This is a genomic window from Chryseobacterium polytrichastri (assembly GCF_900142445.1).
Lineage (GTDB): Bacteria > Bacteroidota > Bacteroidia > Flavobacteriales > Weeksellaceae > Chryseobacterium > Chryseobacterium polytrichastri.
On the sequence record NZ_FRAV01000011.1, the window covers coordinates 57,672 to 115,342 of the forward strand.

Annotated in this window: 31 protein-coding genes (1 of these 31 only partly in view); 15 read left to right on the forward strand and 16 right to left on the reverse strand. The window is 36.3% G+C overall.

The window, feature by feature from the left end:
* Nucleotides 1-47: 47 nt before the first annotated feature.
* From BUB80_RS08900 to BUB80_RS08945, 10 genes are all read right to left on the reverse strand, one after another.
* Nucleotides 48-512 (reverse strand): SRPBCC family protein, encoded by a 465-nt coding sequence (locus tag BUB80_RS08900; protein ID WP_073292582.1) that lies wholly within the window; start codon nucleotides 510-512, stop codon nucleotides 48-50.
* Between the two features lie 9 nt (nucleotides 513-521).
* Complete coding sequence (locus tag BUB80_RS08905) at nucleotides 522-1,358, reverse strand: phytoene/squalene synthase family protein (protein ID WP_073292583.1); 837 nt, start codon at nucleotides 1,356-1,358, stop codon at nucleotides 522-524.
* Between the two features lie 2 nt (nucleotides 1,359-1,360).
* Nucleotides 1,361-2,833: a phytoene desaturase family protein gene (locus BUB80_RS08910; protein ID WP_073292584.1), complete on the reverse strand. Its 1,473-nt coding sequence runs from the start codon at nucleotides 2,831-2,833 to the stop codon at nucleotides 1,361-1,363.
* Between the two features lie 2 nt (nucleotides 2,834-2,835).
* Complete coding sequence (locus tag BUB80_RS08915) at nucleotides 2,836-3,510, reverse strand: MarR family winged helix-turn-helix transcriptional regulator (protein ID WP_073292585.1); 675 nt, start codon at nucleotides 3,508-3,510, stop codon at nucleotides 2,836-2,838.
* Nucleotides 3,511-3,811: 301 nt separating this feature from the next.
* Nucleotides 3,812-5,206, reverse strand: coding sequence for an L-type lectin family protein (locus BUB80_RS08920; protein WP_073292586.1), 1,395 nt, complete (start codon nucleotides 5,204-5,206; stop codon nucleotides 3,812-3,814).
* Between the two features lie 10 nt (nucleotides 5,207-5,216).
* Complete coding sequence (locus tag BUB80_RS08925) at nucleotides 5,217-5,831, reverse strand: hypothetical protein (RefSeq protein ID WP_073292587.1); 615 nt, start codon at nucleotides 5,829-5,831, stop codon at nucleotides 5,217-5,219.
* A 1,023-nt stretch (nucleotides 5,832-6,854) separates the two neighbouring features.
* Nucleotides 6,855-8,252 (reverse strand): efflux transporter outer membrane subunit, encoded by a 1,398-nt coding sequence (locus tag BUB80_RS08930; RefSeq protein ID WP_228433741.1) that lies wholly within the window; start codon nucleotides 8,250-8,252, stop codon nucleotides 6,855-6,857.
* 7 nt (nucleotides 8,253-8,259) lie between these two features.
* Nucleotides 8,260-11,415 carry an efflux RND transporter permease subunit gene (locus tag BUB80_RS08935; RefSeq protein WP_073292588.1) on the reverse strand — a complete coding sequence of 1,052 codons (3,156 nt, stop codon included), beginning with the start codon at nucleotides 11,413-11,415 and terminating at the stop codon, nucleotides 8,260-8,262.
* A gap of 3 nt (nucleotides 11,416-11,418) precedes the next feature.
* Nucleotides 11,419-12,573: an efflux RND transporter periplasmic adaptor subunit gene (locus tag BUB80_RS08940; protein ID WP_073292589.1), complete on the reverse strand. Its 1,155-nt coding sequence runs from the start codon at nucleotides 12,571-12,573 to the stop codon at nucleotides 11,419-11,421.
* A gap of 369 nt (nucleotides 12,574-12,942) precedes the next feature.
* Complete coding sequence (locus BUB80_RS08945) at nucleotides 12,943-13,701, reverse strand: response regulator transcription factor (protein WP_073292590.1); 759 nt, start codon at nucleotides 13,699-13,701, stop codon at nucleotides 12,943-12,945.
* 693 nt (nucleotides 13,702-14,394) lie between these two features.
* Here BUB80_RS08945 and BUB80_RS08950 point away from each other — a divergent pair.
* The 11 genes from BUB80_RS08950 to BUB80_RS09000 all read left to right on the forward strand — a co-directional run bounded on the left by BUB80_RS08950 (nucleotide 14,395) and on the right by BUB80_RS09000 (nucleotide 41,302).
* Entirely contained in the window at nucleotides 14,395-18,900 is a 4,506-nt protein-coding gene (locus tag BUB80_RS08950; protein ID WP_175549582.1) for a fibronectin type III domain-containing protein, read from the forward strand.
* Nucleotides 18,901-18,975: 75 nt separating this feature from the next.
* Entirely contained in the window at nucleotides 18,976-21,855 is a 2,880-nt protein-coding gene (locus tag BUB80_RS08955) for a T9SS type B sorting domain-containing protein (RefSeq protein ID WP_073292592.1), read from the forward strand.
* Between the two features lie 30 nt (nucleotides 21,856-21,885).
* Nucleotides 21,886-22,410: a hypothetical protein gene (locus BUB80_RS08960; RefSeq protein WP_228433743.1), complete on the forward strand. Its 525-nt coding sequence runs from the start codon at nucleotides 21,886-21,888 to the stop codon at nucleotides 22,408-22,410.
* A gap of 1,098 nt (nucleotides 22,411-23,508) precedes the next feature.
* Nucleotides 23,509-30,498: a type I polyketide synthase gene (locus tag BUB80_RS08965; protein WP_073292593.1), complete on the forward strand. Its 6,990-nt coding sequence runs from the start codon at nucleotides 23,509-23,511 to the stop codon at nucleotides 30,496-30,498.
* An 18-nt stretch (nucleotides 30,499-30,516) separates the two neighbouring features.
* Complete coding sequence (locus tag BUB80_RS08970; protein WP_073292594.1) at nucleotides 30,517-34,755, forward strand: type I polyketide synthase; 4,239 nt, start codon at nucleotides 30,517-30,519, stop codon at nucleotides 34,753-34,755.
* Nucleotides 34,743-35,042, forward strand: a complete 300-nt coding sequence (locus BUB80_RS08975; protein WP_066759038.1) for an acyl carrier protein — start codon at nucleotides 34,743-34,745, stop codon at nucleotides 35,040-35,042. Before BUB80_RS08970 ends, BUB80_RS08975 begins: the two co-directional genes overlap by 13 nt.
* On the forward strand, nucleotides 35,033-35,827 hold the full coding sequence (locus BUB80_RS08980) for an alpha/beta fold hydrolase (protein ID WP_073292595.1): 795 nt from the start codon (nucleotides 35,033-35,035) through the stop codon (nucleotides 35,825-35,827). The genes BUB80_RS08975 and BUB80_RS08980 overlap by 10 nt, the downstream gene beginning before the upstream one ends.
* The gene (locus tag BUB80_RS08985; RefSeq protein WP_073292596.1) at nucleotides 35,820-38,216 is read left to right on the forward strand and encodes a glycosyltransferase; all 2,397 of its coding nucleotides are present in this window, start codon (nucleotides 35,820-35,822) and stop codon (nucleotides 38,214-38,216) included. Before BUB80_RS08980 ends, BUB80_RS08985 begins: the two co-directional genes overlap by 8 nt.
* Before the next feature lie 4 nt (nucleotides 38,217-38,220).
* The gene (locus BUB80_RS08990) at nucleotides 38,221-39,492 is read left to right on the forward strand and encodes a condensation domain-containing protein (RefSeq protein ID WP_073292597.1); all 1,272 of its coding nucleotides are present in this window, start codon (nucleotides 38,221-38,223) and stop codon (nucleotides 39,490-39,492) included.
* Nucleotides 39,489-40,742 (forward strand): condensation domain-containing protein, encoded by a 1,254-nt coding sequence (locus tag BUB80_RS08995; RefSeq protein ID WP_073292598.1) that lies wholly within the window; start codon nucleotides 39,489-39,491, stop codon nucleotides 40,740-40,742. Before BUB80_RS08990 ends, BUB80_RS08995 begins: the two co-directional genes overlap by 4 nt.
* A gap of 80 nt (nucleotides 40,743-40,822) precedes the next feature.
* Complete coding sequence (locus BUB80_RS09000; protein ID WP_228433745.1) at nucleotides 40,823-41,302, forward strand: hypothetical protein; 480 nt, start codon at nucleotides 40,823-40,825, stop codon at nucleotides 41,300-41,302.
* A gap of 223 nt (nucleotides 41,303-41,525) precedes the next feature.
* Here the strand turns inward: BUB80_RS09000 and BUB80_RS23600 are convergent, their stop codons facing one another.
* Entirely contained in the window at nucleotides 41,526-41,810 is a 285-nt protein-coding gene (locus BUB80_RS23600) for a bacteriocin-like protein (RefSeq protein WP_175549583.1), read from the reverse strand.
* Between the two features lie 622 nt (nucleotides 41,811-42,432).
* Here BUB80_RS23600 and BUB80_RS09010 point away from each other — a divergent pair.
* Entirely contained in the window at nucleotides 42,433-42,792 is a 360-nt protein-coding gene (locus BUB80_RS09010; RefSeq protein WP_073292601.1) for a prevent-host-death protein, read from the forward strand.
* A gap of 131 nt (nucleotides 42,793-42,923) precedes the next feature.
* Here BUB80_RS09010 and glsA read toward each other — a convergent pair whose 3' ends face one another.
* On the reverse strand, nucleotides 42,924-43,937 hold the full coding sequence (gene glsA / locus BUB80_RS09015; protein WP_073292602.1) for a glutaminase A: 1,014 nt from the start codon (nucleotides 43,935-43,937) through the stop codon (nucleotides 42,924-42,926).
* Nucleotides 43,938-44,163: 226 nt separating this feature from the next.
* Here glsA and BUB80_RS09020 point away from each other — a divergent pair, with 226 nt between their 5' ends.
* The 3 genes from BUB80_RS09020 (at nucleotide 44,164) to BUB80_RS09030 (ending at nucleotide 47,816) form a co-directional block, all read left to right on the forward strand.
* The gene (locus BUB80_RS09020) at nucleotides 44,164-45,351 is read left to right on the forward strand and encodes an FAD-dependent oxidoreductase (protein ID WP_073292603.1); all 1,188 of its coding nucleotides are present in this window, start codon (nucleotides 44,164-44,166) and stop codon (nucleotides 45,349-45,351) included.
* A 12-nt stretch (nucleotides 45,352-45,363) separates the two neighbouring features.
* Entirely contained in the window at nucleotides 45,364-47,127 is a 1,764-nt protein-coding gene (locus tag BUB80_RS09025) for a flavin monoamine oxidase family protein (RefSeq protein WP_073292604.1), read from the forward strand.
* 266 nt (nucleotides 47,128-47,393) lie between these two features.
* A complete protein-coding gene (locus tag BUB80_RS09030; protein ID WP_073292605.1) occupies nucleotides 47,394-47,816 on the forward strand; it encodes a hypothetical protein in 423 nt (140 codons plus the stop codon).
* A 154-nt stretch (nucleotides 47,817-47,970) separates the two neighbouring features.
* On the opposite strand, the gene BUB80_RS09035 is transcribed toward BUB80_RS09030, so the two are convergent.
* From BUB80_RS09035 to BUB80_RS09050, 4 genes are all read right to left on the reverse strand, one after another.
* The gene (locus BUB80_RS09035) at nucleotides 47,971-49,911 is read right to left on the reverse strand and encodes an oleate hydratase (protein ID WP_073292606.1); all 1,941 of its coding nucleotides are present in this window, start codon (nucleotides 49,909-49,911) and stop codon (nucleotides 47,971-47,973) included.
* A gap of 88 nt (nucleotides 49,912-49,999) precedes the next feature.
* On the reverse strand, nucleotides 50,000-50,878 hold the full coding sequence (locus tag BUB80_RS09040; protein WP_073292607.1) for a helix-turn-helix domain-containing protein: 879 nt from the start codon (nucleotides 50,876-50,878) through the stop codon (nucleotides 50,000-50,002).
* Nucleotides 50,879-50,997: 119 nt separating this feature from the next.
* On the reverse strand, nucleotides 50,998-51,519 hold the full coding sequence (locus BUB80_RS09045) for a hypothetical protein (RefSeq protein WP_073292608.1): 522 nt from the start codon (nucleotides 51,517-51,519) through the stop codon (nucleotides 50,998-51,000).
* 68 nt (nucleotides 51,520-51,587) lie between these two features.
* A protein-coding gene (locus BUB80_RS09050; protein WP_139262628.1) for a DUF8202 domain-containing protein crosses the window boundary here: on the reverse strand, nucleotides 51,588-57,671 show its 3' portion. The gene runs 888 nt beyond the window's last position; the window shows 6,084 of its 6,972 coding nt (coding positions 889-6,972); the start codon falls outside the window, past its right edge; the stop codon is at nucleotides 51,588-51,590.

Sequence of the window (57,671 nt, forward strand, 5' to 3'; positions counted from 1 at the left end):
GTTTACTGATTAACTTAATAAATCTTAAGTGTTATCATCTTTTGTGGTTAGACTTCACTATTAAACATTTTGTCTAAAACTTTATTTCGATAGCTGAAAATATGTTCCAACTTATCTTTCACAAAAAGTTTGTGGGCTATCTCACCTAAAAAACCCATTGGAAGTTCATAGTCAACGGTATCTTTCATTAAAACACCTTTATCATTTACGATAAATTCATGAAAATGATTCCACAGTTTATAAGGTCCCTTTTGTTGATAATCGGTAAAGCTTTTTTGGAAATCAACCTGCTTGATTTCTGTGGTCCAGTTCATTTTAATCCCCAACAAAGGCGAAACATGATAATCAATGATCATTCCTTCATAAATTTCATCATCATCTGTTTTGGTCAAAACAACAAATTTCATGTCTTCCGGAGTGATCTTAGACAGATTATTTGCCGAAGAGAAAAATTTCCACGCGGTTGCTAAATCACAATTCAATTGCTGTTCTTTATAAAGTCTGTGTATCATTTTAATTTTTTATAGAAATGAAGTTTTATACTGTAAATAACTGCTCATCATTAAAGAAATCTTTCTACTGTTTGAGATTCTGATTCTCTTATTAATGATTTTATGAGCCGAAGTCCTTTTTATCTTTCTGAAAAGGGAAATGTAATAACGGTATGCTAAATACACTCCAAATCTTGATGAATTGGGAAGCTTTTTAATTCCACTCAGAGCTTCACTAAATTCTTTTTCGATATCTTTTTCAATATCTGCTTTTATTTTATTGTCGAATAACGAAATATCTACATCCGGGAAATAGCTTCGTCCCAAGATCTGATAATCATCTTTCATATCTCTTAAAAAATTTACCTTTTGAAAAGCAGAGCCTAATTTCATAGCAAAAGGTTTAAGCCTTTCAAATTCAGAAACATTGCCTTCTACAAAAATCTGCAAGCACATCAAACCCACCACTTCTGCAGAGCCTAAAATATATTGTTTATAAAGATCTGAATTATAATCTACTTTCTGAAGATCCATTTGCATGCTATCTAAAAACTGACCGATTAATTTTTGATCAATATCAAACCTATGAACCGTATCCTGAAAAGACTGTAAAATAGGATTCAGCGAAATTCCATCATCCAAAGCCCGAGCAGTTTCTTCCCTGAATTTGGTAAGTAGTTTTTCTTTATCATAGCCGTGAAAACTGTCTACAATTTCATCAGCCAAACGCACATATCCATACACCGCATAAATTGGGTTTCTGATTTTTGGAGACAACGCCAAAATCCCCAAAGAAAAGCTTGTGCTGTACTGTTTGGTTGTTTCTTTACTTACCCGATAAGAAAGTTCATCAAATAATTTTTTCATAATTAATTTGTTTTGGTGGCTTCAATGGCAGCAATTTTACCTGAAATAATCGACGGCGGAACACCGGGTCCAGGAACGGTAAGCTGTCCGGTATAAAAAAGATTTTTCACTTTCTTGTTCCTGAGTGACGGTTTCAAAACTGCGGTTTGTGATAAGGTGTTGGCAAGCCCGTACGCATTGCCTTCATAGGCATTATAATCTTCTTTAAAATCTTTAATACAGTAACTTTTTTTATAATCAATCTTTGGCAATAAATTCGAAACTCCTGTATGCTTTTCGAGTCTTATAATTATTTCAAGAAAATATTTTTCTCTTTCCATTTCAGAATCTTCTATTCCCGTTGCCACAGGCATGAGCAAGAATACGTTTTCGCAATTTTCAGGCGCAACATTGGGATCTGTTTTTGAAGGGCAACACGCATAAAACAATGGTTTTGTAGGCCATCTCTTATCTTCATAAATTTCTGTAGTGTGAAGGTCAAGCTCATTTTCAAAAAACAACGTATGATGTTTCAGATTGGGAATTTTTTCTTTAAACCCTAAATAATAAATCAGGCAGGAAGGCGCAAAAGTGAGCTTTTCCCAATATGATTCTTTATAATTTCTGAATTCTTCAGGCAACAGTTTACTTTCCGTATGATGATAATCTGAAGAAGCAATGATAGTGTCAAAATCTATTTCCTCACCATTAACAATCAGAGAAGTAGCTTTGGTATTTTCAACAATAATTTTTTCTACATTGGCATCAAAATGAAATTTCACTCCTTGGGCTTCCGCCACGTTTTTCATCGCATCAATCACTTTTGAAAAACCTCCCATCGGATACCAAGTCCCTAATTTGTAGCCACCATAATTCATTAAACTGTACAAAGCGGGAATATCTTTAGGTGCCGCTCCCAGAAAAATAACGGGGAATTCCATTAACGTGATCAACTTCGGATCCTTGAAATACTTTCTTACAAATTTTTTAAAATTGGTTAAAAGATCAAGCTTCAACGCACTTTTTGCAATTTTTGGAGAAACAAATTCAAACCATGAATGACAGGGTTTATTTACGAATTCTTTCATTCCCACTTCATATTTGTATCGGGCATCTTCCATGAATTCATCCAACTTTTTACCGGAGCCTTTTTCTGTTTTCTCAAACAAATCCCGCATTTCGGTATAATTGTGAGGGATATTCATTTTGCTATCGGAAAATACCATTTCAAATTGCGGATCAAGTGCTACAAGCTGAAAAAAATCTGACGTTTTTTTACCGAAATCTTCAAAAAAGGATTCTATAATATCCGGCATCCAGTACCAGCTTGGCCCCATATCAAAAGTATAACCATTATCTGTAACAAATTTTCTGGCTCTGCCACCCGCTGCACTATTCTTCTCAAAGACATGAACTTCATGACCTTCTTTTGCAGAATACGCTGCCGCTGACAATCCCGAAAACCCAGAACCAATAATCGCTATTTTCTTTTTCATTTTTAATTTTTCTCAAATGAATATTCCTGATAAACAGTGTTGATTAAATCTTTACTCTCTATGTTTCGATTAAAAATGGGATAATGAAATTTGTCTAATTTGTTCAGAATACGAATAAGATCCATCTTTTCAGAATAATTTAGATTGCCTGAAACAATATGTGTTGCGCTTCGGATCTTTTTCATTTGATTTTCCAATGCTTCGATTCCCAGTTCTGTAATTTTGATGAGTTTCGTTCTTTTGTCATCGTTTGAATCTGTCTGATGTACCCAACCTTGCTTTATTAATCTGGTAATAATTAACATTCCCACAGGCTTATCCTGAATATTTTTTTTAATGAGTTCCATTTTGGTCATTTCACCAAATGCTTTCAAATTGATCAGATAAATAAAATCTTCTTGCGTGGCAAAATCAGAACCCGAAATAGCAGATTTAGAATAGGTCTTTGCATACCTGTTGAGATGAACCAACAAAGTACTGATCGCACTTTCCGGGCTTCTTCCGCTTTCTTTGCCTTCCCAATAAGGAGCTTCTGCTTCATTATTACTAGCCATAGATTCTTTGTTGTAGATCCATGATTTGAATCCATCAACATCAGAAGAATACTGAGAATTTTTATTTTCAGTATCAAATTGCTCCAGTAAACCTACCACATCTTTAACAAGATCAAAATTCATAACCTTAAAATTAGAATACAAATATACCAAATTAAATGATATTTAGTTTATTTATGGATTAAAATTAAAGCTTTTTTAGGTAGAATCAGAAATATAGTTCACAAATATACTTTTTAAGATAAATGATTAAGAGAGATTAAAGAAATCAATCAGCACATTTCCCGAACATTTATACCTCAAAAAAAAACGCTACCTCATTACGTTTCAATAATCAATTACAAAAAAAAAAACCTTATTAATCGAATGATTAACAAGGCTTTCAACGTGAATATCTTATATTTTAATTAAGCGTAAACTAAAACTATTTATATCGTGCAGGCATACTTGGATTACTCATCACACTGCATTTTTTCACATCAATGGTTGTAGTTGCGGTATTATTGGTTGTATCTGTATCCGTTATTTCAGTTGTATTTGCAGTTGAAACATCTTTGAAAGTTTGGTTTGCTTTTACCCCTCTGATGTAATCTCCTGTAATAGTAACTATTCCGGAAGATTTTGCTGCTAAACCTACGATTCCATTAATTTCATTGGTGGTAAAATTAGAAGTCGGTATCGTTGAGTTCGTAAAACCACTGCTTAAAACCACACTCGTAATTTTAAATTGAGAGTTGGTAAGCAATGTATTGGCTGCATTGGTTACTTTACTAGTGAAACTGATATTGTTCAATGCTGCTGCTGTATCATTCGTAACCTCAACTTTAAAACTTACTGTATTTTTCTTCTCATTACATGCAAACGGAAAATCTGCACGGCTGTCTACCCTTAAATTTCCTGGAGTCGTTAACAAGATATTTCTAATTTCCTGAAAATTAAAACCTCCTCCTGTTGAAGCTGCAAATCCTAATTTTAAATTGGTTGGTATCGGGTAAGTTGTACCGTTTAATGTATAATTCAGAACCTCTGTAAAAGTGGTTTGGTTTTGCTTTCTCCATTTGATTGATATTACATAATCATTTCCTGGTTTTGTAATACTAATTTGTACTCTTCTGTAAAAAACATCACTTGCAGGTCTGGATGTAGTTACTGTGTTATAATCAATCTCATCCCTTTGTCTGATCGCATTTAACGTTCCAGTTCTATCTCCTAAATCAACTCTCGTTAGGTATGTATTTGAAAGCGAATAGGTAGAGCTACTAGGGCCTCGAACGATGATAGAGTTAGGAACTGCATTGGCACTACCGCCGTTCCTACTCTCGGTATTTGTAGCGTAATTACCATAAGCATCAAAACCAATTCCCAGATATCCACCTGATAAACCAGTAGTTCCGGCCGGATTACTAAAAGTAGCATATCCTAAAGAACCTCCGTAACCTCCGAGCTTAAAATCAGCTTCACTCACTGATGCATTAAACAAAAAGACAGAAAACCCATCAGCTCCAAAATAGGTCGGATCTGATACATTACGCCACTGCACATATTCAAAATCCGCAATCACTCCCAACGTTGTGGGAAACCCCTGCATTACATACATATACCCTTTCTGATTGGTTTTTGCTTCGGTAAGCCTTAACCATCCTGCTCCATTTATATCAACACCGCTGGCAGCCGTTAAATAGGCATTATCTCCAATCTTTAATCCTGCAGAATTATTAGATTTCAAAGTATTGGTAATGGTAAACTGTGCATAAATATTTCCTGTAAGAGAAATTAAAAGTATGAAACTTGCTATTAAATATTTTTTATAAAAAATCATTTTAATACATTTATTTAACAACAAATACAATATTCATAAAACTCGCTTCTGTAGCATTACTGCTTACTGTGTAGTTCATTACACCACTGGCATTTATGGTTACTCCTGTGAAAACAGTAGAATCCAGATAGGTTACATAATATTCCAGATCACCCCTTTCCAACACGGGAATTTTTCCTGCTGAGCCTGTACTTGACACTGCCGGTGTGCTGAATTGCGTTAAATAAAGTTGATATAAATCTTTCGTTCCGGCACCTAACGTTGTAGTATCAAACAAAATAGATGGCATGTAAAAAAACTTTGGCATTGTTAATCCTACCCATTTTGAGATACTGTTTTTATAATAGTAAAATCCGGGACTTGTGATATTGGATGTTTTTGTAGTTGGAGTTCCAGGAGCACTTGTAGCATACACAACCGTTGAGTTCTGATCTGCTCCGTATAAATTATCTTTTGCCGCCAGATCTGTTCCTGTTATTCTTACGGTAAGAAACCCTTCTGCACTTGTTGTATTTACTGATTTATTAATATCTAAAGATGCTTTGGGCGTAATTGTATTGATTCCAACTTGCGCATTCAAAGTTAAAGCTGAAAAAAAGCCAATTGATAAAACTAAATTCCTCATTATTTTAAGTATTCATAATTATTTCCGCAAATCTACTCAAAATGAATAATTAAAATAATCAAACGTGGTATCTCGATTAATTATAACAAGCTTATTATCAAGCTTAATTATTAAGATTTTTTACGAAAATTTTTACAACCCCATATAGTCATATTAGAATTACGCCATCCATACAACAATAAAACACCTTAAAAAATAACATATTCGTAAAAAAACATAGTTTAAAAACGTTTTTTATTGCAATTCTATAAAATTTCGCTTCCAAAATCTAAATTACGTTTTCACACCTCATCAAATTACATTTTAATCATAAAAATCACAAAATAGTGAAGAAAATACAATTTTAAAAATTTTGAATTAAATATTATCTTTCAAAGTATTCTATCTGTTATAATAAAACTTTGAAGAGTGATATAACTTTTTGCTACAGGTCTAATAATTCACTTTTTTTAATAAAAAAACAAGCATTAAAATCTCATAAAAAATGAATAAAACTAAACGTAATAGATTATATCTATACTTAATAATTATCAAATTTATTTCAATATAATTCGTCAAATACCCCTTTATAGAATCTCTTTTAAGACTCATTTTCATTTATAAAAATGAATATTATAACGATTATCTGCCTATTTTATAAACTTGTTTAAACTTTTTATTTTAACCACAAAAGAGATAAAAGATTAGCATATTATTTATTTAAGTTCATAATGAACTGCAAACAAGAACACATAAGTTTAAAAAAATCTTTGATTTTTATTCTTTTGTAAGCTTTGTTTTCAAATAGTTCAACTTTAAATGATTCAATAATAGCTTTTGTATCTTTTGTGGTTAAATTTTTTAATTAGTTTAAACAGGCTTTGTATTAAAAAGTGCTATTGACAAACAAAAAACCCTTTAAACAATCGTATGTAAAGGGTTAAAATTTGTCTTAAAAAAGCGATAATTCTAATAGAAATATCGGTATTAAAAAGTGGAATTATCAATAATTATTAGATATTAGAAGGCAAAATAGCTCTATCATTATTTCCATCCTCCTCCTAAAGCGGCATACAAATTCACGACTGCCTGAAGCTGTTGAAGCTTATCAGTAACCGCACTTTGTCTTGCACTTAAAAGACTTTGTTCTGAAGTAAGAACGTCTGTATAATTGGTGGCACTGGTATATTTTAGCAATTCTTTTGTAAAATGAACTGCCTTTTCAAGATTAGCGATTTGCTCCTTACGAGAAGATGATTTTTCATCTACCATCTGATATTGATAAAGCGCATTAGATACCTCCTGCCCTGCGGTAAGCAATATTTTACTATAATTATATTCGGCAGCTTCGTAATTGGCCTGTGCTATTTTTAGTTTCTGTTTATTGAGACCGTTATTGAAAATAGGCTGTGTCAATCCACCCACAACATTGGCTAAAAAAGCGCCTGCATTGAAAACAGATTTCAACTCTGTAGCATACAAACCTGCCTGCCCTGTTATCGTAAGCGAGGGATAAAATGAAGTTTTGGCAACATTTACTTGTTCAAAATAACTTCGCAGTTGCAGTTCGGCTTCTTTTACATCAGGTCTGTTAGCAAGGAGCTCCACAGGCAACCCCGTTGACAACTCATTATACGTCTGTTCATTAAAAAGTAAATCTCTTTTAATAGCTCCCGGCACCCTTCCCAGTAATAAAGACAATGTATTTTCTGTCTGGCGAATGCTATTTTTGATATCGGGAACTGTAGATTTTACTGAATAATAATTCGCAGCACTTTGTACCACTGCAGCACCCGTAACCACATCGCTGTTTTTTAAAATCTTCATTGTTTCTGTATCCTTAGAATATACTTCTAACGACTGCTGAACAATGGCAAGCTGCTCATCATACGCAAGCAATTGATAATATGAAATAGCAATATTGGCAATAAGCTGAGTCTGCACCGCCTGTCTATACGCATCACTAGCAAGATAGCTGGCATACATGGATCTTTTAGTACTTCTTAGTTTACCCCAAATATCCACCTGCCAAGATGAAAGCGCATATAGCTGATAAACCTGTGGATTCGAAGCCTGATTATTAGATGGATGATATTCTCCCGCCGAAGCATTACCAGAAAGCGAAGGTAACAATGCCTGTTTGCTTTGGACAAAATTAGCTTCTGCCGCTTTCAAATTGGCGGTAGCTGTTTTCAGATCTAAATTATGATCAATCCCTTCACTAATGAGCTGTTGCAATAGTGGATCTTTAAATATTTCTTTCCAGGAAAGTACAGCAATACTTTTGGCAGTAGTCTTTGCTGAATCTCCATATAAATTATCCTGAACTGATTGTTTATTGGCATAAGGTTTCGTAACATCACAACTGTAAAGTATCGCTGAAAATGCTGCAATCTGTAGAATAAACTTGTATTTTTTCGTCAATTGTTTCATGCTTTTCATTCTAAGATTATTTTTTGTTTTCAACAATCAATTCATCATTTTCGTCATACTTATTAGACTTTATTTTCTCCTGTAATCCTTGGAAAATCACATACAATCCAGGTATAACAAATATTCCAAGCAAAGTCCCGAATAACATTCCACCAATGGAACCAATACCAATAGATCTGTTCCCATTGGCACCAACTCCTGTAGAAAACATTAAAGGCATTAACCCAAAAATAAACGCCAATGAAGTCATTAATATCGGACGAATTCTGATTTTAGCACCTTCCAGTGCGCTCTCCAACAATCCCATTCCTTCCTGTCTTTTTTCCAGAGAAAACTCAACCATCAAAATAGCATTCTTAGCCAAGAGACCAATCAGCATGATCATACAGATCTGCACATAAATATTATTATCTATTCCAAACAGCTTTGCAAAAACAAATATCCCGCTTAGTCCAACAGGAAGCGAAAGAATAACCGCTAGCGGAAGAATGTAACTTTCGTACAAAGCACTCAGCAACAGATATACAAAACAAAGACTTAGCAAAAATATAATACTAGCCTGAGAGCCTGAATTTTGCTCTTCTTTACTCATTCCACTATATTCAAAACTATAGCCCGGCGGTAAAGACTGAGCTGCCACTTCATTGATTGCCTCCATGGATTGCCCGGTACTGTATCCGTTGTTAGGAGACCCATTGATTGAAATAGCATTATACATATTAAAACGGGAGATAGAGGAAGGTCCAAATACCTTTTTCATCGTCACATATTCTGAAATAGGACTCATGGTTCCGCTACTCGTTCGTATTTTGATATTGTTCATTTGCTCAACTGTTCCTCTGTAAGGATTATCAGCCTGAAGAATAACCTGATACTGCTGACCAAATTCTGTAAAGTTGCTTACATACGAACTTCCGTAATATACATTCATCAGATTTAATATATCCGCAGGTTGCACCCCATTGTCTTCACATTTAGCAATATTAATATCTACTTCATATTGCGGAAAGTTAGGATTAAAGGCTGTTGCCGCATATTGAATTTCAGGTCGTTTATTTAATACTGCCAGGAAATTTTGGGAGACTGCATAAAAATCACTGATGCTATGTCCGCCTCTGTCTTCTATTTGAAAAGTAAAACCTCCACTGGTTCCAAAACCACTAATAGTTGGTTGCTGCATGAAATTAATGGAAGCGCCCCGAATATTTTTCGTTTTATCTGTCAGCTGTGTTATAATATCTTTATCAGTGATACCGGGACGATCACTCCAAGGCGTAAGGCGTAAAATCAACATTCCGTAAGAACTTCCGCTTCCTCCTAATTGATTTTGCCCCAGCGTCGTCATGGATGCCTGCACCTGAGGAATGGTATGAGCAATGCTATCGATTTGTTTATTGATGAGCTGTACTCTTTCTTTTGTCGCAGCAGCAGGCAATGTAACATTCACAAAAACAGTCCCCATATCTTCCGCAGGAACAAAACTGGATGCCACACTTTTGATTGTAAAATAAAAAAGCCCTCCAAAAGCAACAACAATAATAGCCGTCAGCCATTTTCTTCTGATCAGAAAGCTTACTGCTTCTGTATATTTTTTGATTACTTTTTCATAATTTGAATTAAAGCCATCCTTCATTTTTTGAAGAAAACCTTTTTTAGCACCTTCTTCTTCCTGTTTGTGTGGTCGTAGAAACATCGCAGCCAAAGCGGGACTTAACGTTAATGCATTCACCGCCGAAATCATAATGGCAATCGCTAATGTAATTCCAAACTGTTTGTAAAATACACCCGCCGAACCTCCCAAGAAAGTAACCGGAAGAAATACAGAAGCCATCACAAGCGTAATAGAAACAATGGCTGGTGCAATTTCTCCCATGGCATCAATAGCAGCCTTTCGAGGTGAAGTATAGCCATGTTCCAATTTACTGTGAACTGCTTCCACCACTACCACCGCATCGTCTACCACAATACCAATCGCCAATACCAAGGCAAATAAAGTAAGAAGATTAAGACTGTATCCAAATAAATACAAAAAGAAAAATGTTCCTATAATAGATACCGGAACCGAAACTCCATGGATAATTGTAGACCGTACATCCTGTAAAAAAATAAGGATTACCAGAAATACCAATAAAAAACATTCAACAAGTGTATGAAGTACTTTGGAGATACTTTCATTTAAAAAGTTGTTGATGTTGACCAGCTCCAGCATTTTTATTCCCGAAGGAAAAATTTTAGAAGCATCTGCCATTACCTTCTGAGCCCCAACAATTACTTCCTGCGCATTAGAACCCGGTGTCTGGCTGATAGCAATTGCTACTGCAGGTTTCCCATTGATAGCCGTAGCACTTGTATAGGTTTGCGTTCCTAAATCAATTCTGGCAATATCTTTTAAATATAAATACTGTCCGTTTCCGATTGATTTAACAATCACTTTTTGAAATTGATCCAACGAAACTAACGTCCCGGAATAGGTAATATCATATTGAAAGGCCTGCGCCATATTATCTCCAATTTTACCCGGAGCAGCATTGAAGTTTTGCGCATTTAATGCCGCTGTTACATCAGAAGGAACCAATCCATACGCCGCCATTTTATCTGGTTGTAACCAAATACGCATCGCATACGTCATCGCACCTCCAAATACACTGGCACCTCCTACTCCTTTTGCTCTCTGCAGCTGCGGAACGATATTGATGGCCGCGTAATTTTGTAAAAACTTCTGATCATATTGTTTTTTATCACTGTATAATCCTACAATTAAAACGTTACTACTCTGTTGCTTTCTTACCGTTACCCCCGCTTGGGTTACTGCTTGCGGAAGTTTAGACAATACCGTGCTTATACGGTTTTGCACATCCACAGCAGCCTGATTAGGGTCTACTCCTACTGCAAAGTATACACTGATACTGGCTGACCCCGTATTACTGGCTGAGGAAGTCATGTAGGTCATACCCTCAACTCCGTTTATCTGTTGTTCTAACGGATATACTACGCTGTTAATTAACGTTGTTGTATTAGCACCAGGATAGGAAGCAGAAACCTGAATGGTAGGCGGAGCAATATCCGGATATTGTGCTACAGGCAAACTGCTTATTCCCAAAATCCCCAATACGATAATGATTACAGAAATTACTGTACTCAATACCGGTCTTCTTATAAATAATTTTAGCATGACCTATGGGTTTGATTTGGTTTTCATCGTACGGTAAATATTCTCAGAATTAGCAGGTATCGGCTTTATGACTGTACTATCGCTAATATTAAGCCCATTAAGAACAACCTTATCACCAGCGTTTATTCCACTTTTCACCACCACAAAATTACCATCATCAGTCGGCGAAGTAGTCACTGCCATACTCATCACCTGATTACCTTTCATGAGTTTATAAACGAATGATTTATCCTGCATCTGGTAAATCGCTATTTGCGGCACCAACAGAGAATTATCCATATTCACAGGAATTCGGATGGTTGCACTTGCTCCATTTTGAATAAGTCCTAATTTATTATTAAATATCGCTTTAAAAACGGCTGTTCCTGTACTGCTGTCGATTCCCCCGCTGGCTGTTTCCAATCTTCCTTTTTCCGGAAAGACAGTACCATCTGCTAGAACCAACGTTACAAGTGGCATATTATTTAACTTTTCAGTGGTTGTACCGCCTTTCATATTCGCAAGAAATGCAAGCAACTGTTTTTCACTAAGAGAAAAGTAAGCAAATACATTTGTAGTATTAGATAATGTAGTTAAAGGATCCGTTGCTGTACTGCTCACTAAAGCACCAATCTTAAAAGGAATAAGCCCAATGGTTCCACTTTGAGGACTTCTTATATAAGTATATCCTTGATTGGTTAGTGCATTCGCAAGCGTTGCTTTTGCCTGAGATAAAGCAGCTTGCTCAGACTGTAAAGCATATTGTGCGGAACTGAGCTGATATTTACTTACAATTTCCTGTTCCACTAAAGGTCTTGCTTTCTCCACGTTCATACGAGCCGTGTTCACGTTGGCTTCTGCTATTTTTATAGCCCCTTTAGCGGTAACAATATCTTGTTCATATTGAGGGTTTTTAATTCGAAATAACAATTGTCCTTTTGTTACCGTTGCCCCTTCCGGCACATAAATATCCTGAAGGTAACCGGATACCATAGGCTTGATCTCAACCACATTTTCTCCTTGTATTGAAGCCGGGAAATCATTGTAAACGATAACTTGCCGAGGTGCTAATGTTAAGACCTGATACGATTGTACAGGAGTTTCTTTTGTCTTTACCTTTTTGTCACCACAGGATAGCAATATCACTGAAATAAAAAGAACAAATTTATTTTTTATCATAGGAATGTGTTTATATAAAATAAATTCAAACAAAAACACAGAATGACTTAAAAACCAACCATCTTAAAATTTGAATTTCTAATTTTATGATTATAAAAATAAGATTTTAATAGATAATTTTCAATAAAAATATTTAATCTTAACGTATTTTTATATAAAGAATGGAAATAAAGAAACCTAACTTTATAAAAATCCAGATTGCACATAAACACTTCTTATCCTATTTAGGACAAAATAATAAGCTGTCAAATAAACTCTGAAATCTAAGTAAAAAGACTCGTTACATATATAAAAACCTTTAAACATCACCATTTAAACGCTTCTTATCTTCCAATTTGCATTGATACTATAATTTATTTTCAATCTCAACTAAATCAGCTTATTCAATACAACATAGGATATTGCTTCTGTTATATTATTTACTCCAATTTTTTCAAACAATTTACGGCGATGAAATTTAACAGTGTCTGGTGAGAGATACAACCGCTGGGCTATTTCTTCTATTTTCAACCCTTGAAGATAAAACCTTATGATTTCAATTTCCCTTATTTTTAAGGTAATTTTATGTTCTTCTTTCCATTTGCCGGTAAGAAGATTATAGGTCCAATAGGTTTCAGAGGTATTAGATTGTATGCAAATATTTCCTGCAGTTTGGTTCTGGGAGTAAGACACCAAACACACCATTTTAGAGATATCACCATTTTCAGAGATTTCGATCGGAATCATTTTATGATTGATCAATACATCACTATTGCTTGCATTTGTTACATGAAAATCATAAGTAATACTGTAAGTCTTTTTCTCTTCAAGAGATAAACATTCGAAAAATTTAAACCCTACATTCGCTACCTTCATTAATACTTTAAGATCATCAGCTTTTGTGAACTTACGATAAAAATCATAGCCTAATTTTTCTACTTCACTAGATCGTAGACCTGAAAAAAGAGAAGGATTTTCTGAAAGGAATTCAATTTTTTCGTTAACAAAATCCAAGATAAAAACACATCCAAAGCTTATTCTTGCTAGGCCTTTAAGCGCCTCCAAATATTTTTTTGAAGTTTCTTTTTGCTCTGATGGAGGGAAAGCGGAAATATTGCCGGCCCAAAGTGAATTTGGGATGTCATTCATACGTGTATCTTATCTGTAATTAGTTAATTCCAAAACTACACAAAAGTGTAGTAATATTAAAATTTTATTAAATTATTTTTACCACTATATTAATATTCATGTCATGTTAAAAAAAAGTATTGCTTAAATGATAAAAATTCATAACAAAATATTTAATAATAAATCATTAACAATAGCTTACAAGCAGAATTGCTTAAAAAATAATCCATATTCCAATTCTAATGGTCATACTGACTACAGTATGGCCATTAATTTTTTTAAAATTATAACATACATGCTTTTATTTGAAAGTTTAAAAGCAGCAAAGAGAAATATAAAAACGACCTAAAAACAAACCTAATATGAAGTATAAACAATGAGAAACAAAAGAATGATACTAAAATTAAGAAACTACCTTAGTACTATTGTATCCAGTATTAAAAAACAAATTTTTATTCAAGATTTAATTTAAAAACTAAATCAGTTCAAAATCCAATTGAAAATTAAATTATGACTCACACCAAATTTGGGATAATTACGCATAATTTTTATTTCACGACTGTTTGATAAATTAAAAAACAACTTAACTATTAACAATATAAATCTCTATCCTATGTAAAAATCATCTTTAATCGTATTAGAAAAAATCATCACATGGAATTACACCAAAAGTTCCATAATATATTCATCAAAACATACTTAACCAATTATCATATGAGAAAAAATTTACTAATTATCAGTTTTTTACTGTCTTTTACTTCGATTCTCTCAGGACAAACATGCAACCCTGTTCCGGTCCCCTTTTTACAATCGTTTAGCACCGGAGCTCTTCCAACATGCTGGGTAAATCAGAATCCAACGACCACTTCCACCAACGCTAATGTAAAATGGAAATTTACGGGAGCAGCAGGATATGGAGCCACCGGAAATGGAGGAAAACCTGCGGGAACCTTTGCATGGGTAGATGCGTCTACCCCTCTTGACAACGAACATACTGTTGAATTACTCAGTCCACAAATTAATTTAACAGGATTAACGAATCCTTATGTAAAATTTGAATGGTTCAAAGATCATTTAACAGCACTTAACGGAACTGTACCTCTTGCCGAGCCCAATCAGCTAAAACTTGAAGTAAATAATGGTACCGGATGGGTTCAAATTTGGGCAAGCAACACCAATAACCCCGAATGGAGAACGGTAGGCATTCCGTTAGCAGCAAGCTACGTAGGAACTACAATCCAATTAAAATTCACCGTTGATAAAGATGTAGCAGCAGGAGGTGATTTTTACGATGATATATTAATAGATGAGGTACAAGTAATACAGGCTCCTACTTGTTTTGAACCAACAACTTTACCTGTAAGTAATATCATTCCTACATCAGGAACCATTAATTGGGCGGCACCTGCTTCGCCAGCACCCGCTCCTGCGAATGGATATGAATATTATTATAACACAATAAATATTCCCCCAATTGCATCCACTGTAGGTACGGCAAATCCGGGAACCAGCGTAAACTTAACTCCACTTATTCCGGGAACAACCTATTATTGGTGGGTGAGATCGGTTTGCTCAGCTACCGACAAATCGCCATGGGTAGTAGGTGCTCCTTTTACCCCTGGACAAATTGGAGGTGGTACTGCTACAAATGCATTTTTGCCTGTTTATTCTTGCTCGGCATTTAATTACTCGCAACAGATTTATTTGACATCAGAAGTTGCAGGAGCTGTGGGAAACAATAATTATATAACATCTGTTAAATTTTTCGTCTCTACCATCGGAACTGCTCAGGCCAATTATAATCAATGGAATGTTTATATGGGGAATACAACCCAAACTGATTTTCCAACAACGAGTAATTGGGTTCCTTCTGCATCTTTAACACAAGTGTATTCTGGTACACTACCGGTAATGACCGCGGGAACATGGGTAACAATTCCACTAACCACACCTTTCCTATGGAACGGTACAAGCAATCTGGTAATTGGTGTTGATGAAAACTCTACAGGAACATCGTGTACTGCAAACTGGGGAAGCTATACTGCGGGAACCAACCGAGGGATGATTTATTACAACGCAACAACCAATCCTGATCCTGCAAATCCTCCTACCGCTATCAGCAGATATGCTACACTTCCAAGGATTCAGTTAGTGGGTACGGTTTTATCACCCTGCACCAACGTACCTCCTGCTAATATTGCAGTTAATAATATTACCACAACATCAGCAACAGTTTCTTGGACGCCTACCGCAAATGCGACCTATGTTGTAATGTATAGATCATTACCTTCTGGAGTATGGCAGACTATTAATGTTACAACTCCTTTCACGAACAATGTTACCCTTCCTGCTCTTCTAGAATCCACTCAATACGAGGTGCAAGTTGCTACAGTCTGTGGAACGCAGGGAGCGTTTTCACCTGTTACTACTTTTACAACTCCTGCATTAACCTATTGCAATTCTGGTACAGCAACCGTTACCAATGGTTACATCAGTAATATTACAATGATTGGTTCGAATGTACCTTTAACAAGTAACAATTCAGGGCCAACTACTTATACTGATTATTCTTTAGATCCTACCAAGACCATTACCTTATTGCGAAATTCAACCAATAATGTATTATCTGTAGGAAGATCAATCAGCTCAGGAACTTATACAACCAATGCATGGATTGATTTTAACGGAGATGGAATTTTTAATAACATCCCGTCTACAACGCCAGGTGGTGAAAGAATCATGAATTTAGGATACTCCAGCACAACACCGCTTACTGCTAACTTTGGAGTTCCTGCCAATGCTTACACAGGAACAAGTAAAATAAAAATGCGTGTTATTGTGTATGCTTTAACACCCACTGATGCTTGCTCAGCGCTAACAAGTAATGGCGAAGTTGAAGATTATTATGTAAAATTTATAGATCTTCAACCATGTACTACAGCACCTCCAACGAATATGGCGGTAAATAATATTACGCACAATACAGCGTATGTTTCTTGGCTGCCTACTGCCAATGCAACGTATGTAATCAGATGGAGACAGGGCACTACAGGGGCCTGGCTTCCTACAGCTGCTGGCTTAACGCTTCCGGCAGGACAGAGCTTTCATACCATTCCCGGACTTCTTGAGCAGACTGCATATCAGGTTCAGGTAGCAACAATTTGCGGTGGTACACAAGGAACATTTTCACCCAATATAAACTTTACAACACTTCCGTTGACGTATTGTAACATGAGTGGTACAGGAACCAACGATCACATTTCTAATGTGAAAGTCACCCCCATTAATTTCCCCATTATGGATAACACCTCTGTTCAGACCAATTATATGAACTATGTTACTCCTGCAACATTAATCAATTTAGAAATTGGTTCTATAGGAAATCAATTATCTGTTTCAAAAGGTTGGACAGGCACCACATCTGCAGATGCAGTATATGCATGGATTGACTGGGATAGAAACGGAGTGTTTACAGATGCCGAAAGAATTATGACTTCAGCCTCAAGTACAACAACTCCCGTAACAGCAGCCTTTGATGTGCCAACAACCGGCATTTACACAGGACCATTAACGACAACAATGAGAGTTGCTCTTAAACGTGGAAGCGCTCCCGTAATCTGTGTGGATCCCGCTAATGGTGAAGTTGAAGATTATGCCGTAAAATTGAGACCTTGTAACAACACAACACCAGGAGCTCCTGCATTCAACGCGATTACACATAATTCTGTGGCAGTCAACTGGACTGTTGCGACTAACAATAATGCATTTATCTTAGAATACAGAGCTATTACTATTCCCGCTTCAGGTTGGATTACATTAAATCCGTCTGTTCTCGCAGGAAACCCTCCATTAACAATCAATGGTTTACTACCGGCTACTACGTATGAAGTGAGAATTGCAGCAGTTTGCGGAAATACACCTGGTACGTATACCGCGATTAAAACATTCACAACGAGATGCGATCCTACACCTCCCAATGTTACAATAAGCAATATTACTTCCACTTCTGCGGTTGTTACCTGGAACCCAATTGTTCCTAATGCAACCTATATTTTAAGTTGGAGAGAAGTAGGCACTATCCCTTGGAATACCCCAACTGTTCCTCAACCACCAGCAAACTCTTATACTATTCAGAATTTAGATTCATTTAAAACATATGAAGTAAAAGTGGCTAATATATGTGTAGGGGAAACAAATCCAAATCAATGGTCAAACCCTAAAACATTTACAACAATAAGAATTTGCGAACTACCTCCTCCGGGACTTACCATTCATAATCTTACGCCAACAACTGCAGAAGTAGTTTGGGATGCATTCCCGGGAGCAACTTATGTTCTAAGATATAGAAAAGTGGGAATTCCGAGTTGGACCGATATTTCAGTAAATACCAACACGTATACCCTGACGGGACTATTGGAATTAACGAAGTATGAAATGCAGGTTGCCAATGTTTGTAGTGGAAATCCGCCAAATTTTACTGCTCTTTATTATTTCACAACTCCTACTGTAGTTTACTGCCAGATGACATCAGCTAATTCTGCAACAGAGTACATCTCAAAAGTTACCGCAAAACCTAATGGTAAACCGGAAATGATTAATGAATCTGTAGCCTCAAATTATTCAGATTTTACAGGAAACTCCTTAAAATTCATTGAATTAATTCAAGGATCAACCGGAAATAAAATCATCATAGATAAAAACCTAAACTCTGGCGCCAAAGCAGGAGTAGCTGTGTGGATTGATTTCAACAGAAATGGATATTTCGATATTGATGAAAGAATCATGGCTGACGGACCTAACACCAATCCAACATCAACCACTACATTCACTGTGCCAAATGATGCATTTATAAGCCTTACAGATTATCATTATGTTGTAATGAGAGTCGCCATGGGTAAAGATGAAATTCCGGTAAACTGTGTTAGTTTCCCAAATGGCGAAGTAGAAGATTATACCGTTAGAATTTCTAAAGAAAAAGTAGCCAATTCGGTAAACCAAACAGATATCCTGATCTACCCTAACCCTGTAAGCACAACATTGTATGTGAAAAACATCAGCAGAAAAGCGAATTATAAAATCTATACTGCTGTAGGAAGATTGGTATCAAATGGCGTCATCTTGAATAATACTATTAATGTAAGCAACCTTATTAAAGGTGTATACATTATAGAAATAGAAGATATTCAAGGATCTGTACAAAAGAAATTTATTAAAGAATAAATAACCCATAAGATTTACTAAAGCTGTGTTAATATATACACAGCTTTAGTTACATTAAATTCTAATTCCATCATTATGAAAAAGTTTCTACTAAGTTTTGTATTAGTTTTTACGACATTCTGTTCCCTCTTTGCACAAAGAGATACAGATCATTGGATTGCTCCGTATTTTGACAGCTCAAGTAGCGGATATAATCAAGCATTATATTTTTCAACAGATTCTGTTGCTCCTTTTGAAGTAAAAATATATAGCAATAACATTGAAATTGGAAGTGTGACTATTGCCCTGAATGATCCAAAAGTATTTCATATTCCGGCAACAATTACACCTGCTAACCCGGCTCTGCCCGGCAATGTAATAAAGGTAATAGACGATGCAGACGCATTTACTGTTCTTAATAAAGGTATTTACACAAAAGGTGCAAAACCGTATTTTTTAACCATGAGAATGTATGTTGGTTCTCACGGTGAAATCCTTACATCCAAAGGAAAATCAGGAATTGGTAAAACTTTTTATGCAGCATCTGCACCCATTACAAATACAACAGCAACAAGCTATAATTTCACCACAGGAATTATGACTACAGAAGATAACACGGTAGTTACTGTTTCCGGATTTAATCCTGGTGTGGTATTTATTAACCAACCTACAACGGTCACAGCACCTATTACTTTCACGTTAAATAAAGGCCAATCCTATCTCTTGGTGGGAGAAGCAAATGTTTCTGCAAACGCTACCGGATTTATTGGTGCCAAAATTATTGCTGACAAACCGGTTTCGGTTACCAATGGTAATTCAAATGGATATTATGCAACCAATACTACAGGCACAGATGGTTCAGATTTAATTCTTGATCAATCTGTTCCAATCGATCGTTTAGGAAAAGAGTTTGCGATGATCAGAACGCTTGCTTCTTTAAATACCGGAGATAATATGGAAGGAGGTATCATCATCGCTACAGAGAACAATACCGAAATATTTCTAAATGACAACCCAACAGCTGTTGCAACACTTAATGAAGGAGAATTCTACAGAATTCTGGATTCAGGTTATACACTGCAGGGAACAGCAGGTCATTATAATATTTATGTAAGGGCCACTAAAAATGTATATTTATATCAACTTGTCTCAGGTAATCAGGCAAATGCCAAAAACAATGGCGGTTATAATTACATTCCACCATTGAACTGTTTTTTACCCCGAAAAATTGAGCAAATCGGTAAGATCTCAGAAATGCCTTTAACAGCTACTACATCAGGTCAACCTACCAATAATTTCTTATTAAAACTGAATATCATCACGGAAGCAGGGGCTACCGTTTTAGTGAATAATAATCCTCCAACGGCTGCAGAAGGTCCATACCCATTGTTAGGTAATACCAACTGGGTAACATATGCAATATCCGGAGTGAGTGATAATCTCACCATTCAATCTACTAAAGCTGTTACAGCAGGGGTAAACGGCGGATATAGTTCTGCCGGATATGGAGGATATTTTGCAGGATTCTCTTCAGTTCCTGTGATCTCAAAAAAATCAGGAGAATGTGCTCCAGGAATCATACTGGAAGTAGATGACGGTTATGACAGTTATCAATGGTATCTAAACGGTGTTGCCATCCCTGGTGCTACCTCAAATACCTATGCGCCTTTAGTAGGTGGAAATTACACCGTGATAGTAGGTATGGGAACTTGTGCGCCGATAACAACGCCTATCTATAAAGTCTATTCTTGTGTTAAAAATACAACGGCTAGTCTAAATGCCTGTGCTACAAAAATAATCACTCCAGCATTTACAAGCTCACCACAAGCTCCGGTTCCAAGTACGGTAACCATTATTACACAACCCACTCATGGAACAGCAGTCGTAAATCCGGCAACAGGTACAATCACCTACACCCCTGTCACAGGATATATAGGGACGGACGTGATCGTTTATAAATTCTGTGGAAATGGTGGTGAATTTGTAGATTGTGAAATCGTAACATTAACCTTAACCGTTGTTCCATTCATTGTAAAAGATGCAAGACTGGAAGCTTGCCAATATGATGACAAAGCATTTTTTGATTTAACTACAGCAAACGTTATTGATTTTACTCAGGTAACTAAAAGATATTACCCTACCCTAGCAGATCTGAACGCAAATACCAATCAAATTATAGATATTACCAACTATGGTTCTGCAGGAGGATTTGTATATGTAAAGATAACCAGCAATGAAGGGTGTACGGCCAATGCAAAAATTGAATTAGTTGCAAAACCTATTAAAAAATCACCAATTCTTGTAGATAAATATATCTGTATTGATGCTAAAACAAATCTGGAAGCAGGTGCTGGATACGATTCTTACCTTTGGAGTACAGGAGCAACAACATCAGGAATTCAAGGAGTCGGTGTTGGAGAATATACCGTTGTTCTTGGAAAAAATGGATGTTTTGTTACCCAGGTTGTGAGAGTTAAGAAAACAGTAGATCCTGTGATTACCCAAATAGAGATCTCTACAACAACAGCAACCGTACACGTAAACGGAGGAACTCCACCTTACAAATATTCAGTAGATGGAATTACCAATTGGCAGGATTCTAATGTATTTACAGATCTTTCAAGAGGTCAGCATACATTCTATGTAAAAGATTCTTACAACTGTACGCCTATTTCAGTTGAGGTTACTGTACCTAATCTAATCAATGCAATTACTCCAAACGGAGATAACAAAAATGATTATATTGATTACAGCGAACTGTCTTACAAACTTAATCTAACCTTTGTAATCTATGACCGATATGGCAATAAAATATTCACAGGCGATAAGTTCAACAACTACAGATGGGATGGTAAACATTTCGATAAGAAAATACAAACCGGAACCTATTGGTATCACATCAACTGGAATGAACCCAACAAACAACAGACTCCAATAAAATACACAGGTTGGATTCTTGTAAAAAATAGAGAATAAGCTTTCATTATAACAACAAAATGTATCCCTATGAATAATAAAATCATTTTAACTGAATTTGACTCTCGTCAAGCACAACAAAGTACATTCATAAAAAATCAAACATCTCCATCTATGATGAAAAAAATAATGTATTTCGTATTACTCATTGCTTCTGCAACATTATTTGGACAGAAAAATTCCAATATGAAATTTGCGATTTACAATGACGTGGTGGGAAATGTTAAAATGTTTGATCATTACAAAAATCAAATAGAAAGTGTTCATGTTTTTAAAACTAAAGCAAACCTTCCTAAAAATTTAAAAAAGTTCGATTTTCTGGCTGATAAAGGATTAATTGAAATCAAGCTAAAGAAAAATGCAGGAACTCCGGATCTTGTTTCACTTGAAGTACTTAACGAACAATACCAAATACCTAAAGATACCTCGGTATTTATAGAAGGATATGAATTTAGTGACACTTCTACTAAGGTTTTTAATGAAATGATTACTAAGATAGATGTGAAAGATGAGAATGGCAAAAAAGCACTATACATCTCTACCACTTCTCTTTAAAAGATTTCATTTTAAGTAAAACAAAAAAGGGCACTCCATGGAGTGCCCTTTTTGTATATAATAAAACGATTTATATTAATGATTTTTGAGAAGGTCTTTTAATAATTTTTCTTCATGATATAGGACAATCTGTATCGCAACTGATTATCTCTAAAAACATATACAATCCCAAGAATTATTATTGATACTATCAACACTTGAAGAGGAAAATAAGTATATGAAAATATATTAACCACACTATTGTGAAGCACCATCAATTCGGGAAGAATTATTTCTTTATTCTTAAAAATCAATGAAGTTCCAATCATCAGCATGATAATCATGAAGCTAAAATCTGTATTTCCGATTCATTTTATTCATCAAAATGTAATCAAAAGATAACACAATATACACCACAATAATTCATTAAAATTTTAAACTTAAAATTAAAAAATACACATTTCCACCATACAAAATCAAATCACACAAGAATAATTTCCATGTGTTTCACCCTCTTAGTAACATATATATTATCTTTTTGTAATATTAAAAAATAAATCTCTTGTTATAGAAATACTTATTTTTTTTATTTATATATTTGTTTAATATTATCTAAAAATAATCGATTATTTTTAGATAATTATACCGATTGTACCCGCTTTTTTTTGAGAATAAAAATATAAATAACTGATTTTAACAGTATTTAGACAATTCAATTGTTATCATTTGATAATTAACACTAAACTGTCTTTATATTTAAAAATAAAACAACAATTAAACAATTTTATTCCATCATAAATAAACACATGCCACTATATTAAAAATATAAGTGTTATGTTTTAGAATATCTCATTAATGTCAATAAACATCGAAGCAATGAAAAATTTCAAACAAATAGCTTTAAAAAAGCTGGGCAACAATCTTAAACTCAACAACCTCTTGGTTAGCAATAATATCAATATTATTCATATTAAAAACTCCGTGTTAAATTAACATAATAATTAAAAATATAATAATAACTAACTACTTTACTTTATCATAACAACAATCATTTTTTATGCTGAAAAGTATAAAATCTTGTTATGAAAAACTTCCCTACTACTTCAATATATCAACACAATGAAAAACTTGACTATTATTGGATTAACTCCATTTGAAAAACCGGACGTCAACCTTATGCTTACATTGCATCAGGCTGGTGCATTTCCCATCCTAAGTTTAGGACATGAGCTAACGACTGCACAGGCAGCGCTGAATGAACTAGCCAAGATGGATATACCGTCGTATGGTATTTGCTATCCTAATGATCAACTTACATCACTTCAAATTCCTGAAAAAGTAAAATTTGCAATACTTCCATTTGGAACTACGTTCAATTCCAACCCAGAGGTGTCCCTTATTTATCAGGTAACCAGCTTAGATCAAGCAAGAGAAGCCGAACAATCGGGCGCAAAAGGAATCATTATAAAAGGAAATGAAACAGGCGGGCTTATCGGCTACGAATCAACTTTTATCTTATTTCAGCGCATTATTAAAGAAATCAAAACCATCCCTGTTTGGGTACAAGGAGGAATCGGACTTCATACTGCAGCAGCGGTAAAAGCGTTGGGAGCAACTGGTATTGTTTTGGACAGTCAACTTGCTTTATTCCCGGAAAGTTCTGTTCCAAAAGACATCAAAGATCTCTGTTCAAAACTTAATGGAACTGAAACTAAAATCATAGCCAATCATCGTGTATTGGTGAGACCCAACTCTCCTGCGTTACCCGAAAATATAACCGCTGAAGATCTTAGAAAACACTTTACAGATCTTGACATCACTAAGAGTTATATCCCAATGGGTCAAGACATTTCATTGGCAACAGACCTGTATGAAGACTTCAAAAATCTAAAGAAAATGGTTTTTGGATTCAAAGAAGCCATGTATGGTCATTTGAAGCAGGCAAAAGTTCTTCAGGTTATCAATCAGGATAATATTTTAGCTAAAGAATTAGGTTTAAAATATCCTATAGCCCAAGGGCCAATGACCCGTGTAAGCGATGTTCCGGCATTCGCCAACGCCGTAGCAGAAGCAGGTGCTTTACCTTTTGTTGCTTTATCTTTATTAAAAGGTCAACAGGCGAAAGCTTTGGTAATGGATACTAAAAAATTAGCTGGCGAAAAAACATGGGGTGTGGGAATTTTAGGATTTGCCCCTCAGGAATTAAGAGAAGAACAAACTTCATATATATTAGAAGCTAAACCTCCCGTTGTATTGATTGCCGGAGGAAGACCAGCCCAAGCAAAAGTATTTGAAAAAGCAGGAATAAAAACATTTTTACATGTTCCCTCTCCCGCTTTATTAGATATTTTCTTGAAAGAAGGTGCTACCAACTTTATCTTCGAAGGACGTGAATGTGGCGGTCACGTGGGCCCACTTTCAAGTACAGTTCTTTGGGAAAAACAAATCGAACGTATCTTAAAAGAAGAACATCCTGAAAACATCAGCGTATTTTTTGCAGGAGGAATTCACAATGATTTTTCAACCGCTTTCGTTTCCATCATGGCTGCTCCATTAGCGGCAAGAGGTGTAAAAGTTGGCGTATTAATAGGAACTGCTTATCTCTATACCCAAGAGGCAGTTACTTGTGGTGCCATTCAGGAAGAATTCCAAGTACAGGCTTTACAGGCAGAAGAAACGGTTTTATTAGAAACCGCTCCGGGACACGAAACCAGATGTTTAGACACTGCATTTGCTCAACATTTTAATAATGAAAAAGCCAAGCTTACAGCTGCAGGAACAGATAAAAAAGAAATCTGGGAAAAGCTCGAAAAATTAAACGTAGGTCGTTTAAGAATTGCCGCAAAAGGTGTAGAACGCCAAGGCGATCAATTGGTTACCATTCCCAAAGAAGAACAACTGGATTTAGGCATGTACATGATCGGACAGGTTGCTACCATGCATGAAAAAGTCATCACCTTAGATGAACTTCATCAGAATGTGAGTATAGATAATCATCAATATATTCAAAATGCAGCATTACCCGAAGAACCAACATCCAGCGAAAAAGCATTGGATATTGCGATTGTCGGTATGGAATGTATTTTCCCTGATGCAAAAAATTTAGAAGAATATTGGCGTAATATTATTTTAGGAAAAGACAGTGTAACAGAAGTTCCGGACGAAAGATGGAATAAAGAACTGTATTATCACCCAGACTCCAACGAGTCAGATGTCTCTCACTCAAAATGGGGCGGATTTATTCCTAAAATTGATTTCGATCCTTTAGAATTTGGAATTCCACCACAGTCTCTTGCTGCCATTGAACCTACGCAATTGCTAACCTTATTGGTTGCCAAACGTGCGATGGAAAATGCGGGCTATGGTGACAAACATACAAACAGAGAAAATATTTCTGTAATTATTGGTGCTGAAGGTGGAAATGACCTTGCCAACAGTTACAGTTTCAGAGGATTTTATAAACAAGTTTTCGGAGAACTTCATCAAGAAGTTAAAGAAGCATTTCCGCATACTACAGAAGATTCATTCCCTGGTATTTTAGCGAATGTTATCGCAGGAAGAATTACTAACCGTTTGGATCTTGGCGGAAGAAATTATACTGTAGATGCAGCGTGCGCTTCTTCTCTGGCAGCTCTTGAATTGGCATGTCAGGAATTGATCTTAAATAAATCTGACATGGTTCTTGCGGGCGGAGCAGATTTACATAACGGAATCAATGATTACCTCATGTTCTCCAGCACTCATGCCCTTTCCAGAAAAGGAAGATGTGCAACCTTCGACAGTGACGCAGACGGAATTGCCCTTGGTGAAGGTGTTGCTATTTTAGTGTTAAAAAGATATGAAGACGCTGTTCGTGATGGCGACCGTATTTACTCTGTGATCAAAGGAGTTGGAGGATCTAGTGATGGTAAGGCTTTAGGTCTTACTGCTCCGAGAAAAATCGGTCAGGTAAGAGCATTGGAGCGTGCATACGCCCAAGCAGGCATTAGTCCAGCATCCGTTGGATTGGTCGAAGCCCACGGAACAGGAACTGTGGTTGGAGATAAAACTGAATTAAGTGCATTGACGAATTTATTCAGTCGTTCAGGGGCATTGCCGGGACAAACTCATTTAGGTTCTGTAAAAACACAAATCGGACATACAAAATGTGCCGCAGGATTGGCAGGATTAATTAAAGCTTCGTTAGCAGTTTATCACGGAGTAAAACCTCCTACCCTTCATTTACAGCATCCTAACGCGTATTACAACGCTCAAACCAGTCCATTTGCTTTTTATGCAGAAAGTGGATTATGGAGCGAGAAAAACCGTTATGCAGGCATCAGTGCTTTTGGATTTGGGGGAACTAATTTCCATGCTGTCATTGCCAATCATCCTAAACAAGATGATTCTGCGGTATTGCAATCTTGGCCTTCGGAATTATTTGTATTCCGTGGAGATACGTATGATGAGGCTAAAATTCAATTAAATCAAATTAAATCTTTACTCGAAGTAAACGATACTATTTCATTAAAGAACATTGCTTACAGTTTAGCCGTTAGTTCAGAAAAACAAGTTCAGTTAAGCATTGTTGCGGACACCACTGAACATTTGATGATGAACATCGAATTGGCACTTTCCGGAATTGAAAGCAAAGACACTTTCACTGTCAATAAGAGAGACGGTAAAGTAGCGTTTTTATTCCCTGGACAAGGCAGTCAAAGAATCAATATGGTTCGTGACCTGTTTGTTGCTTTCCCTGAAATGCGAAAACTAATCAATTCATATCCCGAATTGGAAAAAGTAGTTTTCCCTTCCACTACTTTTAACGAAGCAACATTAAAACAGCAAAAAGAAACCATTAAAGATACCCGATTAGCACAACCTCTTTTAGGAATTGTTGATCTTGCTTTAGCTAAACTTCTACAATCTATTGGGATCGTTCCGGATATGTTGGCGGGTCACAGTTATGGAGAATTGCCTGCTTTATGTTTTGCTGGGGTTTTCGAAGAAGAAAAATTGGTTGATTTAAGTATCAAAAGAGCGCAATCCATTTTAGACTCAGTAGAAGGAGGTGATCCAGGAACAATGATCGCAGTAAGCTCAACCCGAGAAAATCTACAGCCTATTTTAGATACCGTTGAAGGTTGTTATCCTGTCAATTACAATGCACCAACGCAATGTGTGGTTGCAGGAAGTACAGAAGCCATCAACAAATTAATGGAAATCCTTAAACAGGAACGTATTTCTGCTAAAAAACTGGAAGTTGCATGTGCCTTCCACAGTCCTTTATTAGCTAAATCTAAAGGTTTATACGAAACCGTTTTACAAGATGTTTCTTTCGAAGAAATGCAGATTCCGGTTTGGTCGAATACAACAGCCACAACTTATCCGACGGCAGTTTCAGAAATAAAAGAAAGACTCACGAACCACTTGGTACAGCCTGTACGATTTGTAGAAGAACTTCAAGCGATGTACGAAGACGGCGCAAGAATCTTTATCGAAGTTGGCCCAGGAAAAGTATTGGCAGGATTAACCAAATCTTGTTTAGATAAAGAACACCTAACGCTTTCTGTAGAAGACAGTAATGGGAATAAATTGACTTATCTGCTTTCTATGCTGGCTCAATATTTAGGAACGGGTCGCCATTTTAATATTGCTAAACTTTTCGAAGGTCGTAATGTTCAGGTAATTCAAATTGATCAACCTGAATTATACAAGAAAAGCCCTGCCATCTGGCGCGTAAACGGACAAGCTGCACATCCAACAAACGGATCATTGCCTGCCAATGGTGCATTACCAATCATAACTCCAATTCAAATGAACAACTTTACGAATAATCAAGCTCCTGTGATTGAAACTCAATCTAATACCGAACGTATGTTGCAGGAATATTTAAACAGCATGCAACTCATGATACAGGCGCAACGTGATGTGATGCTTACGTTCTTGGGACAAAATCCTCAAGTAAGCCCTGCTCCTGTTTATGTTTCACAAATTCCGGCTCATTCAAACGGCCATGCACCAATCATCTCTACTCCTTTAAATGACGGTGTTGAAAAAACGGTTATTATTCCTGTAAAACAAGCTCCGACAAAGGATATCAAAACATTATTGCTTCAGGTTGTAAGTGATAAAACAGGCTATCCTCACGAAATGTTAGGCATGGAAATGGACTTGGAGGCTGATTTAAGTATTGATTCAATTAAACGAGTTGAAATCATTGGTACACTAAAAGCTGAACTAGGTTCTTTCTCCTCAAATAGCGCAAATGAAGATACCATCATGGAGCAATTGGCTTCGATAAAAACCTTAAATGGTTTGGTTTCTTGGCTAACAGAATATTCCGGAGCATCAAAAACTTCAGAAAATGTTACACCTGTAGAAACAACAGCTTCAACAGCTCAAAATAAATCTGCATTTTCTCTTGAAGAGCTTCAGACAGCCATTCTGGATATTGTAAGCGAAAAAACAGGATATCCGAAAGAAATGCTAGGTTTAGACCTTGATTTGGAAGCAGATTTAAGCATCGATTCCATCAAACGTATGGAAATCATTGGTGAGCTTAAAACTAAAATCGGTTTCGGTCAAGATCTAGAACAAGCAGATGATTTAATGGAAAAATTAGCTGCCATCAAAACATTGAGCGGATTAGCTTCTTGGATCAATGAAATGAGCGGAAATAACACTCCAGAACCTATTCAGAATTTACTATCCCGTCTTCGATTTGATTTAACGCCAACTGATGTTTCTTTAATCGAAAATAACGAAATCCTGCAAGGAAAACGTTTTGCGATCACTCAAGACAACAGCAACCAAAATTTGGCTATCAAAAATGCCCTTGAAAAACATGGAGCAATCGCTGAGTTGGTGGATATAGATAAAGATCTCACGAATTTCGACGGATTAATTATTCTTGATTTATTCTCATCAGCCGTAAAGCAGAATATTATTGATCATGTTGATTTAATTAAAAGATTAGACCTTGATAAAGCTCAATGGATTTATTTGATTTCAGATATTCCGGCACACGTTCAGGAGCTTACAGACACTACTCTTTTACGTCATTACAAAGGTTATCCGGGGTTTTTCAAAAGCTTAGCAAGAGAGTTTGAAAACACGAATTGCAGATTAATCAGCTTAAACTCTCCTCAACAGGTAGATCAAATTGCTGATATCATTTTAAAAGAAATATTAACAACCGATAAACCCTCTGAAGTCATTTACAAAAATGACCAAAGACATAAAATAAACATCATCCCATCGCCTTTGGCAACAGGATTGAGCGAAGCACACATTCAATTAGATAAAGATTCAGTTGTTTTAGTTCTTGGAGGCGCACAGGGAATTACTTCAGAACTTGCAAAACATATGTCACAGGCTTATCCGTGTACTTATATTTTGGTGGGAAGATCAGAAGACCCTAGAAATCAAGCAATAAATAAAGATTTAGAAGTAATGAAAACCAAGGAAGAAATAAGAGCCTATCTTATCAAATCCGGACAATTCACTTCACCTTCTGAAATCGAAAAAGAAACGATAAAAGTATTCAAAAACAATCAGATCCTGCGTACCATCCGCGATATGGAACAAATGGGAAATACAATTGTTTACCAATCATTAGACCTTTGTGATGAAGACGGATTATCTGAATTAATCAATTCGATTTATGAAAAATACAACCGTTTAGACGGGGTAATTCATGGGGCTGGTCTTTTGGAAGATAAATTATTCAAACAAAAAACAACAAGTTCTTTCGGACGTGTATTTGATACTAAAGTAAAACCACTTCGTGTATTGGCAGAAAAACTTCGTACAGATTGCCAGTTTGTGGTGCTATTCTCAAGCATTGCTTCAGTTTACGGGAACAAAGGTCAGACCGATTATGCTGCTGCTAACTCTGTATTGGATGATTATGCAAACGCTTTAAATAAAAAATTAAAAGGAAAAGTAATTTCCATCAACTGGGGTCCTTGGAAAGGTGCCGGAATGGTTTCATCAACACTGGAAACAGAATATGAACGCCGAGGTATTTCTTTAATTCCATTGGAGCAAGGAAAGGAAATTTTCCTGAATGAAATAAAATACGGAACTGAAAGTCAGGTATTGATCATGTCCGGAAATAATTGGTAATCTCTGTATATAGTAGATATGAAAAAAACAGATGTTGCTGTCATTGGTCTATCTTGTGTCTTTCCGGGGGCACAGGATGCCAACACTTTTTGGCAGAATATTGTCAATAAAGTAGACTCTACCCAATTAGCTCCAGCCGACCGAATTGATCCTGTCCATTTTAGCAATACCACCAATCCGGTTGACCGTTTTTACTGTCAGCGTGGTGGGTTTATCTCTGATTATGAATTTGATCCTACCGTTTTTGGAATTTTACCATTAGCCGTTGAAGGGACTGAACCCGATCATTTATTAACGCTTGATCTGGTTCAAAAAGCCTTAGACGATGCAGGGATTTTTCAAAAAGAAATTTCGCTTGAGAAAACAGGAATTATCATTGGAAAAGGAAATTATACCGGACCCGGGGCTACCCGTGCTATTGAAATCGTAAGAACAGGAGAACAAATTTCTTCGTTGTTAAAAGAATTATTACCCGAAGTTTCTTCTGCTGATATTGAAAAAGTAAAACACGCTTTTCAGGAAAAGAAAGGTCGTTTTGCCGCTGATACCGCGATGGGATTAATTCCAAATTTGGTTGCTTCCTTAGTGGCTAACCGATTTAATTTAGGCGGGGTTGCATTTACCGTAGATGCCGCTTGTGCAAGTGCTTTAATTGCAGTAGACCATGCGGTACAGGAACTTCAACGAGGAAGATCCGACATTATGATTGCAGGAGGTGTACACACCGGACAAAATGCTGCTTTCTGGAGTATTTTTGCTCAGTTGGGCGCCATGTCCCGTCAACAACAAATTAAACCTTTCAGCAATGATGCCGATGGTCTGTTGATTGGTGAAGGTTGCGGTTTTGTGGTGTTGAAAAGATTGGAAGATGCCGTTCGAGATCAGGATAAAATTTACGCAGTCATTAAAGGCGTTGGCGTAAGCAGCGATGGTAACGGAACCAGCGTGATGAGTCCTGCGGTGAAAGGTCAATTAAAAGCCCTACAACAAGCTTGGAGTAATGCAGATTTAGATGAAAAACAAATTGGTTATCTGGAAGCCCACGGCACAGGAACACCACTTGGAGATAAAACAGAACTTCAGACGTTAGCTCAGTTTTTCGGAAAGGAAGAATCGGCTAAAATTGCCGGGATCGGTTCTGTAAAATCAAATATCGGGCACGCTATGCCTGCTGCGGGAATTGCTGGTTTAATTAAAACTTGCTTAGCCCTTCATCACGATACATTACCACCAACATTATATTGCGAAAATCCTACTTTGGAGATGCAGAATACCAGATTTGAACCTGTACAAGAGGCTAAAAACTGGACAAAAACAGGCTTACCTAAAGTAGCAGCAGTCAATGCTTTCGGTTTTGGTGGCATCAATGCACACGTTGTATTGGAAGGATATGACATGCCTAAAAAAGACAAGGTTCTCATCTTAGCCAGACCAACGCATGAAGCATTATTATCTGCTTTGCAAAATAACGAAAGCACATTAGGCGAAGGAGATTATCGTATTGCGCTATTTGATCCAAGCCCTGCAAGAATAGAAAAAGCCCTTAAAATTGTCGCCAAAAATAATCCTTGGCGCAATAAACAGGATATTTGGTACACCAATACTCCTCTATTGCAAAATGGAGAAAAAGTAGCTTTTGTTTTCCCAGGATTAGACGGATTAGCAAAAGGTGAAATTGACAGTGTAAGCCGTTATTTCAACTTAACCGCTCCTATAGAAACTGAAGGTGAAGGGTTGTTAAACGATGCCTTAAACATTTTCAATAAGTGCAGCATTCTAGACAATTCATTAAAAAAACTGGGAATTATACCAGATATGAATGCTGGTCACAGCTTAGGAGAATGGCTGGCAGGTTATTCTTCTGAATTAGCAGAAGTAAATTCTGTGAAAGCTTTAATTGATGTTTTAAATCCTGAAACTTTTGAATTAAAGGATTCCAGATTCATCGCCATCGGTGCCGGAATTGAAACCATAAAACCTATTATTGAAGACATTCCGAACGTATATATTTCCAATGATAATTGCCCCAATCAGGTAATTCTTTGCGGAAGCAATGCAGCATTGGATGAATTGGTTCCTATATTAAAATCAAAACAGATATTTCATCAGATATTGCCTTTTCAATCTGGCTTTCACTCGCCTTTTATCGCCGATAAACTGGATGTGATTTTAGCAGGAATGGAAAAAGCACAATTTCAGAAAACAAAAATCCCATTGTGGTCTGCAACAACGTTGGAACCTTATCCATCAGATCAGGAAGCCATCAGAAAACTGAGTGCAGAACACCTTGTACAACCCGTTCGTTTCCGTGAACTTACCGATAAATTGTATGCAGAAGACGCAAGATTTTTTATTCAAATCGGAACAGGTGGATTGATTGGATTTATTGATGACACGTTGAAAGGAAAAGCATTCAGCACGATTGCGTCCAGCGTTCCTACCCGATCTGCGTTAGCACAATTACAACGTGTGGTAGCCGCATTATTCGTGGAAGGTAAAGTGGTTGCGCTAAACTTTTTAGACACCCATACGTTCTCCAAAAAATCATCAGGTAAAGGGATTAAACTAGAATTAGGCTCTCCTATTATCCGTGATTTCAAAGAAGTAAAAGCATTGGCTCAATCTTTTGGAACTTCAAAGCAGAATACCGTTTCTATTCCTGTAGCAAAGTCTGGACATCCTTTAGTACAGGCATTTCAGAATAATATTTCAGATATGATTCGTATGCAGGAGGAAGTTTTGACATTATTCCAAGATCGCCCGAAAGTTTCAATTCCAAATGTTGTATTGCCAAAAGTTCAGGCTCCGATAAGCAAGAATTTTGAAAAAACATTGTATGTGACTTTGGAAAGTCACCCCTACCTTATCGACCACAGTTTATTAAGACAACCGAAAGGCTGGCATGAAGTGGCCGATATGGAACCCGTAATTCCAATGACGATGATCTTTGAACAATTGGCAGAAATTGCACAATCAGAAATACAAGGATCACAAGTTCATAAAATTATGAATGTAAGCGTTTTTCAATGGATGAACGTTGCCCAACCTTTTGAAAAAACGGTGAAAGCAGAATGGAAATCCACTAACCACGCTTATTTAGATATTGAAAATTTCGTGAATGCTGAGGTGGTATTAACCTCATCTTCTCGCCCCAATCCTACTTTTAATCTTTCAATCGGAGATTTGTTACCTATCGAAAGAACACCTGAAGAAATCTATGACAAACACATGTTTCATGGAGAATGTTATCAGGGAATAACGGAAGTTTCAAAGGTGGGAACAAAAGGAATTATCGGCAAAATTAAAGGAAACGGAGGAAAAGGTTCTTTACTGGATAATGCCGGACAATTATTTGGGCTATGGTTACAACTTACCTTAACGAAAGACCGAATTGCATTTCCTGTAAAAATTAAAGACATCGAATTTTTCGGTGATCTACACGATCAGGACGGCATTTTCGAATGTACCTGCAGCCTGACTGAAATGAACGAAGAGTTTGCGATTGGTGATATTCTTTTAACCAAAAACAATAAAGTGTGGTGTAAAATTTCAGGTTGGCAAAACCGCCGACTGGAAATTGATGAACCTTTATGGAATGTTTCTATGTCACCTTTACACAACCGTCTTTCGGAAGAAATTGCACCTCAGGTATTTTTCTTTCATCAGGCCTATACCAGAGTCGCGTCATGGGATTTTATCCTGAAACGTTATTTCAATCAAACCGAAAAACAGCACCATCAAAAACTGTTTCCTAATAAGAGAAAAAGCTGGATGGTAAGCCGTGTAGCCGTGAAAGATGCCGTAAGAAATCTCCTTAAACAAGAAAAAGATCATCCTTGCTTTCCCATCACTTTTGAAGTTGCTTCTGATGAAGTCGGAAAACCTTATCTCATCAGTGAGTTTACAAAAGATGTTCATATTTCTCTGGCTCACAAAGGAAAAGATGCGGTAGGAATTGCACGCAGCGGAAAAGCAGTCGGAATTGATATGGAAATCATTGAAGAACGCAGTTCAGGATTCTACGATTTAGTCTTTACCGATAACGAATTAGCTTTATTAAAAAACAGAGATCAGGCAGAATGGACAACCCGTTTTTGGGTAGCTAAAGAAGCTTACGGAAAGTTTTTAGGAACAGGATTAAAAGGAAATCCAAAAAAACTCGAAGTCGAAAAAATCACAGAAGATTCTTTATGGATCAACCAAACAGAAATCAAAACAATTAAACATAAAAATTATATCATAGGATGGACACTATAAACACAACACTAAAATTAAATCACGAAGAATTATTCACGCTTTTAAAAGGTTTTATCACAGAAGTTATCGGCGAAGAATTTGTAGAGGAAATGGACATCACTCCGGAGAGTTCTTTCACGAAAGATCTGGAAATGGACAGTATTGAAATTGTTTCTTTTTCGGAGAAGATCAAAGCGCATTTTGGAGATCAAATCGATTTTACAGGATGGCTGTCTTCTATGGATTTAGACCAATTGATTGACCTTGACCTAAGTATGATTATTAATTATATCTACGAATGCCAATAATTACTGTTGACAATAAGAAAGTTCACATTCAGGAACTCAACAAAGGAGCTGAACAAACTGTGGTGATGATCCATGGTATGTTCAGTAACCTTTCTATTTATTATTTTAATATTGCTCCGATTCTGGCAAAACACTTCTACGTTGTGATGTATGATTTGAAAAGTCACGGCATGAGCGAACGTTTTACAGACGGTTATGATTTGGAAAATATGTCTTCCGATGTCTTGGCTTTAATGGATGCTTTACATATTGAAAAAGCACATCTTGTCGGTTATAGTTTTGGAGGACTTATTGCCTTGAAAACCGCTCTGAAAGCACCCAACCGTGTTGAGCAATTAGTGGTTATCGAAGCACCCGATCCTCAGGATGAAAAAGCCAGAGGTATTATAGATCAGTACAGCAAAGAGTTTCTGGAACATTATGTCGCCAATTTTACCGACACCACAAAAGTACAGATGGGGAAACGGCAGATGGAAAAAAACCATCGTATGTATGAGTTTTTGTTTAATCAAACCAGTATCAAAGCAGACATGATTAAGGAAAAGCATTTTCTTACTGAAGTAAATCTGTCTCAACTGGAAACCTCAACCTTATTATTGTACGGTTCAGATTCCAATTGCAGACCTACAGGAGAATCACTGAATGCACAGATCGAACAAGCTGAATTAGAATTAATTCCCGGAGATCACAACATCCCAATTCAGGAGCCAGCATTGATTGCCGAAACTATTGTCCATTTTTTATCTCAATCATTATCAACACCTTTAACACAAAACCATGGCTAAATTTGTATTTATAGTTCCACCACTGACTGGTCATGTGAACCCAACCCTAAGCATCGGCGCTACTCTTTTAGAAAGAGGACACGAGGTGGCTTGGATCAGTCTTGATAAAAACCTAAGCAGCAAACTTCCTGAAGGAGGAGAATTGCTACTCATTCAATATGATCAAACCGACGAAGAAAAAAGAGACAGCGAAAACTATCTTGATATCATTTCTAAAAAAGTAGTCTACGGAATCGACAGTATTAAATTCCTTTACGAAGATGTTTTGATTCCTTTAAACAGGCATACTTATAACGGGATTATTCCATTATTAAAAGAATATCAACCCGATTTAGTGATTGGAGACCATCAGTTATTTGCCGCTTCTATTGCTGCAAAAAAATTAGGTTTGCCTTATGCCACGACGGTTACCGCTCCTGCTGCCATTAAAATTATGAGCGAACTTCCTAAAGTTCATGAATGGGAAGAAAAACAAATTATCGCGCTACAACAGGAATTAGGCGTAACAGAAAACCGCGCTTTAGACTGTTCAGATTTATTGACGCTGGTTTTAACATCCAAATATTTCTTTGGTGAAATGGATTTGGAATCCAATTATCAATTTACAGGTCCGGTTCTTACGGAACGTCGTATTTCTTGTGAATTTGACTGGGAAAAATTCAACAGCAATCCAAGAAAGAAAATTCTGGTAAGCATCGGAACGACTTTCGATCACGAACATAAAAAAGCATTTTTCCAAAAGGTGGTTGATGCTTTTAAAGATGAAAACTTAACGGTTGTTGTAGTTTCAGATCCTCAACTTTTTGAAGAATGGCCGGAAAACTTTATGGTTTATCAGCAAGTTCCTCAATTGGATTTGTTACCTCATTTAGACGGTGTTGTTTCTCACGGCGGTCATAATACGGTTTCCGAAGCATTATCAAACGGTTTGCCGTTGGTAGTGATTCCAATTGCGTATGACCAGTCGCATGTTGCGGGTCGTGTTGTGCGTACAGGAGCAGGTGAACGTCTTAATTTTAATCGATTTAAAGCGCATCATTTAAACGAAGCCGTACAAAATATTTTAACGAAGCCTGAATACAAAAAAGCTGCCGAAACCATTCGTGAATCTTTCGTTGAAGCCGGAGGAAGCGCAACAGCAGCCAATTTACTTGAAAATGCCATTTCAACTTCTAATATGAAAAAATCTAAGTCTAAATTTTTATTTGTTATCCCTCCATTTTTTGGACATATCAGCCCGACACTGAGCGTAGGTGCCAGTTTAATTGCCCGTGGTCATGAAGTAAAATGGTTCGGAATCACCCCTTTAGACAACAAACATATTCCGGAAGGCGGAAGTTATTTTTATCCTGAACAAGATTTGATTCCATATCAGGATGAAATTGCTAAAATTTTAAAAAGACAAGATGATGGACCTGCCTGTTCGGGACCTGAAGTCATGAAATTAGCATTAGAAGAAACCTATGTTCCTTTTGCTAAAATGATGATGCCTGGGTTGGAAACGCTTACAAAAGACTGGCAACCCGATGTTATTGTGAACGATTGTATCACTTTCGGAGGAGCATTGTTTGCTCATAAAAATAATATTCCGTGTGTAACAACAACGCCTGTTCCACCCGATGTGATGGGAGATACTGCGAATAGCGCTCCTAAAATTTTTGAATGGCAGCAGAATTTAATCAAAGAACTTCAAAAAGAAGTCGGAATTGAGGATGAAGGTATTTTTATTCATTCGCATGAGCTAAACCTAGTTTTTACCTCACAAAAATTTGCTGATTTTGAAGAAGTTCCATCACATATGCAATTTGTAGGACCAGTAAAAGGTCGCCCAAATCCGGCACCTTTTGATTGGGATAAATTAAATGCATCCACAACACCGAAAATATTTGTTTCACTAGGTACACTTTTAGTAGATATCCGAAAAGCATTTTTTGAAAAAGTAATTGCTGCTTTTGCAGATCAACCTGTAACCGTGATTGCCGCTACTCCACCAGATATTTTTGAGGAATGGCCTTCTAACTTTATTGTGAGCAGTTTTGTTCCTCAGTCAGCATTGATGCCCCATATGGATGCTGTGATTTGTCATGGTGGCTTTAATACCGTAAATGATACTTTCACCAATGGATTACCGATGTTAATCACTCCTATCGCGTACGACCATTTTCATATTGCCAAATTAATTGAAAAAGCTGGCTGCGGAATCAGTATCAGATATAAAAGATTGCGTGTTGATGCGCTTCGTCAAACCGTTTTTGAGTTATTGGAAAATCCCGCGTACAGAAATGCAGCGAAAGAAGTTCAATCGAGTTTAATTAATGCTGGAGGAAACGATCGCGCAGTAGAGTTATTAGAAAATTTTGTAGAACAATCAACCTTAATCCCTGCATAAGCCTATGAGAAGAAGACTTTTATTTGGGGAGCGTATGTTATTAGGGGACGGAACAGAGCCTTTTAACGCCGTTATCCCCTTCAGATTACGCGGTACTTTTAAGGAAAAAGATATTCAACTTGCCCTGACTCAGCTTCAGGGCAAGCACCCTTGGCTAAGAGCGCTCATTCATCATGATGAAAACCATGTACCTTGGTTTGAAGTGCTGGAAAGAAATCTACCCATCCCCATCCGAATTGTTCACCGAAAAGGAGACGACGATTGGAAGGAAGAATCAATGAAAGAATGGCAGACTTTATTTAATTACACCGAACTCCCTCTTCTCAGGTTTGTATGGATCAAAGGAGAAGAAGTTTCAGATATGCTTTTTGCTTTTCATCATTGCTTATGCGATGGTGGTTCTGCCATGTCTTTTCTAAATGAATTTTTACAGTTATTGGATAATCCATTTCATGACATTGGGTTAGAAAATCCTATATTAGGAATTCAGGATGTTGTTCCATCAGAAATCTTGGCAAACCGTGGACAACAGATAAAAGCAAAAGTAATTGGGCGATTAGCCGCAACCGCAATTAAATGCATTCCTGTTGGCAAAAAAGCAATTGAGCGTCAAAAAGATTATCTGGTGCATTGGAAGCTTGATAAAACCATGAGTCAGGAATTAATTTCCTACTGCAAATCCAAGCAAGTTACCGTTAATACCTTTTTGAGCACAGCAGTTCTTCAGGCATTCAAAAAAGTAAAAGGAGAAAAAGCTTTTAATAAAGTTTCTTGCCCGGTAGATATCAGACGTTTCGCCAAACAAATTAAAGAAGATCATATTTTTGCTTTCGGATTAATGATTGTAGTGTCTGCCAATCAAAAAATGAGTTTTTCAGAGAACTTACATTTGATTCAAGAATCTGTAGAGCGAAAAACTTCCAAACTCAATCCATACATTACTATGATGGTAATGGAATCTGCACACGATGCTTTGAAAAATTTCACGAAATTATTAAAACACGGTAAATCTTCCAATGATTGTATGTTTTCAAATTTGGGACGTATTCAGATTCCTCATCAATACAAAGCATTTACGTTGGATACTATTTTTAGTCCTTCCGTGATTGGACCTTTGGGAAATACAACAACAATGGTTGCCTCAACATTTCGTGGAGAAATGGATTTTTCTTTCATCGGAAGTGAAGGCTATTTACCACACTCGGAAGCATTGGCTATTCGTGATGAGGTGATGGAAACCATTAAACAACAACTTGAATATCTTCCTGTATCATGATCAACCGAAAACTTATGTTGGTAGAAAGAATCATGTATGTTGATTCTAAAACACCTGTAAATTGTGTATTTACAGCTAAAATAAATGGTGAAGTTTCTGAAGAAAATCTTAAAACTGCTTTAGCAAAGATCCAACAAAAACATCCTTTGCTAAGAGCAAAAGTTGATACCCAAAGTAAAAAACATCCTTTTTTTATAGAAAATAAGGAAGTTACCCCTATTCCTATTCGTATTATTGAACGTAAAACAGATGACGATTGGTTGCGGGAATCTCAAAATGAATGGGTTCGTCTATTTGACGAAGAGAAAAAACCTCTGGCCCAATTGGTTTGGATCAAAGGGCATGGTATTTCTGAAATACTTTGGGTAATGCCTCACTGTATTTGTGATGGGACAACAGCCGTAACCCTGATGCGTGAACTTCTTCAATTATTAGACAATCCCTCAATCAAACTAAATTCCTATCAATCCTTCAATTCAGTTGATGATTTTCTGCCTGCGGATTTTAATTTGAAGAAGAAGAAACGGAAAGCTAGATTTTATTTGATGATGGCTAAGTTATTCTTTTTAGTTCAGGCAAAAAGTAAAAAAAGAAATTTAGGAAAGAGCTATCTTCTTCACAGAAAGTTAAATGCAAAAATAACGCAGCAGATAACAGAAAAATGTAAGACTCACAGTATTTCTGTACACTCTTTACTATGCTCCGCATTTATGCAGGCTTTTAAAGAAATACAAGGAAATACTGCTAAAGGCAAGGTCATAAGTCCTGTGGATGTTCGCCATTTTATTACTGAAATTAAGCAAGATCATGCATTTGCATTTGCTCCTACAGTGGAGCTTTCACTAAAAAAAGGAAGCCAGAATGTGTTGGAAAACTCAAAACATATTAAAAAAGATCTTGTTGAAAAAATAGAGAAAATGGATGCACGAGAACTTTTATGGATGGGTGAAAATATGCATCCTGTTGTTGAGCGTATGATTTCTATGCTAAAATCAAGTAGAGGTGGGCATGATGTAACCTTATCCAATATGGGGAAAATTGATATTCCGACTCATTATGAAAATTTTAAAGTTGAAACAATTTTCAGCCCGACCGTTGCATTTCCATGGTTAAATTCAAATACTCTAGTTATAACAACTTATAACCAAGAAATGGATTTTACATTTATCTCTAATGAAAATTTTCTTTCAAGCGAACAAGCTCTTAAAATTAAAGATAAAGCGATTGAACTATTGACCTCATCCCTATGAAAATAAATATGAAGTCTGCCCGAACCAAAAAGATAAAAAAAATAAAGAAAACCACTCTCAATCGTTTTTTAAGAAAGCGAATGATTTATTATGTTCTTCCGAACGTATTTTTTAATTTTATTATTGCCTACGCCAGTTTTAAAGAATTGGGCTACACCCATTTTTTTGCAGGAACACAATGTTTGGCTCGGCTTACGTTGCCAATGGCTATATTTCTACCAGTAGTTCTTACTATTGATATTATTAAAAGAGTGACTGATGCTTCTGAACAGGGAGCGATTGAATTTATGGTTGATGAAAAGCTGAATATCAAAAAACTAATGACTAAATTGAGCATTCTCCACGGAGTTATTACCGGATTATTGGTATTATGTTTTTTATTACTCGGGCAATTAAGCCTATCCAAGTATCATAAGTTAGATGCTACCTCGATGGCAATTGTAGTTGGTATTCTTGCAGGTTTGCTTTCTGTGCTTTTTACCTATCTTCCGATAAGAAAATTAAGAGCATATTTATATAAACCTGTAGCAATAGCTAATTCTGATATAAAAAATAACTAAGAAAAACTATTTCAAATTATTAGTAACAGATTTTTCTATTTATCATTTTAATCTGTTAAATACTTTTTTAATAAAAGTTGAGCTATTTAGTAAAAAAGAAAGTCTTTGATAGTTAGCTTGAAGCATTGAAATAATCAACTCTCAAATAATAAAATTAATATGAAAAAATTACATAAAAAAACCGCTCTGAAAAGAGCGGTATACCTTATAATACAGACTTATCTTAACAAGTAGATCCGCAAGCAAGAAGTTGAATGTGGATTACACCGTTAAGTACACACTGAGTTTGACACAATGCAGTGTTTACAACACCACCTAAGCCTCCTACAACGCCACCTACGACACCGCCAACTCCACCTACAACACCACCTACAACACCACCAACGCCGCCTACAACACCACCTACAACTCCACCTAGACCTCCAATTAGTCCTCCGATGTTGTCAAGTAGTCCATCACCTGTAATTGCTTTTAACTCGTTTCTGTTTAGTTTTTTTAAGTTTTTCATGAATGTAATATTTATTTATTAATACATCACTAAGATAGGAATAATTATAATATGTTTATATCTTTTTCAAAAAAATAATTAAATATTTTTATTAGTTAACATTCCATTAATATAAACGTTATTTAATGAATATTCGATTATTTGACATATTCACAAAATCAGATGCAAAACTCAGTGAATATCAGAATATTATTCACTGTAATTTGATTTAAAAAAATATAGATTATGGAGAGTTATTTTAATTGGGTAATATGGTAGTACAATAAAAATATCTTGAAAGAGATTCTCCAAATCAAAAAAAAGTAGATTACGGAGTTAAAATGAACACTAAGAAGACAAAATTTGAAGGATCTTATTGCAAAATGATGAGTAAAAATTAATAAGTACACAAAAAAAAGAAACCGTTATCGCTTAAGATGCTATAAGCATTATTTATTTACGATTTTATTTTAACAAAGAAATAACCTGCAGTATGAGGAACCCATCTTCTATAGCTGGATGATTTTAAAAATCTATATCAGTTCAAAAAGAATTTATATGTTTTATGCCTAACGCAATTTAAATTAGCTATTTTATTTTGAATTGCTTTAGCTTCTTCATAAATTTGTAGAAAATTAAATTAATGAATTACAAGCTTGAGCTCAATACGCAGGAACCTAACTCTAACATTGTTTTCAATACAATCGTATTTGATTCGTTCAAGGTTAATATAGTAGCGAGATATACGGGAAGGATGAATTTCAACCCAATACTATGTGAAGTTTTATTCAAGGTCAGAACATTAGATGATATCCTCGTTAAAAAAAGAGATGGTAATGTAAGGATAAGAATTAAAGAGAACGAGCTAGAAACCTACGAGAAATTAATAAAAACATTAACTTCTTATGATTACAAAAATAAACTAATCGACAGAAAAGCTGCTGATCAGGATTTCGTTCACTTCATTTTAAGTATGGTGATTACTAATTATGAACTTAACTAGAAATTAAAGGTTCAACATTCTTAAAGACAATAAGTTAGCCTAAGAGAGACGAGTTCCCTCAGAGTTAATTAGAGAAGAACTTTTAAGAGCTTGAAAATATACATTCTAAATTCAAGCTCTTAGAATTTTTTTTAAAACAGACTTAGGTTATATTGCTTTACAAGGTCTAAAATCATGTGATACCCTGCCAAGGAATTTCCATGTTGATCCAAAGACGGACTGAAAACACCGATTCCCATTTTTCCGGGAACACTTACTGTAATACCACCACCAACACCAGACTTACTTGGTAATCCTACCATTCGAGAATACTCTCCACTAAACTCATACATTCCGGCAGTCAGCATTTGTGATTCTACCAATCTTGCAACTTCAACATTCTTATAAGTAGAATCCCCATCAAAACGAACGCATTGATTAGCAAAGAAATAGCCTATTTTAGCCAAATCCTCCGCAGTAAGTTCAATAGAACATTGCTTGAAATAGTTGTCTAATTGGTCTTCATTTCCAGAAATAAGTCCGTTATTTTTCATCAAATAGAACATTCCACGATTACGATGTCCTGTTGACTTTTCAGATTCATAAACAGATTTATTATAATCCAATGCCTGATTTTTGGTAATATACCTCACCATATCCAAAATTTTAAGAAATGGTTTTTCGCCTTCTCCGGAAATTAAAGAAGTAGTAAGAATAGCCCCGGCATTCATCATTGGATTAAGTGGCTTACCTGTAGTTTCAAGATTAGAAAAATGATTGAATGGTTTATCTGATCCGAAGTATCCCATTTTATCAAAAACATTTGCCTCTCCTTTTTCATTCACAGCAATCATTAATGCAATAATTTTAGAAATACTTTGCATGGTAAATTTCTTGTGAACATCACCTGTATTAAACACTTTTCCATTTTTACCAACTACTGAAAAAGCAATAGCATTAGCATCCATCTTGCCAAGCTCCGGAATATAATCCGCCACTTTTCCCTGTGTATAATACGTTCTGTTTTGTTCTAAAATACTGCTTAAGGTTTTTTCAGAAATCGTTGAAATATCTACTGCTTTCTGAGCATGCATCACTGTGTTTAAGGATAAAAAAGCTGCAATACAAATTCCTTTTGCAGAAAATAAAAAGCTATGTTTTTTCATAAAGAGTGTTTGTTAATAAAAATGTTATAATTACCCTCGAAAAACAAATATAAGAATTTCATATCCTGCCCGCAAATCTCCCAGGAAGCATGAAGACTGTAAGCATGCTGACTTCCTATTAAGTATTTATACTCAAAGCTGCAATTGGTTATTTATACTCTACAACAACGACCTCCTTCTTTGTTACTTTGAAATACATATTAAAAAAGCTAAAAACAAACAATACATGAATACAGAAAACTACGACGTAATCGTTATTGGCGGAGGGGCAATAGGTTTAGCTACTGCGTACCAACTCGGGAAGCGCAAAGCAAAGACGCTAGTGCTTGAACAGTTTACTTTTGTGAATCAATTAGGAAGTTCAGCAGGAGTATCACGTCAATTCAGAATTCCATATCCGGATGAATATATGGTGCAGATGGCTTTGGATGCACAACCGTATTGGGATGAGCTGGAAAAAGAAACCGAAACCTCTTTACTTGATAAAGTAGGTACACTCTGGTTTGGAGACCCTGAAGTACATTCCACCGAAGGAAATATTGCTGAAGCCGAAAAGGCACTCAAAGCTTTAAATGTACCTTACACTACACTCACCGCAAAAGAAATTGAAGAGCAATATCATTTTAGAAATTTACCCGAAAACTATACCGGGCTTTTTCAGCCAGATGGCGCCAGCATCAATTTCAAAGCAACCATTGAAGCTCTTTTAGGTTTGTGTAAAAAAGAAGAAACTGTTGAATTGCGAGAAGATTCACCTGTATTGGAGATTAAACAAAATGGAGAACTCTTTGAAATCACCACTCCTAACGGGATTTATATCGCTAAAAAACTGGCAATTATTCCCGGGCCGTATATCAATAGTGTGATTAACTTACTAGATTTTAAGATAGAAGCCACGTATTGGAATATGTCTTCTGCCTATTTCAAAAAGACAGATCCTGCTATACAATATCCAACTTGGTTTGTATTCCAAAATCCTGTAGACAAAAACGGGAATGAGTTTTATGGCTTCCCATCAGTAGATTGGGACCATCCTGAATACATTCGGGTAGCACCAGACTTTGTTATCAATCCTTTAGATGAGCCAAATGACAGGACTTTAATTCCCAATCCTCAAGAACTGTCCTATACTTCTGAATGGATTAAAGAACATATGACAGGGTTAAGCACAGAACCGGAATACACCTCCACATGCCTTATTGCACTAAGTACTATTCCAAATAAAGAACTATTGATTGATTTTGCTCCCAAGTACGTCCCTAATCATAAAAACATAGTGGTATATGCCACCGGATGGGCTGCTAAATTCACGCCATTCTTAGGAAAAATAATGTCTGACCTTGCTTTGGATGGGCATACGGATTTTGATATTTCTCATTTCCAATTAGGACGTAAATTCTTCAAAGCCATTTAAAACTATTAAATCATGAATAAAAATACACCATTAAATTCAGGAATGCATCCTGATTTAAAAATTGAAGTTGCTATTATTGGTGCCGGAACTTCCGGATTATACACCGCTTACCGTTTAGTAACTGACCAGAAATATACTGCCGATCAAGTACAGATCTTCGACATGAATAATAAATTGGACGGAAGGCTGGAATCGGTCATTATGCCAGGAATGAATTTCTGGGGTGAATTGGGAGGCATGCGCTACCTGACTTCTCAGGAAATCGTAACGACATTAATTGAAGGCTATCCTCTTACCGAACAAGATCTAGATAAGCGTACTCCTGTTTTGAAAGATAAAATGACGCCCATTCCATTTCCGATGGGCGATCCTACCCAACTGTTAATGTATCTTCGAAAAGAACGTTTCAAACAAGATGCCTGGAACGTAGCTCAGGATGAAGGTAAAAAACTAGCTACCCGTTATTATCTGAATGATGACGATGATGGTTTTAGTTCAGATCAACTATTCAATAAAATTATTTACGAAGTTTTAATGGCAGATTCTTGGGTAGCCAAAAAATATGGAGATAAAATCATTAAAGGAGATAAAGCCTACGATTATTCTTTTAAATTAACCAGCGAAGATTGGGATGATATCAAACCTAAGCTGGTTTATAATTTCCCAAACTCTCCTTACGATCAGCGTAAAGTAAATGATTTAGGATTCTGGAATTTAATTAAGGATCAAATTTCACAGGAAGGATATGAGTTTGTAGCGAATGCTGGTGGATATTATTCCAATACAATCAATTGGAACTCAGCCGAAGCTTTTCCTTATATGGTAGGAGATTTCTCTGCGGGAACCATTTACAAAACGATTGAAGAAGGATATGACAGTATTGCATACGCTGTAGCCAATTCTTACATAGATCATGATGGAGCTTGTATTTGGTCTGAAAATAAGCTGCTTACTTTCACCAAAGATCACCATTTAACACATACTCATAAATACCAATTAACCTTTCTTAATCTGAAAACCAATACCACATGGAATGTCTATGCAAATACGCTAGTTCTTGCGATGCCGAGAAAATCTTTGGAGCTTTTGGATCAGAACAATTTCTTTTTTGATATTAATGAAAACTCAGTTATCAATAAAAATATCCGTTCGGTCATTATGGAACCTGCTTTTAAAATATTAATGGGCTTTCAATATCCTTGGTGGAAAGATTTAAAAATTGATTCCGGGCATTCTATCACAGACTTACCCATGAGACAGTGTTATTATTTCGGTACGGATCCTGAAACTAACAACTCAATGTTACTGGGAAGCTACGGAGATATGGAAACCGAGACCTTTTGGAAAGCACTTACGGATGATAAATTGCTTTTTGAAGTAAAAGCTGCTAAGTCTGCATCATTGAAAGAACTACATCAACTTGATGATGTTCAGGCGACTCAATTGATGGTGGATGAATTAATGAATCAATTGAGAGAACTTCACGGTCCGGATATAACAATCCCAGATCCTTATGTAACCTATTTTAGAGACTGGACTGATGAACCTTTCGGTGCAGGATATCATGCATGGAAAGCCGGATATTCAGTAGAAAATGTAATGCCTTATATGAGAAAGCCAGTTGCCGATGAGCAAATTCACATTATCGGAGAAGCTTATTCTGATCAGCAAGGCTGGGTGGAAGGCGCTTTCTGTGAAGCAGAAAAAATGCTGCAAGAACATTTTGGAATGCATCGTCCTATCTGGTTAAGCCCTACTTATTATTTAGGATGGTAGATAAAAAAGGTAAAATCTAAAACAAATAGCCAGCTCATCACGACAATATGAGCTGGCTTTATATTTTGAGATATTTCAATATACATGTAGAAATTTTTTGCGATAAAATCCTAAATTAACTAAAGCTTTGGAAAATTAAAAAATAAGAAATAATGCCCCAAAAGAAAATACTCGTTAATCAATCTAATTTGAAAATTTTATGACTTAATCTACCTTTATTATTATCCACTTTCACTAATTTTGAAGATTATTTAAAAGTTAATTCTATGTTGCAAAGATTTTCAGCAATTACATGCTTCGTTTTTCTATTATTAAGTTCTTTTGCTTTTGGTCAGGATATTCCATGTGTTAATAGCGGCGCTTACTACACATTCAGTGGAGGTAAAGGATTCCCACTGAAGTATGAAATTATTGAAGGCTTTATTGAGGTGAAAGAAATGAGAAAAGATAGAGACGAATTAATCAACACCTATAAAATCTCAAAAGTTGTAAAATGCAACTACAAAAATCCGGTTAATGCCAATCTTGTCTTTAAAATAAACCCATACGACAAAGTAAGTGATACCTACAGCGAAAGAGAATCTGAGCTTGAAATCAATATAACAGATGGCAAAGGTAAAATTTTCTTCCGTCAACCTAATTTACCTGAAATGTCAAGCAGAGCGACGAGTATGGCTCCTAAGAGATAAGATTATAGAATATATTCAAACAAAAAAAAGCCTTTAAATATTGCTATTTAAAGGCTTTTCTATTTCAGCTTTTCAGCTTGTAGAAAAAAGGATTAGATTTATCTTCTTAAACCCGTATGAATAACACATTTTGTACAGAGTATTCGATCTAGTCCTAGCCTTTTACTCCTTTAATCCAATCTTGGAATCTACCTACCTGCTCCATAAAGAAAGATTCATGCTCCTCCTTCCCTTCAGGATGATTAACCAATACATGTTCAAAATAGGTTCCTTTCAATACTTTTCTTAAAATGCCTTCTCCTAAGAATGGTTTATAATCATTCAAAGCTTGGGTTGCTTTTAACAAATGACGGATATCGTATTGCAATGGATTAATGTCTGGAACTTGCTTGTTCAGATTCAGAAGGCTATAGACCGCAATTCTCGCCGTTCTTACAGAACTTTCCATCGTAAAGACAACATCATTATTCGTTTCTACAAACTGTCCGACCAATCCTAAATTAGTACATCCTTCAGGAACAACTCTTGGGCGGTCTCCCTGAGCTCTTGGCATAAACATAGAAGTAATGTATGGCATAAATGCAGTACGAACGATTGTATTTTCTATAACATTATCAAGTTCATCTATTATTCCAACATGATGGCATAATTCGGCAAGAATTTCGTTACCCGTACATTCAGGCATTGTTTTTTTAATATAATTTCCTTCTTTATCCATCAGCAAAGCATATACCCAAACAACTAAAATATCATCGGGTTGTGTAGGGAAATGAGGCTGTCTGTTACAGGTAAAACTCATTACCCAATTAGAGTCTGTAATCGTAACAATACCGCCTGTTGCTGTTTTTCCTGAATAAGGATCATTAACGCATAATTCTTTTAATTTTTCTGTAAATGCTGAAGGGCGGCACGTTAACGTTGCTGATTCCCAAGAAGATTTTTCTATATTTCCACAGAACTTTTCAGGGTTTCCGAAGACTTCAGATTTTGCTGCCAGATTTTTCCAAAGTTTCCATCCTGCACTTTGTCCTGTATTGCTGTTATCTATTGTAATTTCCGGAGCGGTAGTATTATCACCATAAAAAGTACTTTCTGTCATAGATCCGGTGGTAATAATTACATAATCATCTTTACCAATTGGTATCTTAACCTCTTCTCCATTTTGTTCGGTAATAATTCCCTGTACTTTTTTTCCTTCAGTATTTATTTGAAGATCAATATCTTTAATTAATGTATTAAACTGTATCTGTACTCCTTTTTCAACAAGAAAATCTTTTAAAGGAGTTACAAATGTATCATACTGATTGTATTTTGGGAATACCAAACATGAAAAATCTTTCATTCCATCAATAGCATGCAAGAATCTGTGCATATACAGCTTCAACTCAAGTAAAGAATGCCAATTTTCAAATGCAAACATAGAACGCCAGAAAAACCAAAAATTACTCTTCAGAAAAGATTCTGCAAAATAATCTTCAATACTAAGGTCATCCAATTCTTCTTTTTTCTTTAAGAGAAGTTTTACAATAGCCAACTGATCTTTCTTTTCCAATCCAAATTTACTGAAGTCCTGAATTTCACCTTTATTATGTATTAATCTGGCTTTAGAGTAATTAGGATCATTATCATTAATGAGTCTATATTCATCCAAAACACTGTAAGGAGCAGGAAGTTCCAAAGCAGGAATATCTTGAAATATATCCCAGAGATTTTCATAAGTCATATCCATTTCTCTTCCGCCTCGGATAATATAACCCTCTTCTGCATTTCCTGCACCGTCTAATGATCCTCCTTCAATACTAAGCTGATCTAAAAAGATAATATTTTTGCCGGGAACATGGCCATCACGAATGAAATAATAAGCCGCAGACATTCCGGCAATACCACTTCCTACAATATAAATTTTAGAATTTTCGTAAGATTGTAAAGGAATTCCTTTATTTCGTTGATAGTTTCCTATCTGATCAGAGAAAGGCATCGTTTTTTCAGGAGTATTAATCTGAACCTCTTTACTGGAATCAGGCTCATGAACTACTTTTCCAAACTGTTCAGAAGTATTTAAAATATTTTCGAATTTTGAATTAATTGTACTCATCTCGTTTTATTTTTTTGTGTACTATAAAGGTACCTCAATTAACAAAACGATATATATCCCGAATATCAGAATTATTATCCCTAAATTCTTATGATTGAATATTTTCTTTAATCCGATACTGAGAAGGAGAAATAAGAGTGTGCTTCTTGAAAAAACGCCCGAAAGCTGAAATAGAATTAAACTGAAGTTGGAAAGCAATTTCTGAGATTGTAATGTCCGGATTTCCAAGCATAACATAGGCCTCTTTTAAAAGCATTTCGTTGATCACTTGGTGAGGTGTTTTTCCACTTGCCTTTTTAATGATTTCTATAAGATATTTGCTCGAAACAAAAAGTTGCTCTGCATAATAGGCAACACTTTTTTGCTCTTTGATATTCTCTCGGATCAGTTTCCTGAATTTTAAGAAAAGATCCTTTTTTCCTTCCTCTTTTTCCAACAAGTCTCCTTTTTGAGCTTCTACAATTTCGGCTGTTTCTAAAAGAATATTAAAAATAATCGTTCGGACAATTTCATCCGTAAATTTTCCTTTCCTGTCAGATTTTTCTTTGAGATAATCCAGTAATCTCTGTAATAATAAAGATTTCTCTTCTGCCGTTTTTACAACACTGTAAGAACCTTCGGTAAAAAGGTTCATTTTTTCAATAATAAAAGGATTAGAAATATTCTTAATGAGAAAATTTTTATCAAAAAAAAGTAATTTCATTTTAAAATTATCGCTAACCTTCAGAAATTTAATAATGGTTGAGGGAGCTGATATAAGAAAATGATTGGCGCTTGCATGGTATTTTTCATTATCTATTTCAATATGAATTTCGCCTGATGTACAAATACATAAAGTATAATAATCCATCCTGAATGATGTTTTCGGAAACTTAAGAATAGGGTTACCAGATGAAATATAATAGGATCGCCGACAATCTATGCTGTAAAAAGATAATGTATCCTGCAAATTTTCAGTGATCTTCATATGATATTTTTTGAGAAAAACTCCTGTTAATGCAATTTACAACTTTTTTAGATTTTTTTTAAAGAACCTTTCTGATATGATCTAAAAGAAAGGTTCTGGTTACTATTAAAAATTATTGCTTAAGGTTTCCAAAAGCTCCAAACATTACCGTTGTATACTGCTAATTGTCTTTTGGTTGTATCATACACCATCATCCCGGCACTTGGGCTGATAATATTAAGATGCGGACTGGCAACCTTAGGCAGAACCATTGCTTTGTTACTATCAACAAGAACCAGAATTCCTGAAGTAGTATCAGTTCCCCCTCTTGTATCGATAGAAACCTTGGCTCCGGGCTGTTCTGTTTTATCATTTCCCTGAATGCTTACATCTGCAACTCCAGAGGCATCAATACTTAAATCAAACCACGTATTGGTATCTTTTAAATATTTTACTTTATGATCTGTAATATCGTAAATCATCGTCCCGTTTTGTACAATTGAGCTTTTATCAATAACATACGGAAGAACAATTCCTCTGTTTTCAGCATCGCTGAATTGAATTGAGACCGAACCATTCGCAACATCGGGTCTGCTCACTCCGATTTGTGCGTGAACAGAAATGGCAAAAGGTATTATTAATACTATAATTAATTTTTTCATGATGATTAATTTAAAATTTTGAAAAAAGAGGTTGAGATTTTATATTATCTCTCAACCTCTGAATTATTTTAATCCGGACAAGTTTGTGTTGCAACACAATACCATGCAAAAGAGGTTCCTCCGTCTTGTGAAGTATACATTTTCAGGCATTTGTTGGTAGTATCATACAATAACATTCCCTCCACAAAATTTGCAGGCGGAATTCCTACAGGATTCCCTGAAGCATTAAACGTCAATCTATTCACTACAAAACCTTTAGTTTTAGCTTCTAAAACCATCCATGCACCTGTACGAACTGCCGGCCAGTTATCTGTTGTACTCTCAGCAGTTGTTCTTGTTAAAGAAGTAATTCCTATCTTACCAGGAAGAGATGGATTTCCAGCGCCTGCAACAGCTCCAGGCTTATAACAAAGTCCCTGAGCAATTCCTAAAGTGAACACCTGCCCACCAGTAAGAACAATATTATTGAAGGATACTGCTGAACCTGCAGTATATGTTGAAGCAGGAATCACCTGAACCGCTCCCGTAGTAAAATCTCCGTCTCCGTCTGAATCTACCAAAAGCATAACATTCGTTGCATTAGCTCCTGTTAAAGTAACTCCAGCCAAGTTGAATTTTAATGAAATATTTGAGATATCTGTTCCATCCGTATTAGCCTGAGCTACTTTCCATTCACGGTCTAATCTGCGTCCTACGTTCGCTGGTAATTCCGTTGTCTGTTCAACAACTGCGCTTCCACTGCCTTTGTTATTGGCAAATAGCATGAATTCCTGATCTCCGTCGATTGTTGTACGCGCTGCATTAAGGTTTAATGAGGTAAAGTCATTATTCATAGATACCGTCAATATATCTCCTGCGTTATTGGATTTAGAAATACGTTGATTAAGTCCGTAATAATCATCTCTCCCCAAACCAAATACATCATATTTGTACGTTAGATCTGATGCACGAATCACTGTTCCTGCGCTGCTCACATAAGGATAATTCAAGTTTCCTAAAGTACCTCCCAACTGATCTGTACCTCCTGTTAACGTAATACCATACTTCACAGCCAAATAAGATTCTACAATTGCTCTTTCTGAATCAGATAGAACTTTGTCATAAACTATTAGTTCCGCATAAGAACCATCCAATCTTCCATCGGGCGCATTAAGTGTAGTTGTTGCAGAGAAATGTTTACCTATTCTTACCAATCCGCTTAATAATCTGCCTTCACCCGTTCTGGTGTTGGTAGGATCAGCATTTTGGTTTAGGATATCATTAGAACCGTTTCCATAAGTACTGTAATAAATTTCTTCATCACCTATTCTATTTCTTTTCAACGTACCGATAGAGGTCTGTGTCTGAAGTCCTAGGTTTCCCAAATAAGAATAATCACCTGCAGAACCTCCTCCGAAAGAAAGGAAGCTTCCTGCGGAAACACCAAAGGACATATCCGCTCTTAAAGGTGCAGGATCTCCAGCACTTGGGTTTGAAACATCACCTCCGTATAACAACATATTATTATAAAAACTAGATCCAAAACCAGCTGCTTTGAATACACTGATGATTGTTTGACTTCCAAGGGTAGGAGTTGTAAACTGAACAGCATTACCTCTTCCTGTGTTAGAGAAGTTAACAACAGGATTGAAATTAAAGTTGTCTGTAGTATTATATTTATAGAAAGGTAGTGTAGGAAGAAGTACTTCTCCTAGTTCTCCCGGATCAGTAGTAGGCGTACTTCCATCCTGAGCTCCGTTTACGATTTCCTGATCATACCATGTTGTAATCTGAGTATTATCTGCAGGAACTCCAGAGGCAGTATTTACACCTTTATCCGCTTTCACCCAAAGTACCTGAGGCTGAAGTTCTGATCCGAAAGTGATATATCTTGCTGTAGCATCAGTATCAAAGCTCTTATTGAAAACCCATTGGTTTCCACTGTAAGTACCTGCTATAGATTGTACATTTACTGTAAATGCAGCATCGTCTGCCACAAACATACGAATGTTGTTCCCTGGCGCAAAGCCCGTTCCGTAAGCTGTAAGATTAGCTGCAAAATAAACGTTGCCCAACGTACTTGTTCTCTGCGACAACCAGATTCTCTGGATACGTTGTGCAGGATTACCTGAAATCGTTACACCTACTAAAGGTGTTGCCGTAACTGTGTTATCACCAGTCAGGAAATATTTTTGATCTCCCGATAATAACGCTCTTGATGCAGCAATGTTCTGAGATACAAAATCATTGTTTGTAGCCATCATAAGAATCGTTCCGGCATTCACACTCTTGGAAACTTTCTGATGTAAAGATGAAATATCATCCTTAGCCAGACCAAATACGTTATTGTTATAAGTTGTATTCAGCGCACCATTCCAAATGGCAGCATTTTCAGAAGAGACATAATTATCTGTCGCAACACGACCTAATGTAATCCCATACTTGATCGCTAGATAGGTATCTACTTTTCGTCTTTCAGCGGCAGTAATATTTCCTCCACCATAGATAATGGTTTCTCCGATATCTCCTACAATACCTCCGTTGTCGCTACCACTACCTGTAAAACGTGTATCTCCAAATACGTGACCTCCCAAAGCAAGTCCTACAGCAGTATTATTTGCAGTAGCGCCATTGGCAGCACCATTCAATCCTCTTGCTAATGTTGAAGCAGTAAAAGTATTGTACATAATACTAGGAATACCAGTGGCAAAATTTATATTGGAGTTCACAAACTGTGTTCCTCCTCCCACAACTCTTCTTTCGATCGTTGCGCTAACAGGCCAGAATCCTGTGTAATCCCAAGATGCAATAGTAGTAGTTGCATTATTTTCTGTAATACTGAAAAAGTGAGGAGTCGGACTTCCTGCGGATGTCATTCCTTCTTTTGTTACCGTAAAGATGTCATTATTGGTATTGGTAATCGTTTGAACAGTATTATTCCCTAACGCTTGAGTAATTGCTGTAAAGTTGATTCCCGGATTGAAGTTAAAGTAAGCTGCAGCCCCCGTTTTATATTTAGGTAATGCAACAGCTGGCATCTGAGTGACGATTGTACCTCCGAAATAATCTTTCCAAGAAGTTACATCGGTTGTATTTCCTGTGTTCGTAGCATCAATATCTGCTCTGTACCATTGGCTTAATCCGTTGATTACCCCTCCCGGAGCATGTGCAAATGCCGCAAAAGTAAAATACTGACCATTTGCCAATGCTACATCTGCATAGTTATAAGTAACACCATTTACAGCCTGTGTATTTACAGACATATCTGTTACGGTATCTGTATTATCAATGACTGTATCCGTACTCTGAATTAATCTCATGGATTCTAAACCTGCAGGCCAAGCTATACGTACTATTCCGACACTTCCTGTATTCTGAGCTTTCCAGATAGATTCAAAACGATAATTAACTCCTGTAATTCCGCTAATAGGTACTGTAAGACTTTGTTTTAATCCGTTGTCTCCTACCATCAGAAATTGTTGATCATTAGCTAAACCTATATTATTGGAGGCGTTGCTGTTAGCAAATCCTGTTGTAGAGATAACAAGCTGTTGACCATTATTTACACTTCCTGCCTGTTTTTGGTGCAATGCAGTGAAATCATCTTTTGCGATACCAAAGATATTATTGCTATACCCAACATTCCCTGTTTTATCCCATACCACAGTACTTGCTGTAGATAAATAATTTTCATTTAGAGTAACACCATTCTTTACGGCAAGATATGAATTCACTCTTGATTGTTCATTGCCCGTTAAGGTACGGTTATACCATGCGATCTCCATAATATCTCCTGCGAAAGCACCTCCAGCATCCCATCCGGCTTGACCTATTCTTAGGTTTCTACCATAAATTTGGAATCTGTTTGCCGCAGCGAAACCTGAAAAGGATTCATAAGTACCATTAAGACCTAATCTCTTTTCTCCTCCGGCAATAGATGAAGTTCCTCCGTTCGCAATGGTATTATTAGCTAATGCCGAAAATACATTAGACTGTCCTACATTGAAAGCTGTAGAAAAATCTGAAGAAGTTGTAGTTGCAAAAAATTCATATTGTCTTGGTTTTCCGTTAGCAATAGAAAATGCTGGTTCAGCAGCAAATGTTGCATCATCATCAATACCTGTAATACGTCCTGTTGCATTAACACTAGTTGGTCTTACTGCCGAGAAAACTGAAGTATTGGTATTAGGCAATTCTACATTACCCAATGGATTCATTACCGAAGCAGAATTATAAAAGAATTTAGAAGCGGTATATCCAGTAGTGTAAGGATAGAAGTTATGGCTTCTGTCCGCCGGCGATAATGTAACCCCTCCTACATTCGGGATGTTGTCTGCATTCGGAGAATTATCTTTCCATGCTGTGGCAATAGCCCCGGAATCATCTGATTTTACCCAGAAATCAGGTCCTACAACTCCTCCAGGCGCCTGTGTAAAACCTGCAAAAGTGAAGTACTGACCATTAGCCAGTGTTACATCTGCATAATTATAAGTGACACCGTTTACAATCTGTGTATTTACACTCATATTTGTAGCAGTATCTGTCGCGTCAAAAACAGCATCCGAACTTTGAATTAATCGAATAGCAGTTAATCCTTCAGGCCAAGCGATACGCACTGTTCCAACGCCACCCGTATTCTGAGCTTTCCAGATAGATTCGAAACGGTAATTAACTCCTGTAATTCCACTGATAGGAGTCGTAAGGTTTTGTTTCAACCCATTGTCTCCAACTATTAGAAACTGACCATTTGCTAAACTGTTCGTATTAAGAGCATTCGTATTAGCCAAAGTACTTCCCGCTCCAATAATTAATTTTTGTCCTGCATTAATACTTTTAGACTGCTTTTGATGCAATGTGGAAACAAAATCATTAGCAATACCAAAAATATTATTATTGTAGCCCGTATTCACAGAACCACTCCACACATTCGTAGAGCTACTGCTTAAATAGTTCGGCGTATTAGTAACATCTAATGTTATCCCCCCTTTAATGGCAAGATATGAATCAACCTTATTGATATCATTGGCAGAAAGTGTACCATCAAAAACAATCGTTTCAGACATAGTCATTCCAGAACCATTGTCATCGCCACCATCATTTGCATTTCTTCCCAATACAATTCCTACATCCGGCCAAGTGGTAAGCGCCGTCATTGCCATATTAGAAATGACTGCCGCACCATTAAGAGCTCTTTGAAATTGGTTATTGGTAAAGCTATTTCTTACAATGGATGTATTGCTTAGCTGTGTATATTGAGCAGCAACAGGTGTTACAGCAGCATTAATATGAGAACCTGCACCGTTGTCCCTCATGTTAATATTAACAGCAGCAATTCCTGGGCTGTCATATTTATTACCTCCTGTAAGTGTTGAATAATTTAATCCAACTACCCTGTCATAACCCGAGCCTGTAACCGGTGTTGTGCTGGTGTATATCGAATAATTGGTGCTGGAAACAGCATTCAGTACAGATGAGTTTCCTAAAGCATTTGCAGCTACAAATGTTACTCCTGGATTAAAATTAAAATTAAGTCCAATCCCATCTACTGAAGACGGAGCTGATGTTGTACTTGATAATGCCGGAATTACAGGCACCTGACCAGCGGAATAATCTGTCCAAGTAGTTACAGCGCCTGTTGCAGGTATTAATCCTTTATCTGCTCTATACCAAAGTGAAGAAAGCACACCTCCCGGAGCATGAACATAGGCAGCAAAAGTAAAGTAGTTTCCATTAGCAAGTGTTACCGTTGCTGTATTGTAAGTAATTCCATTTACTGTCGTAGTTCCAGTCATCGGAACAAAAGTATCCGTGGCATCAATTGTTGCATCTGTAGAACGAACCAAATGAAGATTCTCAAATCCTGTTGATGGCCATGCTATTGTAACAGTACCTACACTTCCTGTGTTTTGGACTTTCCAAATAGATGCAAAACGATAATTAGTTCCACCTCCCGGAGCAACCGGATTAGCCAAAGCTACAGAAGGATTTTGTCTCAACCCATTATCTCCCCAAATCAGATATTGCCCATCCGTTAATGAATTAGAATTAAGAGCATTAGTATCTGATAAAGAATTTCCATTTCCAATAATTAATTTTTGTATGTTATTAATACTTCTAGACTGTTTCTGATGTAAAGCAGACATATTATCTCTTCCAATCCCAGCAATGTTATT

Excerpts from the sequence above, each read along its gene's own strand:
- BUB80_RS08900 (WP_073292582.1), bottom strand. The coding sequence starts at position 512 with ATGATACACAGACTTTATAAAGAACAGCAATTGAATTGTGATTTAGCA.
- BUB80_RS08905 (WP_073292583.1), bottom strand. The coding sequence starts at position 1,358 with ATGAAAAAATTATTTGATGAACTTTCTTATCGGGTAAGTAAAGAAACA.
- BUB80_RS08910 (WP_073292584.1), bottom strand. The coding sequence starts at position 2,833 with ATGAAAAAGAAAATAGCGATTATTGGTTCTGGGTTTTCGGGATTGTCA.
- BUB80_RS08915 (WP_073292585.1), bottom strand. The coding sequence starts at position 3,510 with ATGAATTTTGATCTTGTTAAAGATGTGGTAGGTTTACTGGAGCAATTT.
- BUB80_RS08920 (WP_073292586.1), bottom strand. The coding sequence starts at position 5,206 with ATGATTTTTTATAAAAAATATTTAATAGCAAGTTTCATACTTTTAATT.
- BUB80_RS08925 (WP_073292587.1), bottom strand. The coding sequence starts at position 5,831 with ATGAGGAATTTAGTTTTATCAATTGGCTTTTTTTCAGCTTTAACTTTG.
- BUB80_RS08930 (WP_228433741.1), bottom strand. The coding sequence starts at position 8,252 with ATGAAAAGCATGAAACAATTGACGAAAAAATACAAGTTTATTCTACAG.
- BUB80_RS08935 (WP_073292588.1), bottom strand. The coding sequence starts at position 11,415 with ATGCTAAAATTATTTATAAGAAGACCGGTATTGAGTACAGTAATTTCT.
- BUB80_RS08940 (WP_073292589.1), bottom strand. The coding sequence starts at position 12,573 with ATGATAAAAAATAAATTTGTTCTTTTTATTTCAGTGATATTGCTATCC.
- BUB80_RS08945 (WP_073292590.1), bottom strand. The coding sequence starts at position 13,701 with ATGAATGACATCCCAAATTCACTTTGGGCCGGCAATATTTCCGCTTTC.
- BUB80_RS08950 (WP_175549582.1), top strand. The coding sequence starts at position 14,395 with ATGAGAAAAAATTTACTAATTATCAGTTTTTTACTGTCTTTTACTTCG.
- BUB80_RS08955 (WP_073292592.1), top strand. The coding sequence starts at position 18,976 with ATGAAAAAGTTTCTACTAAGTTTTGTATTAGTTTTTACGACATTCTGT.
- BUB80_RS08960 (WP_228433743.1), top strand. The coding sequence starts at position 21,886 with ATGAATAATAAAATCATTTTAACTGAATTTGACTCTCGTCAAGCACAA.
- BUB80_RS08965 (WP_073292593.1), top strand. The coding sequence starts at position 23,509 with ATGAAAAACTTGACTATTATTGGATTAACTCCATTTGAAAAACCGGAC.
- BUB80_RS08970 (WP_073292594.1), top strand. The coding sequence starts at position 30,517 with ATGAAAAAAACAGATGTTGCTGTCATTGGTCTATCTTGTGTCTTTCCG.
- BUB80_RS08975 (WP_066759038.1), top strand. The coding sequence starts at position 34,743 with ATGGACACTATAAACACAACACTAAAATTAAATCACGAAGAATTATTC.
- BUB80_RS08980 (WP_073292595.1), top strand. The coding sequence starts at position 35,033 with ATGCCAATAATTACTGTTGACAATAAGAAAGTTCACATTCAGGAACTC.
- BUB80_RS08985 (WP_073292596.1), top strand. The coding sequence starts at position 35,820 with ATGGCTAAATTTGTATTTATAGTTCCACCACTGACTGGTCATGTGAAC.
- BUB80_RS08990 (WP_073292597.1), top strand. The coding sequence starts at position 38,221 with ATGAGAAGAAGACTTTTATTTGGGGAGCGTATGTTATTAGGGGACGGA.
- BUB80_RS08995 (WP_073292598.1), top strand. The coding sequence starts at position 39,489 with ATGATCAACCGAAAACTTATGTTGGTAGAAAGAATCATGTATGTTGAT.
- BUB80_RS09000 (WP_228433745.1), top strand. The coding sequence starts at position 40,823 with ATGATTTATTATGTTCTTCCGAACGTATTTTTTAATTTTATTATTGCC.
- BUB80_RS23600 (WP_175549583.1), bottom strand. The coding sequence starts at position 41,810 with ATGAAAAACTTAAAAAAACTAAACAGAAACGAGTTAAAAGCAATTACA.
- BUB80_RS09010 (WP_073292601.1), top strand. The coding sequence starts at position 42,433 with ATGAATTACAAGCTTGAGCTCAATACGCAGGAACCTAACTCTAACATT.
- glsA (WP_073292602.1), bottom strand. The coding sequence starts at position 43,937 with ATGAAAAAACATAGCTTTTTATTTTCTGCAAAAGGAATTTGTATTGCA.
- BUB80_RS09020 (WP_073292603.1), top strand. The coding sequence starts at position 44,164 with ATGAATACAGAAAACTACGACGTAATCGTTATTGGCGGAGGGGCAATA.
- BUB80_RS09025 (WP_073292604.1), top strand. The coding sequence starts at position 45,364 with ATGAATAAAAATACACCATTAAATTCAGGAATGCATCCTGATTTAAAA.
- BUB80_RS09030 (WP_073292605.1), top strand. The coding sequence starts at position 47,394 with ATGTTGCAAAGATTTTCAGCAATTACATGCTTCGTTTTTCTATTATTA.
- BUB80_RS09035 (WP_073292606.1), bottom strand. The coding sequence starts at position 49,911 with ATGAGTACAATTAATTCAAAATTCGAAAATATTTTAAATACTTCTGAA.
- BUB80_RS09040 (WP_073292607.1), bottom strand. The coding sequence starts at position 50,878 with ATGAAGATCACTGAAAATTTGCAGGATACATTATCTTTTTACAGCATA.
- BUB80_RS09045 (WP_073292608.1), bottom strand. The coding sequence starts at position 51,519 with ATGAAAAAATTAATTATAGTATTAATAATACCTTTTGCCATTTCTGTT.